Origin of the sequence: Stenotrophomonas sp. JAG2, from assembly GCF_041080745.1 — a bacterium.
GTDB lineage: Bacteria > Pseudomonadota > Gammaproteobacteria > Xanthomonadales > Xanthomonadaceae > Stenotrophomonas > Stenotrophomonas maltophilia_AA.
The window spans coordinates 56,475-110,752 of record NZ_JBEUMH010000013.1; the positions used below are offsets into that span (position 1 = coordinate 56,475).

At 66.7% G+C, this 54,278-nt stretch carries 50 protein-coding genes and 1 rRNA gene (1 of these 51 only partly in view); 20 read left to right on the plus strand and 31 right to left on the minus strand.

Annotation, left to right across the window (positions count from 1 at the left end):
• The 8 genes from AB9O74_RS15810 to AB9O74_RS15845 form a co-directional block, all read right to left on the minus strand.
• Positions 1-248 carry the beginning of a hypothetical protein gene (locus tag AB9O74_RS15810; RefSeq protein ID WP_369349894.1) on the minus strand. The gene continues 301 nt to the left of window position 1, outside the view, so the window shows 248 of its 549 coding nt (coding positions 1-248); it begins with the start codon at positions 246-248; the stop codon falls past the left edge of the window.
• Complete coding sequence (locus AB9O74_RS15815; protein ID WP_369349895.1) at positions 245-997, minus strand: HAD family hydrolase; 753 nt, start codon at positions 995-997, stop codon at positions 245-247. The genes AB9O74_RS15810 and AB9O74_RS15815 overlap by 4 nt, the downstream gene beginning before the upstream one ends.
• A 108-nt stretch (positions 998-1,105) precedes the next feature.
• Positions 1,106-1,522: an EF-hand domain-containing protein gene (locus tag AB9O74_RS15820; protein ID WP_369349896.1), complete on the minus strand. Its 417-nt coding sequence runs from the start codon at positions 1,520-1,522 to the stop codon at positions 1,106-1,108.
• Positions 1,523-1,742: 220 nt separating this feature from the next.
• The gene (locus AB9O74_RS15825) at positions 1,743-2,120 is read right to left on the minus strand and encodes a hypothetical protein (protein ID WP_369349897.1); all 378 of its coding nucleotides are present in this window, start codon (positions 2,118-2,120) and stop codon (positions 1,743-1,745) included.
• 43 nt (positions 2,121-2,163) lie between these two features.
• A complete protein-coding gene (locus AB9O74_RS15830; RefSeq protein WP_369349898.1) occupies positions 2,164-2,901 on the minus strand; it encodes a M15 family metallopeptidase in 738 nt (245 codons plus the stop codon).
• The gene (locus AB9O74_RS15835) at positions 2,855-4,315 is read right to left on the minus strand and encodes a serine hydrolase domain-containing protein (RefSeq protein WP_369349920.1); all 1,461 of its coding nucleotides are present in this window, start codon (positions 4,313-4,315) and stop codon (positions 2,855-2,857) included. The genes AB9O74_RS15830 and AB9O74_RS15835 overlap by 47 nt, the downstream gene beginning before the upstream one ends.
• 100 nt (positions 4,316-4,415) lie before the next feature.
• Positions 4,416-7,415, minus strand: coding sequence for a carboxypeptidase regulatory-like domain-containing protein (locus AB9O74_RS15840; protein WP_369349899.1), 3,000 nt, complete (start codon positions 7,413-7,415; stop codon positions 4,416-4,418).
• A gap of 50 nt (positions 7,416-7,465) precedes the next feature.
• The gene (locus AB9O74_RS15845; RefSeq protein ID WP_369349900.1) at positions 7,466-8,944 is read right to left on the minus strand and encodes a transglutaminase-like domain-containing protein; all 1,479 of its coding nucleotides are present in this window, start codon (positions 8,942-8,944) and stop codon (positions 7,466-7,468) included.
• A gap of 173 nt (positions 8,945-9,117) precedes the next feature.
• Here AB9O74_RS15845 and AB9O74_RS15850 point away from each other — a divergent pair, with 173 nt between their 5' ends.
• From AB9O74_RS15850 to AB9O74_RS15880, 7 genes are all read left to right on the plus strand, one after another.
• Positions 9,118-10,536, plus strand: a complete 1,419-nt coding sequence (locus tag AB9O74_RS15850) for an SH3 domain-containing protein (RefSeq protein ID WP_369349901.1) — start codon at positions 9,118-9,120, stop codon at positions 10,534-10,536.
• Positions 10,537-11,643: a dipeptide epimerase gene (locus AB9O74_RS15855; protein WP_176990525.1), complete on the plus strand. Its 1,107-nt coding sequence runs from the start codon at positions 10,537-10,539 to the stop codon at positions 11,641-11,643.
• Between the two features lie 121 nt (positions 11,644-11,764).
• Positions 11,765-12,613, plus strand: coding sequence for a MurR/RpiR family transcriptional regulator (locus tag AB9O74_RS15860; protein ID WP_346479746.1), 849 nt, complete (start codon positions 11,765-11,767; stop codon positions 12,611-12,613).
• 15 nt (positions 12,614-12,628) lie between these two features.
• Positions 12,629-13,405 carry a L,D-transpeptidase gene (locus AB9O74_RS15865; RefSeq protein ID WP_369349902.1) on the plus strand — a complete coding sequence of 259 codons (777 nt, stop codon included), beginning with the start codon at positions 12,629-12,631 and terminating at the stop codon, positions 13,403-13,405.
• The gene (locus tag AB9O74_RS15870; RefSeq protein WP_369349903.1) at positions 13,402-14,700 is read left to right on the plus strand and encodes an APC family permease; all 1,299 of its coding nucleotides are present in this window, start codon (positions 13,402-13,404) and stop codon (positions 14,698-14,700) included. Before AB9O74_RS15865 ends, AB9O74_RS15870 begins: the two co-directional genes overlap by 4 nt.
• Positions 14,701-14,805: 105 nt before the next feature.
• Positions 14,806-15,153, plus strand: coding sequence for a hypothetical protein (locus AB9O74_RS15875; protein ID WP_176990529.1), 348 nt, complete (start codon positions 14,806-14,808; stop codon positions 15,151-15,153).
• A 144-nt stretch (positions 15,154-15,297) separates the two neighbouring features.
• The gene (locus AB9O74_RS15880) at positions 15,298-16,446 is read left to right on the plus strand and encodes a PQQ-dependent sugar dehydrogenase (protein ID WP_369349904.1); all 1,149 of its coding nucleotides are present in this window, start codon (positions 15,298-15,300) and stop codon (positions 16,444-16,446) included.
• A gap of 49 nt (positions 16,447-16,495) precedes the next feature.
• On the opposite strand, the gene AB9O74_RS15885 is transcribed toward AB9O74_RS15880, so the two are convergent.
• From AB9O74_RS15885 to folB, 4 genes are all read right to left on the minus strand, one after another.
• The gene (locus AB9O74_RS15885; protein ID WP_369349905.1) at positions 16,496-17,143 is read right to left on the minus strand and encodes a hypothetical protein; all 648 of its coding nucleotides are present in this window, start codon (positions 17,141-17,143) and stop codon (positions 16,496-16,498) included.
• Positions 17,144-17,260: 117 nt separating this feature from the next.
• On the minus strand, positions 17,261-19,435 hold the full coding sequence (locus AB9O74_RS15890) for a glycoside hydrolase family 3 N-terminal domain-containing protein (RefSeq protein WP_176990531.1): 2,175 nt from the start codon (positions 19,433-19,435) through the stop codon (positions 17,261-17,263).
• Between the two features lie 138 nt (positions 19,436-19,573).
• Positions 19,574-20,848, minus strand: a complete 1,275-nt coding sequence (locus AB9O74_RS15895; RefSeq protein ID WP_369349906.1) for a mechanosensitive ion channel family protein — start codon at positions 20,846-20,848, stop codon at positions 19,574-19,576.
• A 26-nt stretch (positions 20,849-20,874) separates the two neighbouring features.
• Complete coding sequence (folB, locus tag AB9O74_RS15900) at positions 20,875-21,243, minus strand: dihydroneopterin aldolase (RefSeq protein WP_176990533.1); 369 nt, start codon at positions 21,241-21,243, stop codon at positions 20,875-20,877.
• 393 nt (positions 21,244-21,636) lie between these two features.
• Here folB and AB9O74_RS15905 point away from each other — a divergent pair, with 393 nt between their 5' ends.
• A complete protein-coding gene (locus AB9O74_RS15905) occupies positions 21,637-22,290 on the plus strand; it encodes a hypothetical protein (RefSeq protein ID WP_369349907.1) in 654 nt (217 codons plus the stop codon).
• Positions 22,291-22,314: 24 nt separating this feature from the next.
• On the opposite strand, the gene tsaD is transcribed toward AB9O74_RS15905, so the two are convergent.
• Positions 22,315-23,340: a tRNA (adenosine(37)-N6)-threonylcarbamoyltransferase complex transferase subunit TsaD gene (tsaD, locus tag AB9O74_RS15910; protein ID WP_369349908.1), complete on the minus strand. Its 1,026-nt coding sequence runs from the start codon at positions 23,338-23,340 to the stop codon at positions 22,315-22,317.
• Between the two features lie 167 nt (positions 23,341-23,507).
• Here tsaD and rpsU point away from each other — a divergent pair, with 167 nt between their 5' ends.
• The 6 genes from rpsU (at position 23,508) to AB9O74_RS15940 (ending at position 28,782) form a co-directional block, all read left to right on the plus strand.
• Complete coding sequence (rpsU, locus tag AB9O74_RS15915; RefSeq protein WP_002808376.1) at positions 23,508-23,723, plus strand: 30S ribosomal protein S21; 216 nt, start codon at positions 23,508-23,510, stop codon at positions 23,721-23,723.
• A gap of 136 nt (positions 23,724-23,859) precedes the next feature.
• Entirely contained in the window at positions 23,860-24,306 is a 447-nt protein-coding gene (locus AB9O74_RS15920) for a GatB/YqeY domain-containing protein (RefSeq protein WP_176990535.1), read from the plus strand.
• Positions 24,307-24,462: 156 nt separating this feature from the next.
• Positions 24,463-25,377, plus strand: coding sequence for a YihY/virulence factor BrkB family protein (locus AB9O74_RS15925; protein WP_346479753.1), 915 nt, complete (start codon positions 24,463-24,465; stop codon positions 25,375-25,377).
• 63 nt (positions 25,378-25,440) lie between these two features.
• On the plus strand, positions 25,441-27,186 hold the full coding sequence (dnaG, locus tag AB9O74_RS15930) for a DNA primase (RefSeq protein WP_369349909.1): 1,746 nt from the start codon (positions 25,441-25,443) through the stop codon (positions 27,184-27,186).
• Positions 27,187-27,278: 92 nt separating this feature from the next.
• Positions 27,279-27,731: a sulfur transferase domain-containing protein gene (locus AB9O74_RS15935; protein WP_369349921.1), complete on the plus strand. Its 453-nt coding sequence runs from the start codon at positions 27,279-27,281 to the stop codon at positions 27,729-27,731.
• 52 nt (positions 27,732-27,783) lie between these two features.
• Entirely contained in the window at positions 27,784-28,782 is a 999-nt protein-coding gene (locus tag AB9O74_RS15940; RefSeq protein ID WP_369349910.1) for a bile acid:sodium symporter family protein, read from the plus strand.
• A gap of 70 nt (positions 28,783-28,852) precedes the next feature.
• On the opposite strand, the gene AB9O74_RS15945 is transcribed toward AB9O74_RS15940, so the two are convergent.
• From AB9O74_RS15945 to AB9O74_RS15965, 5 genes are all read right to left on the minus strand, one after another.
• Entirely contained in the window at positions 28,853-29,656 is an 804-nt protein-coding gene (locus AB9O74_RS15945; RefSeq protein WP_369349911.1) for a calcium-binding protein, read from the minus strand.
• An 88-nt stretch (positions 29,657-29,744) separates the two neighbouring features.
• The gene (gene cyoE / locus AB9O74_RS15950) at positions 29,745-30,635 is read right to left on the minus strand and encodes a heme o synthase (RefSeq protein WP_346479754.1); all 891 of its coding nucleotides are present in this window, start codon (positions 30,633-30,635) and stop codon (positions 29,745-29,747) included.
• Between the two features lie 4 nt (positions 30,636-30,639).
• A complete protein-coding gene (locus AB9O74_RS15955; RefSeq protein ID WP_346479755.1) occupies positions 30,640-31,851 on the minus strand; it encodes a COX15/CtaA family protein in 1,212 nt (403 codons plus the stop codon).
• Between the two features lie 11 nt (positions 31,852-31,862).
• Entirely contained in the window at positions 31,863-32,438 is a 576-nt protein-coding gene (locus tag AB9O74_RS15960) for a hypothetical protein (RefSeq protein WP_176990542.1), read from the minus strand.
• 27 nt (positions 32,439-32,465) lie between these two features.
• Complete coding sequence (locus AB9O74_RS15965; protein WP_369349912.1) at positions 32,466-33,200, minus strand: SURF1 family protein; 735 nt, start codon at positions 33,198-33,200, stop codon at positions 32,466-32,468.
• A gap of 57 nt (positions 33,201-33,257) precedes the next feature.
• On the opposite strand from AB9O74_RS15965, the gene AB9O74_RS15970 reads away from it, so the two are divergent.
• Positions 33,258-33,476: a twin transmembrane helix small protein gene (locus tag AB9O74_RS15970; RefSeq protein WP_019185993.1), complete on the plus strand. Its 219-nt coding sequence runs from the start codon at positions 33,258-33,260 to the stop codon at positions 33,474-33,476.
• Between the two features lie 40 nt (positions 33,477-33,516).
• Here AB9O74_RS15970 and AB9O74_RS15975 read toward each other — a convergent pair whose 3' ends face one another.
• From AB9O74_RS15975 to AB9O74_RS16000, 6 genes are all read right to left on the minus strand, one after another.
• Entirely contained in the window at positions 33,517-34,392 is an 876-nt protein-coding gene (locus AB9O74_RS15975; protein WP_176990544.1) for a cytochrome c oxidase subunit 3, read from the minus strand.
• A 20-nt stretch (positions 34,393-34,412) separates the two neighbouring features.
• Positions 34,413-35,003 (minus strand): cytochrome c oxidase assembly protein, encoded by a 591-nt coding sequence (locus AB9O74_RS15980; protein ID WP_176990545.1) that lies wholly within the window; start codon positions 35,001-35,003, stop codon positions 34,413-34,415.
• Positions 35,000-35,134 carry a hypothetical protein gene (locus AB9O74_RS15985; RefSeq protein ID WP_257018790.1) on the minus strand — a complete coding sequence of 45 codons (135 nt, stop codon included), beginning with the start codon at positions 35,132-35,134 and terminating at the stop codon, positions 35,000-35,002. The genes AB9O74_RS15980 and AB9O74_RS15985 overlap by 4 nt, the downstream gene beginning before the upstream one ends.
• 8 nt (positions 35,135-35,142) lie before the next feature.
• Positions 35,143-36,753, minus strand: coding sequence for a cytochrome c oxidase subunit I (gene ctaD / locus AB9O74_RS15990; RefSeq protein ID WP_019185997.1), 1,611 nt, complete (start codon positions 36,751-36,753; stop codon positions 35,143-35,145).
• Between the two features lie 64 nt (positions 36,754-36,817).
• Positions 36,818-37,678, minus strand: coding sequence for a cytochrome c oxidase subunit II (gene coxB / locus AB9O74_RS15995; RefSeq protein ID WP_241696605.1), 861 nt, complete (start codon positions 37,676-37,678; stop codon positions 36,818-36,820).
• 86 nt (positions 37,679-37,764) lie between these two features.
• Positions 37,765-38,241, minus strand: a complete 477-nt coding sequence (locus AB9O74_RS16000; RefSeq protein WP_121042248.1) for a DUF2244 domain-containing protein — start codon at positions 38,239-38,241, stop codon at positions 37,765-37,767.
• Positions 38,242-38,517: 276 nt separating this feature from the next.
• Between AB9O74_RS16000 and putA the strand changes: the two genes are divergently transcribed.
• Entirely contained in the window at positions 38,518-41,757 is a 3,240-nt protein-coding gene (putA, locus tag AB9O74_RS16005; protein ID WP_369349913.1) for a bifunctional proline dehydrogenase/L-glutamate gamma-semialdehyde dehydrogenase PutA, read from the plus strand.
• Positions 41,758-41,814: 57 nt separating this feature from the next.
• Here the strand turns inward: putA and AB9O74_RS16010 are convergent, their stop codons facing one another.
• The gene (locus tag AB9O74_RS16010) at positions 41,815-42,459 is read right to left on the minus strand and encodes a hypothetical protein (protein ID WP_369349914.1); all 645 of its coding nucleotides are present in this window, start codon (positions 42,457-42,459) and stop codon (positions 41,815-41,817) included.
• Positions 42,460-42,573: 114 nt separating this feature from the next.
• A complete protein-coding gene (locus AB9O74_RS16015; RefSeq protein WP_369349915.1) occupies positions 42,574-43,092 on the minus strand; it encodes a 4-oxalocrotonate tautomerase family protein in 519 nt (172 codons plus the stop codon).
• Positions 43,093-43,127: 35 nt separating this feature from the next.
• Here AB9O74_RS16015 and AB9O74_RS16020 point away from each other — a divergent pair, with 35 nt between their 5' ends.
• Positions 43,128-44,087 (plus strand): GlxA family transcriptional regulator, encoded by a 960-nt coding sequence (locus tag AB9O74_RS16020; RefSeq protein ID WP_369349916.1) that lies wholly within the window; start codon positions 43,128-43,130, stop codon positions 44,085-44,087.
• Positions 44,088-44,174: 87 nt separating this feature from the next.
• Here AB9O74_RS16020 and AB9O74_RS16025 read toward each other — a convergent pair whose 3' ends face one another.
• Positions 44,175-45,518, minus strand: a complete 1,344-nt coding sequence (locus AB9O74_RS16025; RefSeq protein WP_346479762.1) for an outer membrane protein transport protein — start codon at positions 45,516-45,518, stop codon at positions 44,175-44,177.
• A gap of 226 nt (positions 45,519-45,744) precedes the next feature.
• On the opposite strand from AB9O74_RS16025, the gene AB9O74_RS16030 reads away from it, so the two are divergent.
• Positions 45,745-46,437: a rhomboid family intramembrane serine protease gene (locus AB9O74_RS16030; RefSeq protein WP_176990552.1), complete on the plus strand. Its 693-nt coding sequence runs from the start codon at positions 45,745-45,747 to the stop codon at positions 46,435-46,437.
• A 156-nt stretch (positions 46,438-46,593) separates the two neighbouring features.
• Here AB9O74_RS16030 and AB9O74_RS16035 read toward each other — a convergent pair whose 3' ends face one another.
• Both AB9O74_RS16035 and AB9O74_RS16040 read right to left on the minus strand, forming a co-directional pair.
• A complete protein-coding gene (locus tag AB9O74_RS16035; RefSeq protein ID WP_369349917.1) occupies positions 46,594-48,120 on the minus strand; it encodes a S41 family peptidase in 1,527 nt (508 codons plus the stop codon).
• A gap of 126 nt (positions 48,121-48,246) precedes the next feature.
• Positions 48,247-49,479, minus strand: a complete 1,233-nt coding sequence (locus AB9O74_RS16040) for a murein hydrolase activator EnvC (protein ID WP_369349922.1) — start codon at positions 49,477-49,479, stop codon at positions 48,247-48,249.
• 190 nt (positions 49,480-49,669) lie between these two features.
• On the opposite strand from AB9O74_RS16040, the gene AB9O74_RS16045 reads away from it, so the two are divergent.
• Both AB9O74_RS16045 and AB9O74_RS16050 read left to right on the plus strand, forming a co-directional pair.
• Positions 49,670-50,332, plus strand: coding sequence for a hypothetical protein (locus AB9O74_RS16045; protein WP_354275204.1), 663 nt, complete (start codon positions 49,670-49,672; stop codon positions 50,330-50,332).
• Between the two features lie 54 nt (positions 50,333-50,386).
• The gene (locus tag AB9O74_RS16050; protein ID WP_369349918.1) at positions 50,387-52,117 is read left to right on the plus strand and encodes a M28 family metallopeptidase; all 1,731 of its coding nucleotides are present in this window, start codon (positions 50,387-50,389) and stop codon (positions 52,115-52,117) included.
• Positions 52,118-52,523: 406 nt separating this feature from the next.
• On the opposite strand, the gene AB9O74_RS16055 is transcribed toward AB9O74_RS16050, so the two are convergent.
• Both AB9O74_RS16055 and rrf read right to left on the minus strand, forming a co-directional pair.
• Positions 52,524-53,306 carry a hypothetical protein gene (locus AB9O74_RS16055; RefSeq protein ID WP_369349919.1) on the minus strand — a complete coding sequence of 261 codons (783 nt, stop codon included), beginning with the start codon at positions 53,304-53,306 and terminating at the stop codon, positions 52,524-52,526.
• A gap of 698 nt (positions 53,307-54,004) precedes the next feature.
• Positions 54,005-54,119, minus strand: a 5S ribosomal RNA gene (rrf, locus tag AB9O74_RS16060).
• Positions 54,120-54,278: the final 159 nt, after the last annotated feature.

Consider the following 54,278-nt stretch of genomic DNA (forward strand, 5'->3'; position numbering starts at 1 on the left):
CCGGCCTGCCAGCCGTGGGTGTGCATCAGCGCGGCGACGTAACCGCGCGAGACACCGGCGTAGCGCGAGACTTCATCCAGGAAGCTGTCCGGATAGCGCTCGGCGTAATGATTGATGTCCTGCAGCTGGGTATCCACCCAGGCATCGCCGGTGTCCACCACGTAGGCGGCGGACTTCTCCGGGGTCTGCTCGGCCGCGGCCGCCCAGGGCAGCATCAGCAGCAGCGCGAGCAGGCCGGCGCGCATCATACGGCCTGCGCGGCCTTGGCCTCGATGGTCCGCAGCGCCTGCGGCCAGTCGAAGGCGGTCGGCGCGTCGACCATGCGCGGCTCGTCATCGGCCACGCCGTGCTGGGTCTCGTGCGCCCAGGTCACCGCGTACGGGGTGTGGATGCCCCAGCCGCCAAGGGTGATCACCGGCTCGATGTCCGAGCGCAGCGAATTGCCGACCATCACGAAGCGCTTGATCGGCAGATCGAACTCCTCCAGCACGCGCGCGTAGGTTTCCGGGTCTTTCTCGGAGACGATCTCGATGCGCGGGAACAGGTCGCGCAGGTTGGCCACCTTGATCTTGGCTTCCTGGTGGAACAGGTCGCCCTTGGTGATCAGCACGACCGGGTAATCGCGGGCGATCTCGGTGACCGACTCACGCACACCGTCGATCAGCTCGACCGGATGGCGCAGGGTGTCGTGGCCGATGTCCAGCATCTGCTGCAGGTCGCGGGCGCTGATGGTCTGGTTGGTGATCTCGATGGCCGCTTCGACCATCGACAGGGTCATGCCCTTCACGCCGTAGCCGAACACACCGAGATTGCGCTGCTGCACTTCCAGCAGGTGGCGCGCGGTCTGCGTGTCATGCACGTCGATGTAGCGCGACAGGATGTCGAGGTAATCCTGTTCGGCCTTGCGGTAGAAATCCTCGCTCTTCCACAGCGTGTCATCACCGTCAAAACCAACCAGGCCGATAGCGCCTTGCGGCGTGGGCAGGGAAGTCATCATCGGCCAAGGATACCAACAGCAGCCAAGCCGCCCCAACCGGCGACGCAAAAAGAAAGGGCGGCCGAAGCCGCCCTTTCCCCCTCACTGCGCTACCGGTGTCCCCGGTCCTTACTTGCTCTGCTGGGCGCCGTTATCGGCGGCCTTGCCCTGCTGGGCGGCCACGTACGCCTTGTATTCATCCGGCGAGAGCTCGCCGTCCTTGTTGGTGTCGGCCTGGTCGAACACCTGGGCGAGGCCCGCGTTCACCTGCGCCTCGGATTTGCTGATGGTGCCGTTGCCGTCGGTATCGACGCTGGCCCAGGTCTGGCCACCGCCACCGTTGGCCTGCGAGGAGGCCTGCGCTGCGGCGTTGGCCGCAGTATCGGCTGCGTCACCGGCCTGCGCCGCCGCCTGCTGCGCCTGGGCGGCCTGGTTCTGGGCCTGCGCGGCACTCTGCTGCGCCGACTGGGCCATCGCCGGAATGGCCAGCACACTGCCTGCGGCGACGATCAGGGCGATCAGGGGCTTGCGGATGCGAGTAGTCATTGGGGTGGTCTCCTTGGGTGGTTGTTGCGCGGCCTGTTGTTTCCGCACGGCCCCACACTGCCACCCCGTTTGTGAATCGATATTGCCCCTCGATCGCCCTGCGCACGCCGCCTTAACCACTCGCAGGAATACGTGCAGTACCGCGCTGGTTAGCCGCAGGTGAGCAGTTGGTAACGCACCCATTCATTGAGGCCGCATTTAACCGGAAGCGAACGCAATCTCACGCCGCGTTGCTGTTTTTTTCGCCTGAGCGGGAACTGAACAAAAGCCAGCCCAGCGCAACACCTCCGATCGCGCCGGCCACTTCCAGCACCACGCGTGAGCCGAGTTCGTTCGGATCGTGGATGCTGGCGAGGAACAGCCGGGCATACAGCGGCGACTCGAGCCGCATCATCCCCATGTAGAAGAGGTTCCAGGCATCGATGCCGGCCGAGGCCACCACCGCGATCACGCAGGCCCAGCCGATCGCATGGCCATCGGTCCAGCCTGCCCAGCGGCACAGCCGGTGCCACAGCGCATACACCAGCAGCCCGACCATCAGCGCGATCAGCCCTGCCTCCAGCGTTCCCAGCAATCCAAAGTGCAGCGGCAGGTTCATCGTGGTCCGATCCGGCGGTCAGCGCACAGTGTAGCGGTGCGCCTCATCGGACCGGCACGTCGTAGGCGGTGGTCGGCGCCGGCTCGGGCTGCAGGGTGAAATGCCACCACTCCATCGGGTAGTTGGCGAAGCCACGCCGGGCCATCGCCTGGCGCAGCTGCTGGCGGTGGCGGCGCTGCGCCGTGCTGATCTCCGGCGCATCGGTATGCGCGCGCGGGCCGAAGAAGTCGAACTCGGTGCCCATGTCCACGGCAGCGCAGGCACCCTGGCGGCAATCGAGCAGGGTCAGGTCGACCGTGGCAGCCCGGCTGTGGCCGGAGGTCTCGGCGATGTAGCCACCGAGCAGAGCTGGCTTGTCGAGGTCGGGGTACTGCAAGGCCTTGCGCGACTGTTCGTGCGGGTCGTGTGCCCAGGCGACGAAGGCCTTCACCGCGTGGGCCGGGCGGTAGCAGTCAAAGAGGCGCAGCGCGAACCCTTCGGCACGCAGGTCGGCTTCCACCTGCGCTAGCGCGGCGGCGGCCGGGGCGAGCAGATAGCACTTGGGCGCGTCATAGCCGGGCACGCGTCGCCCGGTGAAGTTGTCCGCGCCGGCGTAGCGGATGTCCTGTTCGATCGCCGGTGCCAGCGTGCGGATATCGACCAGTCCGGCTTCGGCCACATCGCGCGCGGGCGAGAGCGTCACCGCTGGCGCTGCCGCGTGGGCGCTCCCGACCAGCAGCGCCAACAACAGCGTGCTACGGGCAATCACCGATGCGGGTGAAGCGCAGGTCCTGGTAGTCATAACTGAAGTCGATCTCCGGATCGATCGCGGCCAAGGTCAGGGCGGGCGTGGCGCCGGGCTGCAGCTGCAACCACGGCTCGGCATCGGCCCCGAGCGTATCCCACTGCACCAGCCAGCGCGCGCCGAGCTGCATGACCCGGCCGCGCAGCATCGGCGACTTGACCACGCTGAAGCGCAGCGCGCCCTGCTCCGGACAGAGCAGGGCCTCGCCCAGCCACGGGTCGCGGTAACGGCCCTGCGCAGACGCCGTGGTGCGGAGCGAAGCCGGCCGACGCGCGCGGGTATCCGGTCGTACCTTGCCGTCACCCCGGCGGTCGGCACGCTCCTGTTCAAGCAGGGCCAGATAGTGGTCCACGTCGGCCGTGTCCTCCGCTGCGGTGTAGTGCTTCAAGGCCACCTGCATCAGTGCGGTGCGTGCATCCTCGGCGTCGCCGTTGATCAGGATCACCACGCCGACCTTGCGGTCCGGCAGCAGCGCGAGCGAGGAATACATGCCGGACAGCGTGCCGGTGTGCGCCACCTTCCACTGCCCGTCCATGTCCGACAAGCGCCACCCGTAACCATAGGCAGAGACATGCGCGTTGTCCCAGCGCCGCTGCCGCTCGCCCAGGGGCATCGGCATGTGCGCGGTCCACAGTGCGCGGCGCTGCGCCGTGCCCAGCCAGCCGGGAGCCCGTGCGGGATCGAGCAGCACCTGCATCCAGCGGGTCATGTCGCGCAGGCTGCAACGGATGCCGCCGGCCGCCATCGAGGTCAGATCGGCGCTGCTCCCGCCGTCGGCCCCCTGCACCACGTTGCGGCCGTCCTTCCGCGCGTGCGGCTGGGCGACGTTGCCGACCGCCGCGACCGACCACGCGCCGACCTGGCAGCGATCCATCCCCAGCGGCGCGAACACTTCCTCGCGCAGCAGTTGATCGTAAGGCTTGCCACCGGCGGCAGCGGCGACCTCGCCCGCGACCACATACATCAGGTTGTCGTAGGCGTAGCCGCTGCGGAAGCTGGTGACCGGCCTGAGATGGGCCAGGCCGGCGATGATGTCCTGCCGGGTGAAACTGTTGGGCTCGGGCCACAGCATCAGGTCGCCCGCCCCCAGGCCGAGGCCGCTGTTGTGGATCAGCAGGTCACGCACCTGCATCTGCTGCGTCACCCAAGGGTCATGCATGCGGAACTGCGGCATGTACTTGATGACCGGGTCATCCCAGCGCAGTGCACCGCGCTCGACCAGGCGCGCGAGCAGCGCGGCGGTCATCGCCTTGCTGTTGGAGGCGATCTTGAACAGGGTGTCCGGGTCGATGGGGTCGCCGCTGCCGGCGATCCGCTCGCCGGCAGTGCGTTCGTACACGACGCGCCCATCCTCCACCACGGCCATGGCCAGGCCCGGCAGCGCGGCGCGCACCCGGGTCTGGTCGAACATCCGGTCGAACGACGGTGGCGTCGCCGCAGCGGTGCTGGCCGCCATCCCGAGCCCTGCCAGCACCGCCGTCCACGCCCATTGTTTCCTGGCGCTCATGCCATCAATAGTTCCAGGTCACCGTGAGCTGTGCATAGCGGGGCGACTGGAAGCCGGTGCCATACCCATAGAGCGGGTTCGGCGTGCCGATGCTGTCCTGCGGCTCATAGTCCTGGTCCACCGAGACGATGCGCTGCTGGTTGAGCACGTTGTAGATCGCCAGCTTCACGTTGATGTCCAGCGGCACTGGAATCTTGTACGCCACGCTCATGTCCAGATCGTACGTCCACGGGGTACGGCCATCGCCGCCGCGCGGAGAATGCACGAAGACCCGCTCGGACGGCACCGAGGCCTGGCAGTTGGAGACGCAGACGTAGTAGCTGTGGAAGTCGGTGTCATCGAACGGATTGCCGGCGCCGAAGCGGGTGATCGGGCTGCCCGACTGGATGCCCAGCGTCGCCGCCACGGTCAGGTTCTCGGTCACCGCGTAGCTGCCACGGAACTTGAACTGGTGCCGGCGATCATTGGCCAGGTAGCCGTAGCCGCGGTAGTTCACCCACGGATTGTCGAAGTTCTCGGTACGCCCCGAATCGGCGAAGTCGGTATCGGAGTTGACCGGTCCCTCGGCGTTGCCACGGCCGTAGGCGAGCGTATAGGACGCGTTGAAGCCCCACGCGCCGTCCCATGCGCGGTCGACCTGCAGTTCCAGGGCCTTGTAATCACGCTTGGGCTTGACCCAGCCGCGCTGGCCGACGTAATTGCCGTCGTCGTCGTACAGGGCCCAGCCTTCGCGCGAGGTGTCGATGTCGATCCAGGCGTCGTTGCTGCCATCGCAGTCGCTGTCGCCCCAGACGGTGTTGGTGCGGCCGGGATTGCCCATGATCCAGACCCCATCGATCGCCCCGCACTGGCCGGTGGCGGTGATGTTCATGTCATCGATGGCGTTGTTGAGGCGACGGTAGGTGACGCTGGCGCCGACCGACCACGACGCGCTGAGCATGTGCTGGAAGCCGAGGATGGCTTCATCCTGGTAGACCGGATCCATGTCCCGGTTCACTTCGGCGCGCAGGTCCGGCACGCTGCCGTCGCCCTGCGAGTTGTCCACCGGCCCGATCTGGCCGCCCAGGTTCGGCACGTTGTTGCTCGCGCCGCTGTAGCCCAGGAACTCGTACCAGGTGCGCTCATCCAGGAAGCCACCAGCCTGCTTGATGTTGATCACGTTGGCCACGGGCAGGAAGTAGCGGCCCAGGTTGCCGAACACCTTGGTGGTGCCGTCACCGCGCACGTCCCAGGCAAAGCCCAGGCGCGGGGCGATCATGTCGTCGATCTTGATGTAGCTGTCGCCGTCGCCGCCCTTGTTGTCGAACCCTTCCACGCGGGCGCCGATGTTGAGCAGGAGGTTCGGCGTGACCTGCCAGTTGTCTTCGATGTAGTACGCCGAGTTGATGGTCTCGAACGAACCGGCCACTTCGTAGCGGCGGGTGCGCGCGCCCAGTCCACTGGCCGGGACCACGCCGCCGTTGAGCGAGCTGCCCGGGGTGCGGTAATAGATGTCATAGCGCAGCCCGCCCGGGCCGGGATAGGCCCGCTCGTAGTCGGAGGTGTTCTCTTCGCGGTCCATGCCGAAGCGCAGCAGATGGTTGCCAAGCGACCATTCGAAGTCGGCACGCGCCGCCTTGCGGGTATCCAGGGCCGATTCCAGCTGCGAACTGCTGGTGCAGCTGCGATCGCCCTGCAGATCGGTGGGCACGCCCTGGCTGGCGGTGCGGTTGTCGAACACCCGGTTGCAGTTCTCGTCCATGAGGCTGCTCTGGGTGCGGTTGCGCTTGTTCTCGCCGTACATCAGCTTCATGGTCAGGTCGTTGTTGACCTGCCAGCTGTAGGTGCCGGACCAGTTCTTGCCGCCCACGGTGTTGTAGACCTGGTTGGTGCGGTCGCCCACTGCCAGGCCGGTGTCGTAGTCGTACTTGTAGACGTCGGTGACGGTATCGCTTTTGTCCGAGAAGCCGAACAGCGAGAGCATCTGGTTGTCGGTGATCTGCCAGTCCAGCTTGCCGCCCCAGAACGGATCGTCGGCGGTGCCGCGGTTGAGCACGGTGCCGGCATCGTTGGTGGAGTTGGGCTTGTAGTCGCGTGCTTCGTACATGCCGAAGAAGAACAGCTTGTCCTGCACCAGTGCGCCGGAGGCGAACACGTTCAGCGCGCTGCGCGAGTAATCATCGCGGCTGGCGGTGATGTAGCGGCTGCCATCACGGTCGTAGCGGTCACGCGCCTGCGACTGCCAGGCGCGCGGTTCCAGCACCAGCTCGGCGCCAGCCTTGAAGTCGTTGCTGCCCGAGCGGGTCACCGCGTTGATCACGCCGCCGGTGCTGCGCCCGAACTCTACCGAATAGCCGCCGGTCTTGACCTGGAATTCCTGGTAGAACGCGAACGGCACCGAGGAAAAACCGACCCGGTTGTAGAAGTCGGTGACATTCAGGCCATTGATGTAAACGGTGTTCTCGGCGACCGACGAGCCGCCGAAGGAAATGCCCTGCCCACCCAGCGAGCCTTTGCCTTTGACGGCGCCGGGAGCCAACAGGGCCACGGCGGTGATGTCGCGGTCCACCGGCAGGCGCGAAAGCTCCTCGCGGGTGATGTTGGTGGCCGATTCGGTCGACTTCACGTCCACCATCGACACCACCTGCGGCGCGCGTACCTGCACCGTGCCCAGCGTGTTGACGCCGCTGACCGGCACATTCACCGTTGTCGCACTGCCGAGGCCGACATTGATCTGGCCCACCTGCGCGGGCGCGCCGCCGGCCACGGTCACGTCCAGGTCATAGGTGCCCACCGGCAGCAGCGGGATGCGGTAGCTGCCATTGGCCTCGGCCCTCACCGAGCGGACGAACCCAGTGGCGGGATTGCGCACGGTCACCGTGGCGTTCTCCAGGCGCTGCCCGGAATCGGTGATCAGCTTGCCGACCACGGCACCGTCCTGCGCCATCGCCGCCGGCGCCAGGCTGCCGAGGCAGGCCCCCAGGGCAACGCACAGCGCCGCCCGCTTCAATCGATTTACGTTCATTCCCTGCTCTCTCCTGCAGATGTGGAATCGTGGATACCGCTGTTTACCGTTTACCGCTTGGCCCCCAGTGGCACCACGTGCGACTGGAAGTCGTAGTTCCATTGATCGAAGTACAGATTGCCGCCGGACCACTCGGCTTCACCGCGCTGCGAATCCACCGTGTCCGAGCGGAAATGCTGCTTGGCCGGCACCAGCGGCTGGCCGTAGTCGTCGTTGAAGGCGATGCGGTAGGCATCCAGCCCGCCCAGATAGAAATCGCGCAGCGCCTGCTGCGGACTGTCCAGCCGCCCGGTGGTGACATCCATCGGCACCCAGCCATAGGGGGCCAGATACACCGCGCCCCAGTCGTGCAGGTTGTTGTAGCCGGCCGCATCATCGGAATAGACCATGCCCGACTGCCAGCGCGCGGGAATGCCGTTCAGGCGCAGCAGGGCGATCAACAGCAGCGTCTGCTGGCCGCAGTCGGCGTGGCCGGCGTGCAGGGCGTAGTCGCTGATGTTGGAGATCGTCGCGTACTCGCGCGCACCGGCCCACGGAATGGCGTCCACCGCGTCGAACAGCTTCTGCACGATCCGGTACGGATCGGTCTCCGTCCCGACCACCTTCGTCGAGAACGCGCGCAGCGCCGGGGTGAACACGATGTGCGGCGCCTGCTCGGCGAGGTACGGCTTCAGCGCAGGATCTTCCGGCGTGGGCTGGACCCTGGCCGGATCGATCTCGATATGGCGCGCGTACACAGTCACTGCGTAGCGGATCTGGAACTCGGTGGGCGTGCCGGCCACTGCCTTGCGCTCCAGGTAGGCGGTGCGCTGCAGCGTGGCTTCGGGAGCCACCTGCGCGCCGGCCGGCGTACTCGCCATCCAGGTGATGTCTTCCTGCTGGCCGGCAATGGCGCGCGGGTACGGAATCCATGCACGGATGGTTTCGCCGGCAGGCACGGCGTCGGGCTTGACCACCAGCGACTGGGTCACCTCGACGCGGCGCGGCACGAGGCTGGTCGCGCCGGTGGCGCGGGCGGCCGCGACGATCTCCTGGTGGTGCGGGTGCAGATGCTCGTAAGGGCCATCCTTCGGCACCGCGGCATCGGGTGCGCGCCGGGCGCGCGCCTCGGCACTGACCCGGAACAGGTTGGACGGCGCGCGTTTGAAGTAGCGGCGCTGGCCATCGATATCGAGGTGTTCGATCAGGCCGGCGGCATCCCAGCGCGCGAATTCGTCCGCGCGAAGATCGGGAATCTGCTTCCGCAGCTGTGCTTTGGCGCCCTCTGCATCCAGGCTGAAGTCCAGGCGCATGCGGCGCATCCGCTCGCGCTGGTATGCGTAGTCCCGGCGTGCGGCCTCGTCGAGCGTGCTGTCGTGCAGCGCGGCATCGATCTGGGCGTCGGCCGTGGCGAACGCACCCCGGTCGACCTGGGCGATCACCTGCGGCAGCGGCGACACTGCCGCCACCGCGTACAGTGAGGGCAGCGCCAGCAACAGACAGCCCGCCGCACGGCAGCGCGCGGTGTGGAGCGAGAACGGTTTGCGCATCACAGGATCCACGGCGACACTTCCCAAGGTGCGGGTGGGGTAATCGCTGTGTAACACGGGCCTGATAGCCGGTCAATAATTTATTCTTGCTTTCGCCGAAAAAAGGAATAAATATTCCTGACGTTTCCGAGGAGGGTGACCGCGTGACGATCCAGGCTTCCCCCCACCGCCCCGTGCGGTCCCGCTGGCTGTCGCGCGCCGTGCTGGCTGCACTGCTGGCCACCAGCGTCGCGCCAGCGTGGGCCGAGGCGCCGCGTGCTGCGGCCAGCGCTGATTTCGGCGGGGTCATCGCCCTGCGCGAGGCCTATCTCAGCCCGGGCTTCTGGGCCGATCGCCTGCCCGATCCGGACCGCGTGATCCTCGATCGCGCCGGTATCGCGGCGCAGAACGCCCGGATGCGGGCCGAGGATGCCTCGATCCATGACCTGCGCGCGTTGCCGGCGCAGCTGCCCCGCGCTCAGGTGCTGGGCAGCATCCAGTCGCTGTCCAAGTGGCCGGAGCGCACGCTGTACGGCCAGGATGGCAAGACCATCAGCGACCGGCAGCGCAGTGAGGCGCTGGCCAACCTCGCCGTTGAGTCCATACCGGCGCAGCGCCCGCTGCAGTACGGCCTGGTGACCCATCGCGCGGCGCTGCGGGCGTTCCCGACCGCGCTGCGGGTGTTCAGCAGCCAGGGCGACACCGACATCGACCGCTTCCAGGAATCGGCGCTGTTCCCCGGCGACGCCGTGGCGGTGCTGCATGAAAGCGCGGACGGACGCTGGCTGTTCATCACCAGCGAGCGCTACTCGGCGTGGATGGAGAAGCGCTTCGTCGGCATCGGCGATGCCGACACCGTGCTCGGCTACGGTCAGCACGGGCCGTACCGGGTGGTCACCGGGGCCACGGCGTTCACCGCGTATACCCCGGAAGAGCCGCGCGTATCGCGGCTGCAGCTGGACATGGGCGTGCGCCTGCCGGTGGTCGCCGACTGGCCGCTGGACAAGACGGTCAACGGCCAGCAGGCCCACGCCGCGCATGTGGTGCAGCTGCCGGTGCGCGAAGCCGATGGTCGCCTGGCACTGATCCCGGCGCTGCTGCCGCGTTCGCAGGACACCGCCGACGACTACCTGCCGCTGACTCCGCGCACGCTGCTGACCCAGGCTTTCAAGTTCCTCGGCGAGCGCTACGGCTGGGGCCACGATTACGATACCCGCGACTGTAGTGGCTTCATCTCGGAGATCTACCGCAGCGTCGGCGTGCTGATGCCGCGCAACACCAGCGCGCAGGCGATCAGCCCGGCGCTGGACCGCATCGCGTTCACCGCCAAGGACGGCAAGGCCACGCGCGACGCCGCGGTGAAGCAGCTGCAGGTGGGCGACCTGATCTATATCCCCGGCCACGTGATGATGGCGATCGGCCATATCGACGGCCGCACCTGGCTGATCCACGACACCGCCGGCGGCGGCTGGCTCGGCGCGGACGGCACGCGCGTGCAGGCGCATCTCAACGGCGTGTCGGTCACCCCGCTGGAGCCGATGATGGCCAGCGATACAGTGAGCTACATCGACCGCATCACCAACATCCAGCGCCTTCGGCCACAGAACCCCTGAATGAAGATCACCGACATCGAACTCGGCATGCTGCGCGTGCCGTTGAAGACCCCGTTCAAGACCGCGCTGCGCACCGTGGACACCGTCGAAGACGTGGTGGTGCTGATCCGTACCGACAGCGGCCACACCGGCTACGGTGAAGCGCCGGCCACGGCGGTGATCACCGGCGACACCCACGGCTCGATCATCGAGGCCATCGACGGCTTCATCAAGCCGCGCCTGATCGGCGAGGACGTGGCCAACCTCAACCGGCTCTGCGGCCTGATCCAGACCTCGATGGAGCGCAACACCAGCGCCAAGGCGGCGGTGGAGATCGCGGTCTACGATCTGTGGGCGCAGCTGCACAACGCGCCGCTGTACCGCATGCTCGGCGGTGGCGACCCGGTGATCACCACCGACATCACCATCAGCGTGGACTACATCGACAAGATGGTGGCCGACTCGCTCTCGGCGATCGAACGCGGCTTCGAGTCGCTGAAGATCAAGGTCGGCAAGGACATCGGCCTGGACATCGAGCGGGTCAAGGCGATCCATGCCGCGGTGCAGGGTCGTGCCCTGCTGCGGCTGGATGCCAACCAGGGCTGGACCGCCAAGCAGGCCGTGCATGCGATGCAGGCGCTGGAAGAAGCCGGCGTCGTGCTGGAGCTGCTGGAGCAGCCGGTCAAGGCCGCCGACATCAGCGGCCTGAAGTACGTCACCGACCGGGTCAACACGCCGGTCATGGCCGATGAAAGCGTGTTCAATCCCGGCCAGGTGTTCGACCTGATCCAGCAGCGCGCCGCCGACATCATCAACATCAAGCTGATGAAAACCGGCGGCCTGTCCAATGCGATCCGCATCGCCGACATCGCCGCGATCTACGGCGTGCCGTGCATGATCGGCTGCATGATCGAATCGAGCATCTCCGTGGCCGCCGCCGTGCATCTGGCGGTCGCCAAGAGCGACATCATCACCAAGGTGGATCTGGATGGGCCGTCGCTGGGCCAGTTCAACCCGGTCACCGGCGGGGTCAACTTCAACGAATCGGAGATCACCATCAGCGATGCGCCCGGGTTGGGCATCACCGAAGTACGTGGGCTGGAAATGATCACGCCGCGGCGGTGGTGAGCGTTGTATCCGCCTCGCCGGTCGCCTACGGTAGAGCCACGCCATGCGTGGCTGCCGTTCGCGCAATCCCACCTGCCGCAGCCCCCCATGGGGTGGCTCTACCGGACCTGACCCCCTCCCCATGCCGCCCCTGGTGAAAATCCGCTCCGAGCGTGACCACATGTCGGCGATCGAACGTCGCATCGCCGACTTCATCCTCGACAACGCCCACCTGCTGCGCGATTACTCGTCCCAGCAGCTGGCGAGCGCGCTGGGCATCAGCCAGTCCAGCGTGGTCAAGTTCAGCCAGAAACTCGGCTTCAAGGGCTATCCCGACCTCAAGTACTCCATCGGCGAGGCGGTCGCCCGCGCCGGCAACGATCCGCACAGCCGGCCGCCCGCGCCCGAGGCCGCCGACGACTACGCCCAGATCGCCGAGCGCCTGCGCGTGAGCAAGGCCGCCGCTGAAGAGGAAACCTGGCTGGCCAATCCGCAGGCCGACATCGAAGCCATCGTGCAGCTGATCGATGGGGCGCCCAAGGTGTTCGTCTATGGCCTGGGCGATGACGGCCTGTACGCACGCGAGTTCGCCATGCGCCTGTCGCTGCTGGGCATGCTCACCGTGCACCACGCCGACCCGATCCTGATGATGGCCAACCTCTCGGCGGCACGCACGGGCGATGCGATGCTGGTGTTCTCCGAGTTCGGCAAGCTGCCGCAGCTGTTCCAGCTCTCCCGCCAGTTCCAGGACATGGGCGGCAAGGTGGTCTCGATCACCCGCCACAGCGCCAATCCGCTGCGCGCGCATGCCGATGCCAGCCTGGTGCTGTGCGCCCACGACCCGGCGCCGCACGTGGCGCAACTGCTGTACCGTTCTTCCCTGCAGTCCCTGCTGGACTTCGTCTTCGTCCTGCTGTGCCACGCCAACCCGGACCGCCACCGCCAGCTCGGGGTGAACCTGGAACGGATCGAACACCTGATCGATACCTGATTGCCGGAGTAAACGATGCTGCCGTTGCTGCGTACCGCCCTCGCCGTTACCGCTCTCGCCGCCGCGCTGCCGGCCGGTGCACTCATCCCGGCGCCGCCGATGGCGCACAGCAGGCAGGCCATCGTGGTGGTCACCGACAGCTGGGACGCCTCGCACGGCCGACTGCAGGCCTATGAGCGCAAGAGCATCGACGGCGCCTGGCGCCCGCACGGCCCTGCCTTCACCGTAGCCGTTGGGCGCAACGGCAGTGCCTGGGGCCTAGGCCGTGCGTCGCTGCGCAACCAGCGGCCACAGAAGAAGGAAGGCGACGGGCGCAGCCCCGCCGGTATCTTCGAGATCGGCCCGGCATTCGGGTACGCGCCAACGATCGCCAGTGCCATGCCCTACCAGCCGATGACGGCCAGCCACTACTGCATGGATGTACCCGATTCGCGTTACTACAACCGCATCGTCGATGCCCAGGACGTCGGCGTCGCCGCAGTGAAAGGGTCCACCGAACCGATGCGGCTGGACCTGCACAACAAGGGCGATGTGCGCTATCGCGAGGGCTTTGTAATCGAGCACAACAGCAACCACACCCCTGGCGCCGGCAGCTGCATCTTCGCCCACCTCTGGCGCACGCCAGGCGAGGCCACTGCCGGCTGCACGGCCATGCAGCCGCAGCACATGAAGGCCCTGCTGGCCTGGCTGAAGCCGGATACCCGCCCGGCATTCGTCCTGCTGCCGAAGGACGAGTACGAGGATCTGCAGGTCGTTTGGGAGTTGCCGGCCCTGAGTGGAGCGAAGCGTTGAGCGCCCCGCCCGATCCACAACTCGAACGCGCGGTCAGCCGCTGGCAGATCGTCGGGCTCTCGATCAACGATGTGATCGGCAGCGGCATCTACCTGCTGCCTGCCGCCACCGTCGCCCTGCTCGGCCCCTTCAGCCTCTGGGGCGTGGTCGCCGCCGGCATCGTGGTGGCGCTGCTGGTGCTGTGCTACGCACAGGCGGCCAGTTATTTCGACGAGCCCGGTGGCAGCTATCTGTATGCGCGCGAGGCGTTCGGCCGGTTTGCCGGGTTCGAGATCGGCTGGATGATCTGGCTGACCCGGATCAGCTCGGCGGCCGCGCTCAGCAACGCGCTGGCCGACGCGGTGGCGCGCTTCTGGCCGTGGGCCGGGCATGACATCGGTCGCATCGCGATCATCGTGGTGTCGCTGGGCTTCCTCACCGCGGTGAACGTGGCCGGCGTGCGTTCGGCCGCACGCACCGGGGTGATCCTGGTGATCGGCAAGCTGCTGCCGCTGCTGCTGTTCGTGGCGATCGGCGTGTTCTACGTCGATACCGACCTGGCCTTCTCCGGCGTGCGCCCGGACCCGCACGATCTGCAGCGCATGGGCGAGGCCGCGCTGCTGCTGCTGTATGCGTACGCCGGGTTCGAGAACATCCCGGCTGCCGCCGGCGAGTACAAGAACCCGCGCCGCGATATTCCCTTCGCGCTGATCACCATGATCATCACCGTCACCGTGATCTACGGCGCGGTGCAGTTCATCGCACAGGGCACCCTGGCCGGCCTGGCCGCGTCGCCGACGCCGCTGGCCGATGCCGCCGCGAGTTTCGGCGGGCTCACGCTCGCGTTGATCCTCACCGTCGGCGCGACGATCTCCATCCTCGGCACCAACAGCAACACGATGATGATGGGCCCGCGCTTCCTGTTCGCCTTGGCGCGCGACGGCTACGGGCCGAAGATCCTGGCGCAGGTGCATCCGCGCTTCCGCACGCCGGCGGCGGCGATCATCGCGCAGGGCCTGATCGCGCTGGCGCTGGCCTTGTCCGGTTCGTTCGTGCAGTTGGCACTGTTGTCGATGACCACGCGCCTGTTCGCCTACATCGGCACGGCGGCGGCGGTGCTGGTGTTGGCGCGTCGCTTCCGTGATCGCCCGGGCGCGCTGAAGCTGCCGGGTGGGCCGTTGATTCCGATTCTCGCGCTGGTGCTGTGCCTGGCCTTGTTCGCCAGTGCGAGCTGGCAGAACATCGCCGCGGCAGGCATCGCGTTTGCCGTCGGTGCGGTCATTTACAGGTTCCCGCGCCGCGATCACGAGGGCTGAGAAGCTGCACAGGTGAATGGCGCTTGATGTGTCATTCACCTCGCGGGTCCATGGCGTTAACCCGGCCTTGGGTACGGTGAAGCCTCACCCAACCGGAGCCAACACATGAGCACTGACTATCAGATTCCCGGCCGGGTGCCGGAAGACGGTGTCCCGCGCCAGGCCGTATCGGACTATTGGCGTGAACGCTTTCCGAGCGAACCGTATTACGACAACAACCAGTTCTTCGATGACTATGAGCCGGCCTACCAGCTGGGCCATCGCACCCGCGCCGACGACATGATCCGCGCCTACGAAGAAGTGGAAGCCGAGCTGCAGACCCGCTGGGCGCAGGAACGTGGCCAGAGCAAGCTCAGCTGGGAGCAGGCCCGCAACGCGGTCCGCCGCGGCTGGGATGAATCCACCGCGCTGCGCCAGGCGCATCTGGACAAGGGTGTGCCGCGCGGCACCTGATCGCGCCTGCGTTCACCCACGGCACATCGACGACGGCGGCCTTCGGGTCGCCGTTGTCGTGTCCGCAGGACGTCTGGTCCACGCGCCGTTGATGGGCATGGTGTACAACAGGGGCTGGCCATCGCCTCCCCGACGGAGACTTCCATGACCCGCAAGCTGTTGCTCACCCTCGCCATCAGCCTCACCCCCGCCCTGTTCACCACCGCCTGCGTCGCTGCAGACAACGCTGCCGCGCCCGTCGTGGCGAAGGCACAGTGGCCGTTCGCCGCTACCGAGTTCGCCCGATTCGACGAGCCCTGGGCGATGAGCTTCCTGCCCGACGGCAGCCTGCTGGTCACCGAGAAGAAAGGCGCGCTGAAACATTTCAACGTGCAGACCCGCACGTCCGCCACCATCACCGGCGTGCCCAAGGTGGCGTACGGCGGCCAAGGGGGCTTCGGCGATGTGCTGCCGCACCCGGACTTCGCGAAGAACCAGCTTGTCTATCTCAGCTACGCCGAGGAAGGCGACGGCGATACCCGTGGCGCCGCGGTGGCGCGTGCACGCCTGGCGCTGGCCGCCGATGGCAGTGGCACGCTGGAAGACCTCAAGGTGATCTGGCGCCAGACCCCGAAGGTCAGCGGCAAGGGCCATTACGGCCATCGCCTCGCGTTCGGCCCCGACGGCAAGCTGTGGATCACCTCCAGCGAGCGCCAGAAGTTCGATCCGGCCCAGGACATGAGCGGCAACCTCGGCAAGCTGATCCGTCTGAATGACGACGGCAGCGTCCCCGCCGACAACCCGTTCGCCTCGCAGGGCGGCGTGGCCGCACAGGTGTGGTCGCTCGGCCACCGCAATGTGCTGGGCATCGCCTTCGATGCGCGCGGCAAGCTGTGGGTGCATGAGATGGGCCCGGCCGGCGGTGACGAGCTGAACCTGATCCAGCGCGGCGCCAACTACGGCTACCCGATCGTCTCCAACGGCAATCATTACGATGGCCGTGACATTCCCGACCATGCCACCCGCCCGGAGTTCGCGGCACCCAAGGTGAGCTGGACGCCGGTGATCTCCCCGGCCGGCTTCATCATCTACAGCGGCAAGCAGTTCCCGAAGTGGAACGGCAGCGGCTTCATCGGCGGCCTGTCGTCCAAGGCGCTGGTGCGCGTGGCCTTCGATGGCGACAACGCCCGCGAGGCCGAACGCTTCGACATGGGCGAGCGCATCCGCGAGATCGAACAGGGCCCGGATGGCGCGATCTGGCTGCTCGAAGACGGCAGCAACGGCAAGCTGCTCAAGCTCACGCCGAAGGCCTGAACCAGACAGACTGCCGGCACACCGCCGGCAGCCTGCATGACATCCGTGCTTACTGGATGGTCACGACCTTGACCTCGGTGCGGCTGCACGCCTGGTCCAGGCAGGTGCCGTTGAGCCAGACCTGGCCATCGCCGATCATCACGCCCTGCTGGTTGACCATGACGTCGTCGAATTTCTGCGCGGCGATGGCCTTGCGCACGGCCGGGGTCAGGATGCGCTCGTAGTTGCGCTGGAACTCGCCGGGCCCGGTGATCCTGGCGCCATTGGCGATGTTCAGCGGGAAGCGGACTTCCTCGACCACGGCGGCGCGATCGCCGCCATTGACGGCCTTCTGGAAGGCGTTGAAGACGGTCTCGTACTGGGCCGCATCGCCGAGCACCTGCTCGATGCGCTGACGGACATCGCCATTGGCTGAAGCCGGTGTGTCGGCAGCACCTGCCGTGGGGGGTGCGGCATCGCCCGCAGCAGGCGCAGCGGCATCCGGCGCCGGGCTGCCCGCAGTAACCGCATCCGGTGACAGGCCCGAGGACGGCACGGTCTCACCGGGTGTCGGGCGGCCTTCGGGAATGGCGGTGGCGGGCCCCTGTGCGGGGTCTGCAGCCGCGGTATCGGCCGGCGGCGGCGCCGACGGGCTGCAGGCGGCCAGCCACAACGGGCTGGCCAGGGCCAGCAGCAGGGGGGTACGGGACAGACGCATGGGGAGGCTCCATCGATTTCACGAGGGAGCCAGCGTACCCGCCGAAACGTCAGCCGCCGATGATGGATCACGATGGTGCCGGCCAGCGGCCGGCACTACCGGGTGACGCGTGCCGGCTCAGGCGGCCAGCAGCTCGAAGATCACCGGCTCGCCGCTGGCCGAAGAGGCGCACACCCACAGCTCGAACTGGCCCGGCTCGGCGCGGAACACGCCGTCGCGACCGGTGAAGCCCAGCGCGTGGCGATCCAGCGTGAACTGCACCTCGGTGCTCTCACCCGGCTGCAGGGCGATCTTGTCGAAGCCCTTCAGCTCGCGCACCGGCCGCACGCGGCTGGCCACGCGGTCGTGGATGTACAGCTGCACCACTTCCTCACCCGCCACCGCACCGGTGTTGGTCAGGGTGGTGGTGATGGTCAGGGTGTCGTCCCAGGCCAGCGTCGCGCTGCTCAGCTGCGGCACACCGTAGGCGAAAGTGGTGTAGCCGATGCCGTGGCCGAACGCATACGCCGGCTCGTTCGGGATCTCGCGCCAGCGAGCCTTGAACTCGGACATGGTCGGCAGTTCCGGGCGACCGGTGCGGGCGTGGTTGTAGAAGTACGGCTGCTGGCCGGACACCTGCGGGAAGCTCACCGGCAGGCGGCCGGACGGGTTGTAATCGCCGAACAGCACATCTGCCACGGCGTGACCGGTCTGCGTGCCCAGGTACCAGGTGATCGCCACGGCATGCGCATTGCGCACCGCGCCCTGCAGCGCGAGCGCGCGACCATTGCGCAGCAGCACGACCAGCGGCTTGCCGGTCATCGCCACTGCTTCGGCCAACGCCTGCTGCGCGGGCGGCAACGTGATCTCAACGCGCGACTGCGCTTCACCGCTGTAGCGCTGCGGCTCGCCCAGGGCGAGCACCACCACGTCGGCACGCAGCGCGGCGGCCACGGCCTGTTCGATGCCATCCTGCACGGCCGCTTCCAGATCGCAGCCCGGCACGATCTCCAGCAGTGCTTCATCGCTGATCGCCGCGCGTACGCCGGCTTCCAAGGTGACGTAACGCGACTTGTCGCCGAACAGGGTCCAGCAGCCTTCGATGTTCTCGCGGTCCTGCACGAACGGCCCGATCAACGCGATCTTCTGGCCGGTCTTCTTCAGCGGCAGCACCGAATCCGCGTTCTTGAGCAGCACGATCGAGCGGCGCGCGGCATCGCGCGAGAGTTCGTCATGCGCGGCGATGTGCGAGGTATCCGCTTCGCGCGCCAGGTCCAGCGAGCGGTAGGGATCGTCGAACAGACCGATCGCGTCCTTCAGGCGCAGGATGCGGCGCACCGATTCGTCCAGCGTGGCCATCGGCACTTCGCCGCTCTCGATCAGGCCCGGCAGGTGCTCGGCGTAGAAACCGCTCTGCATGCTCAGGTCCAGGCCGGCGGTGAAAGCCTTGGCGGTGGCATCGCGGTCATCGGCGGCATAACCGTGCGCGACCAGTTCCATGTCGGCGGTGTAGTCGGAGATCACCACGCCCGGGAAGTTCCACTCCCCGCGCAGGATGTCGGTCAGCAGCTCGGCGTTGGCGCTGGCCGGCACGCCGTTGATGTCGTTGAAGGAGGACATCACGGTCAGCGCGCCGGCGTCGAAAGCGGCCTTGAACGGCGGCAGGTGGACGTCGCGCAGGGTCTGCGGCGAGATGTCGACCATGTTGTATTCCATGCCGGCCATCACCGCGCCGTAGGCGGCGAAGTGCTTCGGCGTGGCCAGCAGCGCATCGGCGGCGCGCAGGTCCGGGCCCTGGAAGCCGCGCACGCGGGCGGCGGCGAACGCACAGCCCAGCACCACGTCTTCACCGGCGCCCTCGGCACCCCGGCCCCAGCGCTGGTCGCGGGCGATATCCACGGCCGGTGCGTAGGTCCAGTGCAGGCCGGCGGCGGTGGCTTCCACCGCGGTGGCGCGGGCGGTGCGCTCGGCCAGGTCCGGCTCGAAGCTGGCGGCCTCGCCCAGCGGGATCGGGAACACGGTGCGCATGCCGTGGATGACGTCCGCGGCGAGGATCACCGGGATCTTCAGGCGGCTTTCTTCCAGCGCGACCTGCTGGATGCGGCGACCGGCTTCGACGCCGACACCATTGAACAGCGAGCCCACCTTGCCCTCGCGCACCTGCTGCAGCACCTGGTCGGCGTTGAGCACGTTGGCTTCCGGGTTCACGTCCGGGGCGAACGGGCGGACCATGTCGGCGAACACACCCAGCTGGCCGACTTTTTCTTCGACGGTCATCTGGGCAATGAGGGTTTCGATACGATCGGCGGCCACCGGCTGTCCTTATGAAAACGTTTACAAGCCCGGGATTCTAGCGTTCCCGAGGCGGTTGTGAATGACTTTTGCGTTCATTTTTCTTCCCCGGGGGGAATATCTCCACCCCCGCCGGCACGCCGACGGGGGCACAGGAGCTTACTCTTCCGCCGCCAGCCGCTGCTGCCCGGCCATCAGCATCGCATCGCTGGAGGCCTGGAACACGCGCAGCCCGAACGCCGGCAGGATCGCCAGCAGGTGATCGAACACGTCCGACTGCACGCCTTCGTACTCACCCCAGGCAGTGCTGCGGGTGAAGCAGTAGATCTCCAGCGGCAGGCCTTCGGTGGTCGGCTGCAGCTGCCGTACCAGCAGGGTCATCTCCGTATGGATGCCCGGGTGCTGCTTCAGGTAGCGCTCCACGTACGCACGGAACGTGCCCAGGTTGGTGACGCGACGCGCGTTGACCGCCGCCATGCCCTTGGCCTGCAGCCCGGCGTTGTACTGCTGCAGCTCGGCCTGCTTCTCGCGCAGGTAATCGCCGAGCACCGCGAACTGCTGCAGCTCGGCCAGCATCGGCGCATCGACGAAGCCCACGCTGTGCTGGTCCAGGAACAGCGCGCGCTTGATCCGGCGTCCGCCCGCCTCCTGCATGCCGCGCCAGTTCTTGAACGACTCGGTGACCAGCTTCTTGGTCGGGATGGTGGTGATGGTCTTGTCGAAGTTCTGCACGGTGATGGTGTGCAGCGCGATATCGATCACGTCGCCATCGGCATTCTGGCTCGGCATCTCGATCCAGTCGCCCAGCCGTACCCGGCCATCGCCGCTGATCTGCACGCTGGCGACCAGCGACAGGATGGTGTCCTGGAAGATCAGCATGAATACCGCGGTGGCCGCACCGAGGCCGGTGACCAGCGGGCCGAGCTTCACGCCCAGCAAAGTCGCCACGATCGACAGGCCGGCGATCACGAAGACGATGATCTTCACGACCTGCAGGTAGCCCTTGATCGGTTTGTTGCGCGCATCCGGGCGGCGCTCGTACAGATCGTTGGCAGCATCCAGTGCATGCGAGACGGCGAGCGCCACGGTCAGCACTGCCCACGCTTGGCAAGCGCCGATCACGAATGCCACCAGTTCCGGAGGCAGGTCCGGCACGATCCGGATGCCGGCCGCGATGACCATGCTCGGCACCACGTTGGACAGCCGCGAGATCACCCGCAGGTTGTTGCCGCCTTCATTGCCCGCGCTGTGACCGGGCAGGCGGCTGACCAGCTTGCGCAGGCCGCGCAGCAGGATCTTCTTGGTGACGAAGTTGGCCAGCCAGGCCGCCAGGGCCAGCGCGGCCAGCACCACCAGGGTGTAGGCCCAGGGCCAGGGTTCGAGGGTCCGCTGGACACTGTCCAGCCATCGGGTTGCCACTACCGCATCCAACATCGTGTATCGCTCTCCTATCGGGGGTATCAGGGCGTTGCCAGGTCCTGCCGGGTGCGCTCGATGATCACGCCGACCGCGCGCGCGCCGCGCACCGCACCGGGCTTGCTGAGTTTGAGACGCAGCCATTGCACGTTGAATTCACGCAGCACGATCTCGGCGATGCGCTCGGCCAGGGTCTCGACCAGGCCATAGTCCGAGTCACGCACGAACTGCTCGATGCGCTTGCTGACGGCTTTGTAATTGAGGGTATCGGCGATGTCGTCGCTGGCCGCCGGGCGGCGGTTGTCGAAGCCCATTTCCAGATCGAAACGCAGGGTCTGGCGGATCCGCCGTTCCCAGTCGTAGATACCGATCAGGGCATCGATCTCGAGCCCTTCGATGAATACCTTGTCCATAGCCATGCCACGTGGAAGATGGCGACCATGGTAACGGGGCTGTCCGGAATGTGCCGGGAACCGGGGTGAGGGGGCGTCTACACCGATGCCAGAAATGACAAAGGGCCCCGCGCGGGACCCTTTGCTTACCACCACTGTCCCCGGGGGAAATGGGCTGACCCATCAGCTGGTCCCGGTGGCACACAAGGCAACAGTACCGGGGGAGCCAGAAAGGGTCAATGGCCGCAACCTGGATTTACGACGTGGTGCTCACCTCACCAAGAGCTTGGTAGATCATTGATCCAAGAAGTTTTTTCGGTAGATCAGCCCCGCCGTCACTAACCGGATTCCCTGATACCGCACGCCAGAGCTGCCCTCTACGGTGGAGGCCCATGGACCCACCAAAGCTCTGTCGTGCGCGATCAGCACCTGATTTACCGCTCGTTCTCCGCAGCACGCATGACAACCTATGAAGGAGCCGTCGCACGCGCCCAACTGCGCGCCCATCCATTTGAGCTGTATCGATGGAACATGCGTGTCAGCGGCGCATTTCTACTGCCACTCCATACCTGCGAAGTAGTCATCCGCAACGCGGTGTCTGAAGCGTTGGCCCAGCAGCATGGTGCCCTCTGGCCGTGGCAGGAAGGTTTCCGCGCCAGCCTTCCCGGCGGCACGGCGAGGTACAACGCACGCGAAGAGCTGCGACGCGTGGCGTCGAACCACACTTCAACGGCAGCCGTCATCGCATCGCTGAGATTCGCGTTCTGGCAGCACCTGTTTACCCAGCGATTCGACAGGACGCTCTGGTCCAAGACCCTGAGGCACGTCCTTCCAGGCGCGGATCCGGACATGCCGGGGTACCTTCTGCGCGCGCAATTGCACGGGTACCTGGAACAGGTAAGGCAGTTGCGCAACCGGATTGCGCATCACGAACCGATCTTCGCGCGTGACCTCGCGCTGGATCTGGCCACCATTGGACGAATCGTGCAAATGCGCTGCCCCCATACCGAACGGTGGATGACCCGGCATGAGTCAGTGACATCGTGGCTGGAGCAGAGGCCTGCCTGAGGTGTTGCAGGCCAGCCGCCAACCTCACACCGCCGGCAGCGTCGCCATGTCCCAGCGCGGCGTGACCTGCACCTGCGGCGGGTTGTGCTGGCCGGCTTCCAGGCGCAGGGCACCGGCGAAGGCGATCATCGCGCCGTTGTCGGTGCACAGCGCCGGGCGCGGGAAGCAGGCACGCCCACCGCGGCGGGCGGCCATCTGCTGCAGCTTGGCGCGCAGGCGCTTGTTGGCCCCCACCCCGCCGGCCACCACGATCACATCGGTGCCCGCCGCATCCAGCGCGCGCTCGCACTTGATCGCCAGGGTGTCGACCACGGCATCTTCAAAGCCCCGCGCGATATCGGCGCGGGTCTGCTCGCTCTGGTCACTGTCGCGCCAGGCCAGCAGGACCTGGGTCTTCAACCCGGAGAAGCTGAAATCCAACCCCGGGCGATCGGTCATCGGGCGGGTGAACTTGAACCGGCCCGGGGTGCCGCGCTCGGCCAGCGCGGCCAGCTGCGGGCCGCCCGGATACGGCAGGCCCATCAGCTTGGCGGTCTTGTCGAAGGCCTCGCCGGCGGCATCGTCCAGGGTCTCGCCCAGCAGGCGGTACTGGCCGATCCGGTCCACCGCCACCAGTTGGGTATGCCCGCCGGACACCAGCAGGGCCACGAACGGCGCCTGCGGCGGGTCGTCTTCCATCAGCGGGGCCAGCAGATGGCCTTCCATATGATGTACACCGACCGCCGGCACCTCCAGCGCCCAGGCCAGCGAACGGGCCACGCCCGCCCCCACCAGCAGCGCGCCGACCAGGCCGGGGCCGGCCGTATAGGCCACCCCATCAATGTCGGCGACCGTCATGCCGGCCTCGGCCAGGGTCTGCCGGATCAGCGGCAGCAGCTTGCGCACGTGGTCGCGGCTGGCCAGCTCGGGCACCACCCCGCCGTACTCGGCGTGAAGGGCGATCTGGCTGTAGACCGCATGGGCGCGCAGGGCGTCGATCCCGGACAGGGAGGTGTCATACACCGCCACGCCGGTCTCATCGCAGGAAGATTCGATACCAAGGACTCGCATACGGGGTATTATGGACCTCTTCAGGCCCCGGCAGACGTACGCTGGCCTGTCTCTGCATCACCCGTGGCCAAGAAGTTCGCCGGGGTGGGTTGCAACTTCTTTTCTCGCCGCTATAATGTGCGGCTCTCACCGGGCGAGACCCGGTTCTACTGTGTCCCGGAGATTCCATGCCCAGCGTTAAAGTCCGCGAGAACGAGCCCTTCGAGTTTGCGCTCCGTCGCTTCAAGCGCACCTGCGAAAAGGCCGGCGTGCTGGCCGAAACCCGCAAGCGCGAGTTCTATGAAAAGCCGACCCAGGAGCGTAAGCGTAAGGCTGCCGCTGCTGTGAAGCGTCAGCTGCGCCGTTCGTCGCGCGACGTCACCAAGCGTCAGCGCCTGTACTGATCGGACGCAACTTCGATACGGCAGGCCTTGGCCTGTCGTGACGGAGCCGAAGCCGGAACGCGCGAGCGTTACCGGCTTTTTGCGTTCCAGCGCTTCGGCGCCCCGCTTTCCTTTTCCACCGACACGAGGTGTTCCCATGAGCCTGAAGCAGCAGCTCACCGATGACATGAAGGCCGCCATGAAGGCCGGCGAGAAGCACCGCCTGGGCGTGATCCGCCTGATGAACGCCGCGATCAAGCAGCGCGAAGTCGACGAGCGCATCGAGCTGGACGACGCCGCCGTGCTCGCCGTGCTGGAGAAGATGGTCAAGCAGCGCAAGGACTCGGTCACCCAGTTCGAAGCCGCCAATCGCGAAGACCTGGCCGTGATCGAGCGCGAGGAAATCGTGGTGATCGACCAGTACCTGCCGGCCAAGCTGGGCGAGGCCGAGATCGTGGCCGCCATCCAGGCCGCCATCGCTGAAACCGGTGCGACCACCCCGGCCGACATCGGCAAGCTGATGGGCGCGCTGAAGCCGCGTCTGGCCGGCCAGGCCGACATGGGCCTGGTGTCCAAGCTGGTCAAGCAGCAGCTGGCCGGCTGATCCCGCCACCATGCCGCAGTGAAAAGGCCCGCATCATGCGGGCCTTTTCCGTTTCAGCAGGTGCGGTGTTGCGATCAGAACCTGATCCCGACACTTCACCCGGTGCAGTCCGGCGATTTGCTAGAACGGGGGCCTCGCCCCGATCCGACGCCGTCAATGCACCTGCCAAGCCACTCCCTGTCCAAGGTCCGCAAGCACATGGCGCGGCTGGAGAAGAGCTTTCCTGCCGTGCTGCTGCGCCGCTTCATCGATGCGGACGTCATGACGCAGGCCGCCGCGCTGGCTTTCTATGCCCTGCTCTCCATGGCGCCGCTGCTGGTCCTGCTGCTGTGGCTGACGGCCTCGCTGTACCCGCCCGCGCAGGAGGCGCTGCTGGGCCAGATCAACGATGTGGCCGGCACCAGTGCTGCCTCGGTGGCGGAGACCGTGCTCAGCAATGCCAACAACCAGCCGGACATCGGCACGCTGGCAGGCGTGTGGAGCACGCTGCTGCTGTTCATCGGTGCCACGGCGGTGTTCGCCCAGCTGCAGAACGCCCTGAACCTGATCTTCAACACCAGCGGCGAGCGCCTGGACGGCATCGTGCCGTGGCTGCGCAAGCGCGTGTTCTCGTTCGGCGTGGTGCTGGCGCTGGGCTTCCTGCTGATCCTGTCGATGACCGCGACGACCATGCTGCAGGTCGTCTTCGCGCACCTGCCCTCGGTGCTGCCGGCGATCGGCTACCTGACCAGCCTGGCGCTTTACACCGTGGGCTTTGCCTTCCTCTACCACTACCTGCCCGACCGCCGCGTGGCGTGGCGGCAGGCCTTCATCGGCGGTGCGATCACCTCGGCCCTGTTCGCACTGGGCCGCTATGGCATCGGCCTGTACATCGCCACGGTCGCGCCCGGCAGCGCGTATGGCTCGATGGGCGCCCTGGTGATCTCGCTGGTCTGGATCTACTACGCCACCGTGGTGTTCTTCGTCGGTGCATTGATGACCTCGGTGATCGACGAGCGCCTGCGCGCCCACGCCTACCTGGCCCAGGCCGGTGTCGAGCCGCCGAAACCGGGCGAACCGGCCGGCACCTAGTAGACTAGCGGCACCCCCGCTTCCGCGCGTGGCCGTGACCGGCCATGCCCCTGCCTGCTGCCCATGGCCCGTATCCCCGACGCATTCATCGACGACCTGCTGGCCCGCTCCGACATTGTCGAGGTAGTGGGCAGCCGCGTGCCGTTGAAGCGCCAGGGCAAGGAATATGCGGCACGCTGCCCGTTCCATGACGAGCGCTCGGCGTCGTTCACGGTCTCGCCGACCAAGCAGTTCTATCACTGCTTCGGCTGCGGCGCGCATGGCACGGCGATCAGCTTCCTGATGAACTACGACCGCCTCGAGTTTCTCGACGCGGTCGATGAGCTGGCCAAGCGCGTCGGCATGGAAGTGCCGCGCGACACCCAGCCGCGCACCGCGCAGCAGCAGGACGACAGCCGCGATCTGTACTCGGCGCTGGATGCGGCCACGCGGTTCTTCCAGACCGCGCTGAAGGGCAGCGACAAGGCGCGCGCCTACCTGGACCAGCGCGGTGTCGATGAAGAGAACCGCGAGCGCTTCGCCATCGGTTACGCACCGGACGGCTACAGCGCGCTGAAGGATGCGCTGGGCAAGGACGAGCGGCGGATGAAGCTGCTCGACCGCGCCGGCCTGTTCTCCAAGAACGATCGCGGCCACGTCTACGACAAGTTCCGCGACCGGGTGATGTTCCCGATCTTCGACCGCCGTGGCCGCGTGATCGCGTACGGCGGCCGGGTCATGGGCGCACCTGATGACGGCCGGGACGCCGGCCCGAAGTACCTCAACTCGCCCGAGACCGCGCTGTTCCACAAGGGCCGCGAGCTGTACGGTCTGTGGCAGGTGCGCCAGGCCAACCAGAAGATCGAGCGGCTGATCGTGGTCGAGGGCTACATGGACGTGGTCTCGCTGTTCCAGTTCGGCGTCACCCAGGCGGTGGCCACGCTGGGCACGGCGACCACGCCGGACCACGCCGAGCTGCTGTTCCGCAACGCGCCGGACGTGTTCTTCTGCTTCGATGGCGATGCCGCCGGTCGTCGCGCCGGCTGGCGTGCGCTGGAGTCGGTGCTGCCGCGCATGAAGGACGGCCGCCAGGCCTTCTTCCTGTTCCTGCCCGATGGCGAAGACCCGGACACCATCGTGCGCAAGGAAGGCCGCGAGGGCTTCGATGCACGCCTGCAGCAGGCCACGCCGCTGTCGCAGTTCTTCTTCGACGAGCTCACCCGTGAAGTCAACATGGGCACGCTCGATGGCAAGGCACGCCTGGCCGAACGGGCCAAGCCGATGCTGGCGCAGATTCCCGATGGCGCCTTCGGCGACCTGATGAAGCAGCAGCTGACCACGCTGACCGGCTTGGGTGCCAAGCCCAGTGCATCCGCGCAGCCCTCGCGCCAACCACAGCGCGCGGTGGCACCGGCACAGCGCCGCAGCCTGGTGCGCGCCGCGATCGCGATCCTGCTGCAGCAGCCCTCGTTGGCGATGACGCTGGAAGGCCATCACTTCACCGGCCTGCGCCTGCCCGGCATCGATCTGCTGACCGAACTGCTGACCCTGGTGGAGCAGCGCCCGGATATCAGCACGGGCGCGCTGCTGGAGCACTTCGAGGGCCGCGAGGAGCAGGAATCACTGCACAAGCTGGCCGCGCAGACCCTGCCCGGCGATGAGGCGATGTGGACCCAGGAGCTGCATGACGCGGTTGCCCAGCTGGAGAAACAGCTGCTGATGCAACGCCTCGATGAGCTTCAGGCAAAGCAGAGCCAGCAGGGTCTGGACGATACTGACAAGTACGAGCTGCGCGAACTGCTCAAGGCGCGCAGCACCATCCGCTTCTGACCGACGGAGCAGTCGTGGCTTCCCACATCGTGAATCCTGCCGCATCGATCGTCCGCCTGCTTCGCCTTGGCGTCTTCGCTGCGCTGTTCGCGCTGGTCCTGCCCGCCGCGGCAGGGGAACTGCCGTTCGCGCAGCCACGACCGCAGCTCTACACCGCCGGGCAGCCCAGTGCCGCTGAGCTGCAGCAGGCCGCCGCGGCCGGGGTCACCACCCTGATCGACCTGCGCCAGCCCGACGAAGTGCGTGGCTTCGATGAAACCGCCGCGGCCGAACGCCTGGGGCTGCGCTATGTGCGCATCCCGGTTGCCGGTGCCGCCGGCCTGACCGCGGCCAATGCGCAGGCCCTGCGTACCGCGCTCGCACAGAGCCAGGGGCCGGTGCTGCTGCACTGTGCCTCCGGCAACCGCGCCGGTGCGCTGCTGGCACTGCTGCAGGCACGCGAGGGCGCCTCGGTGGATGACGCACTCACGTTCGGCCGCGCCGCCGGCATGACCTCGCTGGAAGCACCGACCCGTGTCCTGCTGGAGCAGGACGCCGCGCGTTGACCCAGCCCTTCTTCCCCCGCTTACTTCCCTGCTCTACAGGAGCCTGCCCACCATGACCCGCTGGTGGTCGCGCCTGCGACCGGACAACTTCACCCTCGCCCTGCTCTTTACCGTGCTGCTGGCGTCCTTCCTGCCGATGCACGGCGCCGCCGCGATGGTGCTCGACGATGTCACCGACGTCGCCATCGCCGCGCTGTTCTTCCTGCACGGCGCGCGCCTGCCGCGGGAGTCGATCGTCGCCGGCCTGCTGCACTGGCGCCTGCACCTGACCATCCTGGCCTGCACCTTCGTGCTGTTCCCGCTGCTGGGGCTGATGTTCAAACCGCTGGATGGCTGGCTGCTGACCCCGGAGCTCTACATCGGCGTGCTGTTCCTGTGCGCGCTGCCGTCCACCGTGCAGTCCTCGATCGCGTTCACCTCGATCGCGCGCGGCAACGTGCCGGCGGCCGTATGCAGCGCCTCGCTGTCGAGCATCCTGGGCGTGTTCCTGACCCCGCTGCTGCTGGCCCTGCTGGCCGGCACCGAGGGCGGCATGCACAACCCCGGCCAAGCCATCATCAGCATCATGCTGCAGCTGCTGGTGCCGTTCGTGGCCGGCCACCTGCTGCGCCCGTGGATCGCCCGCTGGGTGGAAAAGCAGCGCGCCCTGCTGCGCTACACCGACCAGGGCACGATCCTGTTGGTGGTCTACTCCGCCTTCGGCGAAGCCGTCAGCGAAGGACTGTGGAGCAAGACCCCGCTGCTGTCGCTGGTGAGCGTGGCGGTGGTGGCGGCGGTCCTGCTCGGCATCGCGATGCCGCTGATCCGCTTCATCGCGCGCCGGCTGGGCTTCAACCGCGAGGATGAAATCACCATCCTGTTCTGCGGCTCCAAGAAGAGCCTGGCCACCGGGGTGCCGATCGCGAAGGTGCTGTTCGCCGGCGGCAGCCTCGGTGCGATCGTGCTGCCGATCATGATCTACCACCAGATCCAGCTGATCGTCTGCGCGATGATCGCGCAGCGGTATGCGCGTGATCCCATTGACCCGGCGCCAACCGTCCGCCCGGAGTGAATCACGCAAGGTTCGCACGCAACATCCGTGGCGCAATACTGGCGTCGTGTCCGCCGCGAACGGCGTTATCTCAGCGGTCGGTCAGGGTGGCAACGCTCAAGGCGGGCATCCATATCCACAGGTCGTACTGCCGATCCGCTCCTGTATCTTCTGTCGCCGCGCGCGGTGGACGCTCGATCAGCGGCACCGCGCGGCACGGCTGAAAGCACGCCCAGAAATGGCCACGCAGCGCTTCCAGACGGACGCTGTACAGCGGCAGGTCCAGCAGGTACGCGGCCATTGTCTTCTGCATCTCTGGGGGCGCATCAGCCGACCGGGCGCGCATGGCATGCACGTTGCCTGTCAGCACCAGCATCCGCGCATCTGCAGGCAGCGCATTGAACTGCTGGCGCAGGTGCGTGGCCATGGCCGCATCGCGCTGGTCACTGCTGGTGGAAGTGCCGGTTTCGTTGTCATAGCCGGCCACGCCCACATCGCGGCCCTGGGCCCGCAACACACGGACGGCCTCGATCAGCGCGATCATGTCGCGGCTGCGCCTGCCGTCATGCTGATCGTCCTTCACCACCCAGAACGGCGACGTGCGCAGCGTCTCGCGCGCGTCGGCACCACCGTCCGAGCGCAGGTAGCGCGCCAACGCGACGTTCTCGCTCATCGGCAGTTCCAGCCCCAGCCGCACGGCGGCCGTGTTGCGGCTGTAGCGTTCCATCAGGTCAGCCACCAGCAGCGGCGTTTCGGCGGTGCCGTGGTATTCGCCCAGCACGAGCAGGCGGTGGTCGCCGGCGTGCCGCATGATCTGCGTGGCCGTCTCATCGGGTGCAGGCGCGGCAATCGCCGCGCTGCACAGCAGTGTCATGGCCAGTACTGCGCTTCGCATCCATCGTTTCATGCCGTCACGTCCTGTTCGGTCATGAAAGCAATGGCGACGCTTGCGGGAAATTCAATGTGTCGCAGCGCACCCGCCCCTACAACCAGGGCAGCATCCAGTGGTCCACCATCAGGAAGGCGAACAACGCCATCAGGTAGACGATGGAGTAGCCGAACATCTTCATCGAGAACAGTTCGTCCGGCGGGTTGAGCATGCGCCAGGCGTACCAGAGGAAGACCGCGTTGAGCACGATCGCGCCGCCAAGGTAGAACATGCCGCTCATGCCGAACACGACCGGCAGGATGCTGACGATGGCCAGTGCGATCGAATAGACCATGATCGACTTGCGGGTATACGCCACGCCATGGGTCACCGGCAGCATCGGGATCTCCGCCTTGGCGTAATCCTCGCGGCGGAAGATCGCCAGCGCCCAGAAGTGCGGCGGGGTCCAGATGAAGATGATCAGCACCAGCAGCGACGCGTAGGCCCAGTCCCACGGGCCCTGCATGCCGGTGATCGCGGCCCACCCCAGCATCGGCGGGGTGGCGCCGGCGAGGCCGCCGATGACGATGTTCTGCGAAGTCGCGCGCTTGAGGTACACGGTGTAGATCACCGCGTAACCGATCAGCGAGGCGAAGGTGAGCACCGCAGTGATGACGTTGACCCAGACCACCAGGATCGTCATCGACAGCACGATCAGCAGGCCGGCGAAGACCAGTACCTGCCATGGCTTGACCTTGCCCACCACCAGCGGGCGCCACGAGGTACGCGCCATCTGCGCATCGATGCGCGCGTCCAGCAGCTGGTTGATCGCCGCGGCGGCCGAGGCGGCCAGCCAGATGCCGAGGAAGCCGAGGGCGCCGTCCAGCGCCTGCTGCGCGGTGGGCACGCCGGGGATGGCCAGGAACATGCCCACCAGCGCGGTGAACACGATCAGGGCGACGACCTTGGGCTTGGTCAGATCCCAGTACTGACGGTAACTGGCCATGCCGTCAGCCTGCCTGCACGGCAGGGGACGCAGCGCTGGCCTTGCCACCATCCGCATCCGGCGCACGCAGGCGCGCCAGCAGCGTCACCAGTACGAACAACAGCGCCACGGCGCCACCGCTGTGCGCGACGGCCACTTCCAGCGGCACCGCCAGCTTCACGTTGAGGATGCCCAGGGTGATCTGCAGCACTACCAGCAGGCCCAATGCGCTCGCCCAGCCGCGCATGCTCGGCAGGCGGAACAGGCGCACGGAGAGCCACAGCAGGTAGACGGCCACCACGATCGCCATCAAGCGGTGCGCCATCTGGATCGCGATGCGCGACGCGCCATCGAGCACGCCCCCTTCGTAATCCACGCCGATGCCGCGCCACAGGGTGAAGCCTTCCTTGAAGTCATGCGGCGGCCACCACTGGCTGACGCAGCGCGGGAAGTTGTCCAGCGAGGCGCTGCCGCCACCGCAGGCGAGTGCGGCGTAGTTGGCGCTGACCCAGCCGCCGAGGGCGATCTGCGCGACCAGCACGGCCACGCCGGCGCGGATCAGCCATTTCAGCTTCGGCGCTTCGGCCAGGGTGATCGGCATGTGCGTGGCGCGCCACGCCATCCACACCAGCAGGCCGAACATCAGCATGCCGCCGAGCAGATGGCCCATCACCACGATCGGCTTGAGCAGCCAGGTGACCGTCCACATGCCGAGCAGCGCCTGGAAGATCACCACCGCCAGCGTCAACAAGGCCGCGCGGGCCAGGTCGATGTTTGTCCATCGCAGTGCGGCGATCAGCAGGATCGCCTCGCCGATGATCGCCAGGATGCTCGCCGGAACGTGCATCCCCATCATGTACAGCGGTATGCCGGTCGCCACCAGTACACAGGCGGTGATCACCGCGGTGCTGCCCCAGCGACGACGGCGCGTGGCCAGCAACGCCAGGGTGAGGATCTCGATGCCGAGTGCGCCGGCCAGGAAACGGTGAACCTGCTCGCGCCACGCCTTGTGCGTCTCCAGCGGGCGGATCTTGGCGGCCTCGTGGCCGATGACGTCCGCGGCGTGCTGCGGCCAGGTGACGCGGCCATAGCAGGTCGGCCAGTCCGGGCAGCTCAGGCCCGCATCGGACAGACGCACGAACGAACCGAACATGATCGTGCTGGCGGTCATGATCAGCGCAAACCACGCCAGACGGTGGAAATTGCGGTGCAGCACCGGGCGTGCGGAGAGGCTCATCTAAACGGAACTCACTTCAGTTTCAGCAGCGTGGCCAGGTCTTTGCGCAGACCGGCCATATCGAATCCCGGCGCGTACCGCATGATCACGAATCCATTGGGATCGATCACATACACAGGCGTGCCGGCGGCGTCATCCACGGCGGGCAAAGCGGCACGCAGGTCCGGTTGGGCGCGCAGCGCGCGCAGTGCGGGCATGCCCTGGACCTCGGCCGGCGGCGTGCCCAGCCACAGGATCTCGACATTATCGGCGTTATGGCCGAACAGCTGCCACACCTTGCCCAATCCCTGCGACAAAGTGACGCACTCGCTGGTACAGCTGGCAGACGGGGCAACGAGGATCCGCCAGGTGCGATCGTTCGGGTTCCACGGGTACGGCTGACCATCGGCCAGGGTGGGCGGCAGCGCGCGCAGATCGGCCGGCGGCTGCAGCAGCGCCCCGGTATTGCGGTGCGAGGTCGGCTGCCAGCCGGAGAAGCGCAGCACGCCCGCCAGCGCCATGGCGCCGAAGAACACGCCGAACAACGCGATCAGGGTCCAGCGGCCGCGTGAACGGGACGGCAGCCGTGCCGGGGAAGTGGCATTCATGGGCGGCATTTTCTCATGTTGAGCCGGTCAGCGCCGGGGAGTGCCACGCCGGCGGCGATGGCGACGGAATTCCAGGACCAGCGCGACCACCAGCACGGTCAACGCCAGCCCGAACCATTGCACGGCGTAGCCGAGATGGCGACTGGGCGGCAGGGTATTGGGCAGCAGCTCCAGATCGCGCGCGTAACCACCAGGCAGCGCCGGATCCAGCCGCAGCACGCGCACCGCCAGGCTGCCCGGCGGCAGCGACAGCGCGCGGGCCATGTCATCGGGTGGCATCCGGCTGGCCAGCCACACGCCCGCCTGCGGTACCGGCGACAGCGCCGGCCCCAGGGCCAGGCCGGTGGCCGGGGGTGGCGCCAGCAGGCCGCTGATGGCCGTGTGGCCGGTACGCGGGGTGATCGACGGCACCACCCGATCAGGCGGCATCGGCAGCCAGCCGAGATCGACCAGCACCTGTGCGCCGTCATCACTCTGGAACGGCTGATAGACCTTGATCCCGGCGCGGCCTTCGCGGGTCTGGTTGTCGAGCAGGATCGTGCCGGGCAGGAAGCGACCGCGATCCTCCACCCAGCGCAGCCGCGGCGGTGCGGTCTGGGCCTGGCGCAGCGTGAGCGACTGCGCGCGCGCGGGCACCTGCTGGGCCAGCAACACCTCTTTCTCATGCATGCGCTGCAGTTGCCAGCGGCCCAGCTGGCAGAACGCGAGGATGACGAGCACCGCGGCGATCCAGCCCATCAGGCGTGTGTGCTTGCGCATCATGACAATGCCGGCAAAACGCGGTGATATAGACACACCCGCCACGCCATCGAGCCGCGCATGAATGATTCGTTGAAGACCCTGCTGGTAATCGCGTTTCTGATCGTCATCGTCTGGAATCTGGGCGCCGGGCTGTATTACCTGCTGGTCGATCGCGGCCAGACCAAGCGCACCGTCAATGCCCTCACCCGCCGCATCGCGGTGTCGGTGGCGCTGATCGTGCTGGTGGTCATCGGCATCTACAGCGGTTGGATCAAGCCCCACGGCATCGGCGGCTGAGGCCGCACCGGCGTCGATGCGGCAGGACGTCGCGCCGACGCTACAGCACGTAGACGAACAGGAACAGCATCAGCCACACCACGTCGACGAAGTGCCAGTACCACGCGGCCGCTTCGAAGCCGAAGTGGTTGTCGCGGGTGAAATGCCCTTTCGACGAGCGCAGCCACATCACCGCCAGCATGATCGTGCCGAGCAGCACGTGCACGCCGTGGAAGCCGGTGAGCATGAAGAAGGTCGAGCCGTAGATGCCCGAGCCCAGGGTGAGGTTGAGTTCCTTGTAGGCGTGGATGTACTCCTCCGCCTGCAGGGTGAGGAAGCCCACGCCGAGCAGCACGGTGATGCCCAGCCAGACCAGCAGCTGGCGGCGGTGCCCGGCCTTGAGCGCGTGATGCGCGATGGTCAGGGTGACGCCGGAGGTGAGCAGGATCAGCGTGTTGATCAGCGGCAGGCCCCAGGCCGGGATGGTCTGGAAGTGTCCGCCGATCGCACCGGGGCCATTGGTCGGCCATGCCGCCGAATAGCCGTCCCACAACAACTCGTTGGTCATCACCCCGTCGCCCGCACCGCCCAGCCACGGCAGGCCCAGGTTGCGGGTGTAGAACAGCGCGCCGAAGAACGCGCCGAAGAACATCACTTCCGAGAAGATGAACCACACCATCCCCATCCGGAACGAGCCGTCCACCTGGCGGTTGTAGCTGCCGGCCTGCGATTCGCGCACCACGTCGCTGAACCACCAGAACAGGGTCAGCACCAGCATCGCGATACCGGCGTAGAAGGTCCACTTGCCCCAGCCCGAATCGTTGAGCCAGCTGGCCACGCCGACCATTGTCACCATCATCGCGATGGAACCGATGAACGGCCATTTGCTGTGCGTGGGCACGAAGTACACGTTCGCATCGGGGCTTTGCTGGGCCATGGTCTTGGGTCCGGTCCGGATCAGGGAGCTGCACGCGCGCCGGTCGGCAGGCTGGCCGGGGCCAGCTCCGCGGACAAGGCGTCGTTCTTGTAGAAGGTGTAGGACAGGGTGATCGTGGTGATGTTGGCCGGCAGGTCGGGATCGACGATGAAGCGCACCGGCATGTCGCGTTTCTCACCGGCCTGCAGGGTCTGCGCGGTGAAGCAGAAGCACTCGGTCTTGCTGAAGTAGCCCGACGCCTTGGCCGGCGCCACCGAGGGCACCGCGCTGCCGACCAGCGCGCGGTCGCTGTCATTGCGCGCGAAGTACAGCGCTTCGTTGAGCTCGCCGGGCACCACGTCCATGGTCAGCTGCTCGGGATGGAAGGCCCAGGGCAGCTTGGAATTCACCCCGCCATCGAACTCGACCCGCACCGTGCGCTTGCCGGTGGTCGCCGCCGTGGACGCAGCGGCGCCGGGGCCCCGTTCCAGGCGCACGCCGAACACCTTTTCGCAGGCGATGCGGTACAGCGGCACCAGCGAGAAGGTCAGCACGAACACCGCCAGCGCCACCCCGATCAGGCGGGGCAGGCCCGCGTGACGTGCGGGGGCGGCCGGGCGCGGATCGCTCATCGCCCGATCACCCCGCTGAGGATGAAGCCGGCATAGACCATCACCGCGACGATGCCGACCGCCCACGCGGTGCGATGCGCACGACGGCGCTGCAGGGCCTGCTCATCCGGAGTACGCGTTGTGCTGGTCACGAGCGGCCTCAATGGGTGATGTCGTCATGGGCCAGATCACCCGGACGGATGGTCGGCGGTGTGGTGAAGGTGTGCGCCGGTGCGGGCGAGGGAATCGTCCACTCCAGGCCACGTGCGCCTTCCCAGCAGCGGTCGGCGGCCTTCGCGCCGTGGCGCAGCGAGTGCCACAGGATCGCGGCCATCATGAAGGGCGTGACGAACATGCCGAACGCACCGATCGAGCTGATCAGGTTCCAGTCGGCGAAGGCCACGCTGTAATCGGGGATGCGTCGCGGCATGCCGGCCAGGCCGAGGAAATGCTGCGGGAAGAACAGCAGGTTCACGAACACGATAGACCACCAGAAATGCACCTTGGCCCAGGTTTCGCTGTACATGCGCCCGGTCCACTTCGGCCACCAGTAGTACACCGCGGCGATCAACCCGAACACCGCGCCGGTGACCAGCACGTAGTGGAAGTGCGCGACCACGAAATAGGTGTCGTGGTACTGGAAGTCGGCTACCACGATCGCCAGCATCAGGCCGGAGAAGCCACCGATGGTGAACAGGATCACGAACGCCACCGCCCACAGCATCGGCGCTTCGAAGGTGAGCGAGCCGCGCCACATGGTGCTGACCCAGTTGAACACCTTCACCCCGGTCGGGATGGAGATGAGCATGGTGGCGAACATGAAGTAGATCTCGCCGCCCAGCGGCATGCCCACGGTGAACATGTGGTGGGCCCAGACGATGAAGGACAGGAAGGCGATCGCGGCGATCGCGTAGACCATGGCCTGGTAACCGAACAGCGGCTTGCGGCTGAAGGTCGGGATGATCTCGCTGACCACGCCGAACGCCGGCAGGATCATGATGTAGACCTCCGGGTGCCCGAAGAACCAGAAGATGTGCTGGTACATCACCGGGTCACCGCCACCGGCAGCATTGAAGAAGCTGGTCCCGAAGAACTTGTCGGTGAGCAGCATCGTCACCGCACCGGCGAGCACCGGCATCACCGCGATCAGCAGGAACGCGGTGATCAGCCAGGCCCAGCAGAAGATCGGCATCTTCAGCAGGTCGATCCCGGGGGCGCGCATGTTGAGCACGGTGGCGATGATGTTGATCGCCCCCATGATCGAGCTGATGCCGGCCACGTGGATGGCGAACACGCTGAAGGCCACGTTGTAGCCACCCTGCAGCGACAGCGGCGGGTACAGCGTCCAGCCACCGGCGGGGGCGCCGCCCGGCAGGAACAGGGTCAGCAGCAGCAGGCTGAAGGCCACCGGCAGCAGCCAGAACGACCAGTTGTTCATGCGCGGCAGGGCCATGTCCGGCGCGCCGATCTGCAGCGGGATCATCCAGTTGGCCAGGCCGACGAAGGCCGGCATCACGCCACCGAAGATCATCACCAGCGCATGCACGGTGGTCATCTGGTTGAAGAACTCGGGCTTGACGAACTGCAGGCCCGGTTGCGCCAGTTCAGCGCGGATGATCACGCTCATCGCCGCGCCGATGATGAACATGATGAAGCTGAAAAGCAGGTAGAGCGTGCCGATGTCCTTGTGGTTGGTCGAGAAGAACCAACGCTCGAAGAACCCCTGCTGATGCCCGTGATGCCCGTCGTGGTCAACTGCGGAATGCGCCATCGCAACTACACCTCACTGTATCCGGTGGTACCCGCATCCGCCGGCTGGCGGACGCGGCTCGATTTCAGGCGTTGCTGTCTGTTGCTGCAGCGGCCGGCTCGCTGGCCGGTGCCGGGGTGGCCTCGGCCGGGGCGGCCGGCGCAGGGGCCGGAGCCGCCTCGGGTGCGGGTGCCGGGGCAGGCTTCTTCGAGGCCAGCCACTTCTGGTAGTCCTCCTTGGAGACCGCCTCGACCACGATCGGCATGAAGCCATGGTCCTTGCCGCACAGCTCGGCGCACTGGCCGCGGTACACGCCGACCTGCTCGATGTTGGTCCAGGCCTCGTTGATGAAGCCGGGGATCGCATCCTGCTTCCAGCCCAGCGCCGGCACCCACCACGCGTGGATGACGTCGTCGGAGGTGATCACGAAGCGCACCTTGGTATCGACCGGCAGCACCAGGCGGTTGTCGACATCCAGCAGATAGTGCGGATGGCTGTCGCGGGTCGGCACGACGCCACTCTGGCGCACGCGGTCGGACTCACGGTCCAGGCGGCTGGTGAAGCTGACGTTCTCGCCGAGGTATTCGTACTTCCACATCCACTGATAGCCGGTGACCTTGACGGTCATTTCCGAATCGCGGGTGTCGTAGAACTTGATCAGGTTGGCCGTGGCCGGCCATGCCATCACCACCAGGATGATCACCGGGATCACGGTCCAGATGACCTCGGCCTTCGTGTTGTGGCTGAAGGTGGCGGCGACCGCGCCCTTGGATTTGCGGAACTTGAAGATCGCGTAGAACAGCGCGCCGAACACCAGCACACCGATCACGGTACAGACCCACAGCGAGAACAGGTTGGACTCCCACGCCAACCGCGAGCTCTGGGTCACCCCCTTGCCCATGTTCAACTGCCACGGTTTGGGGTCGGCCGCCTGGGCCCACGCCATGGCCGGCGCCAGCAGCGCGACCCCGCTCAACACTGTCTTCCCGAACGTCCTGCCCCACTTTCTGCATTGCTTCATTGCCTAGACCCTTAGCGTCGTCGGTTGCGGCCGTCATTGGCCGCGAGCAAGCCTTCTAGTTTCTGAGCCAGTACCTGGCGTTCGGCCGGTGCGAGGAAACTCCCCACGTCCACCTGCCTACCGCTGGATGCCAGCCGGACTCTGCGTTCATCGGCGATCAGCCTCACCCAGTGCGGGTGGGCGCTGAACACCGGCGAATGCCCGGGTGCGGGAATCACTTCCACGCACGCCGGCACTACCCGGATCTCTTCCTGCCGTTCTCCACTGCGCCACACCGTGCGCAGCGCCACTGCCAGCAACACGCTGTACAGCAGAGCAAACACGGGGGCGAATACGTTGCCGGTGAACCAGCCCAGGCCGGCCGCCAGCCACATCACCCCCGCCAACACCACAAACAACAGGACGAACTGCCGGGCATCGAGCGCCCGTGGGGGACGCAGCCGCAGTTGCGTCCCTGATCCGTCCGGAGCGATGAGCACCTCGATCATGTCGCAACCGCGTTTTTCCTGCCGCGGGAAACGTCTCGATGGTAGCCCTGCTCTCCAGCGAGTAGCAAGGGTCCATTCACAGTTTCAGGAATGGTGCAATACAGCATCGACTGCGGCGGCCGTTTTGACGAAAACAGCACAATAAATGGCAGGCGGGTCGAATCCGCCGAATCCCCCTGTATGAAAGGCTATGCGCTGGATGCGGACTGCCACGGAAAGCACTTGACTCGCCCAAAAAACGATTAAAATGGTCAAGTTCTCCACGAGCCGACCGGCATGACTGCATCCTCTGTCCTTCCCCCTGCCCCGGCATCGTCCGGCGCCGCCCGCCCGCCGCTGCTGTCCCCCGAGCTGCCGGCCGTTCCCAATGCGTTCCGCCAGGCGATCACCGATGCCTGGTTGAAGGACGAGGCCACCCATGTGCGCGAGCTGCTCGAGCAGGCACGCCTGCCGGCCGCCGAGCAGGCCAAGGTGCAGGCCACTGCCGCCGACCTGGTCAAGCGCGTGCGCGTGCGTGCCCAGGACCAGGGCGCGATCGAAGCCTTCATGCGCCAGTACGACCTGGGCAGCGAGGAAGGCGTGCTGCTGATGTGCGTGGCCGAAGCCCTGCTGCGCATTCCGGACCAGGACACCGCCGACAAGCTGATCCGCGACAAGCTCGGTGATGCCGACTGGAAGAAGCACATGGGCGGCAGCGACTCGGTGCTGGTCAACGCCTCCACCTGGGGCCTGATGCTGACCGGCCGCCTGGTCCAGATCAACGACTCCACCCGCGCCGACGTGCCGGGCGCGTTCAAGCGCCTGATCGGCCGCGTGGGTGAGCCGGTGATCCGCCTGGCCGTGCGCCAGGCGATGAAGATCATGGGCCACCAGTTCGTCATGGGTCGCACCATCGACGAAGCGCTGTCGCGCTCGCACAAGGGCGACAACGCCAGCTACCGCTATTCGTTCGACATGCTCGGCGAAGGTGCGCTGACCATGAAGGATGCCAAGCGTTACCTGGAAGACTACCGTCGCGCGATCCACTCGATCGGTGGCGACCACAAGGCCCGCGGCGGCCGTCCGGATGGCGACGTCAATTCGGCCCCGGGCATCTCGATCAAGCTCTCCGCGCTGTACCCGCGCTACGAGCACGCCAAGCGCGCACGCGTCATGGCCGACCTGGTCCCGGGCGTGCTCGAACTGGCGCAGCTGGCCAAGTCCTATGGCATCGGCTGCACCGTCGACGCCGAAGAAACCGACCGCCTGGAGCTGTCGCTGGACATCATCGAAGCGGTCGTCAGCGATGCCTCGCTGGCCGGTTGGGAAGGCTTCGGTGTGGTCGTGCAGTCGTACCAGAAGCGCACCCCGTACACGATCGATTACCTGGCCGACCTGGCCCGCCGCATCGGTCGTCGCCTGCAGGTCCGCCTGGTCAAGGGCGCGTACTGGGATGCGGAAATCAAGCGTGCACAGATCGAGGGCCTGCCGGCCTATCCGGTGTTCACCCGCAAGCAGAACACCGACGTGTCCTACCTGGCCTGTGCCAAGCGTCTGTTCACGCACAGCGATGCGATCTACCCGATGTTCGCCACGCACAACGCGCACACCATCGCAGCGGTGCAGGCGATCGCCAAGGGCGGCCAGTACGAGCACCAGAAGCTGCACGGCATGGGCGATGACCTGTACGCCGAAGTGGTGCCGGCCGACCGTCTGAACGTGCCGTGCCGCGTGTACGCGCCGGTCGGTTCGCATGAAGACCTGCTGCCGTACCTGGTGCGTCGTCTGCTTGAGAACGGCGCCAATTCCAGCTTCGTCAACCGCATCACCGACGACAACGTGGCCATCGACGACCTGATCCGCGATCCGGTCGAAGTGGTCTCCTCGTTCGCGTCCATCCCGCACCCGAAAATCCCGCTGCCGGTCGATCTGCTGCGCAGCCAGAACCATGACAGGAAGAACTCCATGGGCGTCAATCTCGCCAACGACAACGATCTGCGCGCTCTGGCCGAGCAGCTCAACGCCGCCGTGCCCGCGCCGGGCAAGAGCGGGTGGCACGCCGCGCCGCTGGTGCCGGGTGCCAACCCGACCGGCGCGCTGTTGAACGTGACCAACCCGGCCGACACCCGCCAGGTCGTCGGCCAGTGGCAGCCGGCCGACAGCGCCACCGTCGAGAAGGCGCTGGCCAATGCCGTGGCCGCGCAGCCCGCCTGGAACCGTACCCCGGCCGCCAGCCGCGCCGCGATCCTGGAGCACGCGGCCGACCAGCTGGAAGCGCGCCTGCCCGAATTCATGGCCCTGTGCGTCAAGGAAGCCGGCAAGAGCCTGCCCGACGGCATCGCCGAAGTGCGCGAAGCGGTCGACTTCCTGCGCTACTACGCCAAGCAGGCACGCGAGCAGTTCGGGCATGCCGAAAAGCTGCCGAGCCCGACCGGTGAATCCAACGAACTGCAGCTGCATGGCCGCGGCGTGTTCGTCTGCATCAGCCCGTGGAACTTCCCGCTGGCGATCTTCCTCGGCCAGGTCAGTGCTGCACTGGCGGCCGGCAACAGCGTGCTCGCCAAGCCGGCCGAACAAACCAACCTGATCGGCTATTACGCGGTGAAACTGCTGCTCGACGCCGGCGTACCGGAAGGCGTGCTGCAGTTCCTGCCCGGCGACGGTGCCACTGTCGGTGCGGCCCTGACCTCCGACCCGCGCGTGGCCGGCGTGGCCTTCACCGGCTCGACCGACACCGCCCGTGCGATCAACCGCGCGATGGCCGCCCGCGACGCCGCCATCGGTGTGCTGATCGCCGAAACCGGCGGCCAGAACGCCTTCATCGCCGACTCCTCGGCGCTGCCGGAACAGCTGGTCAAGGATGCGATCGGTTCGGCGTTCACCTCGGCCGGCCAGCGTTGCTCGGCCGCGCGCGTGCTGTTCGTGCAGGACGACATCGCCGACAAGGTGATGACCATGCTGTCCGGTGCGATGGCCGAACTGAAGGTCGGCGACCCGGGCCTGCTGTCCACCGACGTCGGCCCGGTGATCGATGCCGATGCGCTGCAGATCCTCAAGGATCACGCGGTACGCATGGAGAAGGACGCCCGTCTGATCGCCGCTGCCACGCTCGGCGAAGACGCCGCGCACGGCACCTTCTTCGCCCCGCGTGCGTACGAACTGAAGAACCTGGACCAGCTGCACAAGGAAATCTTCGGGCCGGTGCTGCACGTGATCCGCTGGAAGGGTGATCAGCTCGACGCGGTGATCGACCAGATCAACGCGACCGGCTACGGCCTGACCCTGGGCGTGCATTCGCGCATCGATGAAACCGTCGACCGTATTTCCTCGCGCATCAACGTCGGCAACGTGTACGTCAACCGCAACCAGATCGGTGCGGTCGTCGGCGTGCAGCCGTTCGGCGGCCAGGGCCTGTCGGGCACCGGCCCGAAGGCCGGCGGTCCGCACTACCTGCTGCGCTTCGCCACGGAAAAGACCGTCACCGTGAACACCACGGCGGCCGGCGGCAATGCCTCGCTGCTGACTCTGGGCGACTGATTCCCGGCGTCCTGTGTTGAACGAAAAACCCCGCGAAAGCGGGGTTTTTTGTGGGTATTACTCTTCGATCGACTCGATCTCGTCGCGCATCAGCAGCTCGTCGCCCATGTAGCGCTCGAACCGGATGCGCCCGAACCCGGCGGCGTACCACGCCTCGATGCGGCTGTCTTCGAAGGTGGCAGTGACGTGGCAGGTGTCCTTGAAGGTACGCGGCTGGTAGCCGACCTCCGCTTCCACGTCCTCGAAGCCGACGAAGGTGTAGTCGGAGAAGCCGTCATAGTCGATCGGCTCGACGGTGTCTTCGGCATGGTTCGTGCGCTCGCCCTTGCCGTTGACTTCGAAACGATCGCCCGGCTTGGCGTTCGCCGGGAACGTCGGCGCGGGCTTGAACACGTCGGTCATCACCGGCTTGGAACCGTCGCCACCCCAGGCGGACATGCCAAGGCGCTCCTGGCCGAGGAGCTGGCGGCCGCTCGCATCGTAGTAGCTGGCGCTACCGACACCACCGCCGGCACTGTTTACCTTGATCGCATCCTGGCCGGCAAACGTGGCCTTCTCGATGGTGAGCGTTTCATCACTGGTGGACCACGACAGGCCCGGGGTCAACGTAAAACAGGTCGCGAACTCCGGTGCAGCCAGGGCCGGCAGCGAGAGACCGGCCAGGCCAAGGGCGAGCGCGGAGCGCAGAAGCAGAGACGACATATACAGATCCTTGTCAGCAAGCACGGGACGGCAGGGGCGCCGTCCGGGCGGGGATTGTACGTCGTGTTCGATGTCATTCCGGCGTTCTTTCCTCCGCCCGGGTGGCGCGTCGGATCAGGCCGGCGCGGCCTGCGATTGCAGGTGCGCGTAACCGGCGCTGCGCACGAAGTCGCTCACCTGCCAGAGCTGTCCATTGACGGCCCAGTGACCGTCGGCCACGTCGGTCATCACGATCGACCCCAGCAGCACGCGGGTGTCCTCCGACGGCAGGCACCCCGCGATGGCCTCGTGCAGTTGGCGGGCGTAGTCGGCGCGCTGCCGCGCATCCAGCACGCCCTGCGGTATGCGCACCTCGATCTGGCAGGGGATAGCGCGCGCGCCGATGTCCTGGCCGCCGCACAGCCAGTGGCCGGCCGCGATTTCCTGCAGCATCACCCAGCACAGGCGCTGCTGGGCCGGTTCGGGGCCGAGGCCGGTGGCGCGGACAGCCGCGTCGTGCACGGCCTGCAGCAGGCGTTGCCGGGTGGCCGCGTCGAAAGCGTCGGCGGGAACGGTCAGGGTAAGGTTGGGCATGCGCTTCAGGGTGTGGCGGGAGGGACGTCCATTGGAGCCGAACACCGCTCCGGGCAACATCGGCCGATCCGACATCTTTCGTGCACAATCAGCCAATGCATGATTTCACCGTCATCGTCCTGCCCGGTGCGTTCGCCTCCAGCGTCGCGCTGACCCTGGACATCCTCACCACGGCCGCCACGCTGGCGCCGCGGCTGGGCCTGCCGGTCCCGCGCTGGCAGGTCTGCAGCCCGGCCCGGGGCGCTGTCCGCCTGGGGACGCACCTGCAGTTGCGCGCGGAAGCGATGCCGCGCATCGCCGATCCCCAGTCCTGCTGGATCGTGCCCGGGCTCGGCGTCGAGGATCCCGAGGCCATCGCGCAACGCCTGCGCGATCCGGACATCCCGGGTGTGCTGCGGGCGCTGCGCGCGCACGTGGCGGCGGGTGGGCGCGTCGCCGCCTCCTGTGCGTCCGTGTTCCTGCTGCACGACGCCGGGCTGCTTGCCGGGCGCAGCGTGACCACGACCTGGTGGCTTGCGGGCGCACTGCAGCGCCAGGCCCCGGAGTGCCGGGTCGATCCGGACCGCATGGTGATCGATGACACGGAGGTGATCACGGCAGGCGCCGCGCTCGGCCATACCGACCTGATGCTGTACCTGCTGCGGCAGCGCTTTGGTCCGGCCCTGCCCGATGCGGTGGCGCGCGCCCTGCTGCTGGACCGCCGCCAACTGCAATCGCCGTTCATGGTCCCGGCGATGATGGCGCAGGGCAATGCGCTGATCGCCTCGCTCACCGCCCATATCGAAGCCACGCTGCCGGCCACGGTCAGTGTCGGTGCGCTTGCGGCACACGTCGGCATGTCCACGCGCACACTGTCACGGCAGGTCGGCAAGGCCACCGGGCAAGGGCCGCTGCACCTGATCCGCAGCGTGCAGTTGAACCAGGCGCGCGCCCTGCTGGAGAACAGCCGCTACTCGGTGGAGACCGTGGCCGAGCGCGTGGGCTACCGCGATCCCACCGCGCTGCGGCGGCTGATGCGCAAGCGTCTCAACGCGACGCCGCGCCAGCTGCGCTGATCCGCCCGGTACGCGCTGCAGGCAACAAAAAACCCCGCTTTCGCGGGGTTTTCTGCTGCTGCGTTCAACCGATCTGTGACGCGTCGATCAGAACTTGTAGTTGAACGAAGCGGCCAGGACGTCGCCACGGACCTTGTACTTGCCGTTCAGCGAGTTGCCCTGGTTGTTGGTGGTGCCACCGATGATCACGTCCGGATCCTTGGTGAACAGGTGGGTGTAACCGAAGTTGTATTCGGTGTTCGCCGACGGGGTCCAGCCCACGCCCATCGACAGCCACTTGCGGCTGGTGTCCGGCACGCGCACGTCGCGGTGTGCGTTGGTGGTCGGGGTCTGGTCCAGCGCGACACCGCCACGCAGGGTCACGGTATCGCTCAGCTTGAAGTCGGCACCCAGCGAGACGAAGGTCGTATCGCGGTAGCCGAACTCCAGCACCGAATCGGGCTGGCTGGAGGCGTAGTCGATGGTGACCTGGTCAAACGCGGTCGACCAGGCGGTACGGGTGACATCACCCATCACGGTCCAGCGGTCGTTGACGTTGTGGGTGACGCTCAGGGTGGCCGAGGCCGGCAGGGTCAGCGTGGCCTTGCCCGAGGTGCTCACGAAGTTGCCCGGCTGGGCGCGGGCCAGCACGGCGGCAGCGTTCTGCGGCACGTCGAAGGTGGCATCGCCGCCGGTGATCTTGTGCTCGACCTTGGAGCGGTAGCTGATGCCGATGTGGGTGTTCTCATCGGGGCTGAACAAGCCGCCGACGGTCCAGCCCACGGCGTTGTTGTCGCCTTCAACGGTCAGCTTGCCATCGGCGCTGCCCGGGGCGAAGCCCGGAACGCGGGCCTGGGCCAGCGCGGTGCCGAAGTCGATCTGGTTGCTCAGTTCGATGGTCAGGTGCTCGACGAACACGGACGCGCCGAAGGACACGTACGGGTTGACGTCGTAGGACGCGGCGAAGCCCAGGTCGATGGCCTTCATGTCGGTCTTCAGACCGCTGTAACGGCCGACCCAGCCATTGTCGTAGTCGGTCTTGAAGCCGAACGGTGCGGTCAGCGAGACGCCGAAGTGCGCCTGCTCGCCGATCGGCATGTGGAAGTACGCGGCCGGGACCGGGGCGATCATGCCGGCGTCGCCGCCGTCACCGCCGGTCTGCGGCTGGCCGGTCGGCTTGCGGCCGGTGCCCTTGAACTTGGCCGAGAAGCTGATGGCGCTCAGGTCGCCCTGGACCTGCATGCCTTCGAGCTGGCGCATGCCGGCCGGGTTGACGGCCATGATCGAGGCGTCGCCGGCGGCGCTGCCGGAACCGGCGAAGGCGCGGCCGAGGCCCTTGGCGCTGTTTTCCTTCAGCTGGAAGGCGGCAGCGTTGACGTGGCCCACGGCCAGGACACCGGCAATGCCGACGGCCAAGGCGGTGACGCGGGCAAGAGTGGAAGCGGTATGCATTGTTGGTTCTCTCCGGAAAGCGGTGATGTTGGCAACGCGCGCCTGCGCCGCCCCTCCCCTTGATGGGTCAGGACAACGCGCCGGATTCCCCTCCCGACATACGACGCCGTATGCGAGTATACCGAGAGCGGTTAATGAAACAATAACGTGTGTCGCCCTTGTGGCTATTCATGCTGAACGCGACATATCCCCGTCAGCTCGGCCTCCGCGCTAGGCTAGTGCCCGCATGTTCGTGTCGACCCCCTCCCGCAAGAAAGCCGCCTACCGCTGGGCCACCCCCCTGCTGTTCGCCGCGCTGTGGGCGGCCTTCCTGTGGTCGATCTCCCGGCCGGACGATGCCCGCCGCAGCCTGTGGATGGACTGGGGCGCGCTGTCCACCGGCCTGACCCACCCGCTGGACTGGTGGGCGACCCTGCAGGATGGCAGCGTGCTGCGGTTGTTCACCGCGCTGTTCCTGCACGCGGACTGGTCCCACCTGCTGGGCAACCTGGTGTTCCTGCTGATCTTCGGGCTGCCGGCCGAGCGCGTGCTGGGGCCGTGGCGGCTGATGCTGCTGTTCCTGGTGGGCGGGGCGATCTCCAACCTGACCGCGATCTACACGATGGGCAGCCCGGACCAGATCATCATCGGGGCCAGCGGCGCCGTGTCGGCGCTGATCGGCGCCTACCTGGCCCTGTTCCCGGGCGCGCGGCTGGGCGTGGTGATCCCGCTGGGCCTGTTCCTGGAATTCGTCCGCGCCCCGGCCTATCTGCTGATCGGGGTCTGGGCGGCGCTGCAGGTAGTGTTCGCGTATATCGGCCCGACCTTCGGCATGGTGGCCTGGTGGGCGCACATCGCCGGCTTCGTGTTCGGGCTCGGCTACGGCGTGTATGTGCGCGCGGCGATCGCGCGGCGGCTGCGCAAGCGGCACGGGTTCTGAGGGCATGACCGGGAGCGGGTCCGCCGACAGGTCGGCCAACGGGTAGTGCCGGCCGCTGGCCGGCTCCACGCAGCGTTGGATTCGAGCAGAGCCGGCCAGCGGCCGGCACTACCTGGTGGGCTTCATGCGGAGCCGGCCAGCGGCCGGCACTACCGATCAGGGCTTGATCGGTGCCGTCGAGGCCGGGGCTTCCGGCGTGGCCGATGCGGGCGTAGCCGGTGCAGCCGCAGGCTGTTCGGCCGGCTTGGTCTCTGCCGGTTTGGTCTCTGCAGGCTTCGTTTCTGCCGGCTTGACCGTTGCCTCTGCAGGCTTTGCCACCGCTGCCCCTGCCGCTGCCGGCTTGGCCGCCGGCTTCTTCGCCGCCTCGGCCTTCTGCCTGGCCAGCACCGAACCCGGCTGCTTCAACTCGGCCAGCGCATCGTTGATCGGACCATCGCCGGGCAGCACGTCACCGGCCTTGTAACCCTCGGTGCCTTCTTCATCGCCACGCAGGTGGCCCGGAAGGGTGGCTTCGCTGTAATCGGTCAAGCTGGCCGGCAGCTCGTCATCCCCGGCGCGCTTCTCCGGCTGCAGCAGCACGTCCGGGATGATGCCGGTGGCCTGGATGGACTTGCCGCTCGGCGTGAAATACCGCGCGGTGGTGAGTTTCACCGAGTCACCGTTGTCCAGCGGCAGCACGGTCTGCACCGAGCCCTTGCCGAAGGTGCGGCTGCCGACCACGCGGGCACGGCCGTTGTCACGCAGGGCACCGGCCAGCACTTCGGAGGCGCTGGCCGAGCCGGCGTCGGCCAGGACGACGACCGGTGCGCCCTTGAGCAGATCGCCCGGGGTCGCATCGAAGCGTGCATCGCTGATCGAGATGCGGCCACGGGTGCTGACGATGTTGCCCTTCTCGAGCAGATCGTCGGCCACCTGCACGGCAGCGGTGAGCAGGCCACCCGGATTGCTGCGCAGATCCAGCACCAGTCCCTTCAGCTTGCCACCGGCCTGCTGCTGCAGCTGGGCGACATGCTTCTGGAAATCGGCACCGGTGTCGGCCTGGAAGGTGCTCAGGCGGATGTAGCCATACCCGGGTTCAAGCATCTTGCTGCGCACGCTGGTGACGCGGATGGTCTCGCGGGTCACCGTGACATCGAACGGCTTGGGCTTGCCCTCGCGCACCAGGGTCAGCACGACCTTGGTGCCGGCGACGCCACGCAGCGGTTCGGTCGCTTCGATCGCGCTGATCGGCTTGCCGTCGATGGCGATGATCAGATCGCCCGCCAGGATGCCCGCGCGCGTCGCCGGGGTATCGTCGATCGGCGAAATGACTTTCAGGCTGCTGTTGTCGGGCTGCTGCTGCAGCTCCACGCCGATGCCATCGTAGGCGCCGTTGGCCTGCTCATCGAAGGCCTCGGCGTCTTCCTTGTCGAAGTAGGTGCTGTGCGGATCCAGGTCCAGCAGCAGGCCGCGGATCGCGGACTGCATCAGCTTCTTGTCGTCGACCGGATCGACGTAGGCCGCGCGCACCGCGTTGTACACGGCAGCGTAGCGGCGGATTTCTTCCAACGGAACCCGTGAGGTCACCGCTTCTTCCGTGGTGGCCGCATCGGCCCCGCGTGCCGGCGCTTCAGCGGTCTGCTGCGCCCAGGACACCGCGGGCAACAGGGCCAGCAGCAAGGTGGCGGAACGGGCTACGCGCATGAAGCACTCCAGGATGAGCGGGGGACGGTTATCCACGCACCACGGTGCGTCGCCCGATTATGCGCGAAGCGACGATAAATTCCCGTTGAATCCCCTGCACGGCGGCGCGCCCAGGTTGGGCGCGGTTTATCGCCGCTGCAGCCAGCTGCCCGGATCGACCGGCTGCCCATTGCGGCGCAGTTCGAAGTAGAGCGCGGTCACGCCCTGCCCGCCGGAATTGCCGACCTTGGCCACCGCCTCGCCCTTCTTCACCGTGGCGCCGGCATCGCGCAGCAGGGTGTCGTTGTGGGCGTACAGGCTCATGTAGCCGTTGCCATGATCGACGATCAGGATCATGCCGTAGCCGGTCATCCAGTCGGAGAACACCACGGTGCCATCGGCGACGGCGGTGATCGTGCTGCCGGCCGGCGCACCAATCAGTACGCCACTGCTGGTGCGGCCATCGGGCAGCTTGCCGCCATAGCGCGCGAGCAGGTTGCCGGAGAGCGGCCAGCCCAGCCCACCCACCTTCGGCGGCGGCGCGGAGGCGACCGCAGGCGGCGTCTTGGTCGCGCGCGGCGGCGGGCGCGTGCCACTGGCAGCCGCGGCACGATCGGCCTTGTCGGCAGCGGCTTTTTCCGCGGCGGCACGTCGCGCGGCAGCACGGCGTTCGGCCTCCGCCCGGGCAGCGGCGGCACGCAGGTTGGCCAGCAGGGTTTCCAGCGCCTTGGCGTCCTGGCCCAGCGCCTTTTCGCGTTCGCTGCGATCCTTGTAGCGCTCGTCCAGCGTGGCCACCGTCGCCGCCCGTTCGCGGCGATCATCGGCCAGCGTGGCGACCTGCTGCTTCTGCTGCTGCCGGGTCCCTTCCAACGCCTTGCGGCGGTCGACGATCTCCGTCTCCACGCGCTGCAGTTCGGTGAGGTCGGCCGTCAGCGACTGGATGCGCTGCGCACGCTCGCGCTGCAGGTACCGGTGATAGGCCAGGCTGCGGTTGGCATCGGCGACGCGATCCTGCGACAGCAGCAGCTTCAGCGGTGCGTTGTTGCCGATGCGGTACGCCGCGCGCAGCAGCGACGCCAGCTCCGCCCGCTGCTGTTCCAGCCCGGCCTGCAGTGCATCGCGCTTGGCCTGCAGTTCGCTCATGGCGCGGGTTTCGCGTTGCAGCGCGGTTTCGGTCTGGGCCAGGACGCGGCCGGTGCGGGCGACCTTCTCATCGGCTTCGCGCAGCTGGCGCGAGGCCTGTCCGCGCTGACCTTCCAGGTTCCGCCGTTCCTGGGCCACGCCCTTGAGCTCGCTGCGCAGCTTCTGCAGCTTGCGCTCGGCTTCCCTGGAGGACTGGGCGGCGAGCGGGCTGGCGCCCAGCACGGCCACCGCCAGCAGCAGCGCACGCAACGTCGGGGTCAGCCACTGCGAGCGACCGCGTCCGTCGGTCGGATTGTTATCCCGGCGTGAGGAGAAGGCGTTGTGGCGCAAGGGCTTTCCAGTGACTTCAGGCAGATGCGGATTGCAACGATGCATGGTGACATTCCTGCAGGCGGCCTGCCAGCCGCGCTCCACCATCGAGGTTCCCATGAAACGCTCCCTGCTTCCGCTGCTGCTGGTCCTGGCGCTGCCCTGTGCGCCGGCCTTCGCAGGCGACAACATCAGCAAGGTCAACGGCAGCATCTCCGCCGAGGCCGGCCAGAGCTACGGCAATCTGGAGACGGTCAACGGCGGCATCAAGGTCGCCGAAGGCGCCGTCACCGGTCGCATCGAAACGGTCAACGGCGGCATCCGCGTCGCCGATCGCGCGCGGACCGGCGGTATCTCCACGGTCAACGGCAGCGTGCGGGTCGGGCGCGAAGTGATTGCCAGCGGCGGCGTGGACACGGTCAACGGCGGCATCTTCCTGGACCGCGGCAGCCAGATCGACGGGGGTCTGGAGACCGTCAACGGCAGCATCGGGCTGGTCGAGACGCGCGTGGCACGCGGCATCGAGACGGTCAACGGCGACATCACCGTCGGCGTGGGCTCGCAGGTCGAAGGCGGGATCGAGGTCAAGAAACCGAACTTCAACCTGTCGCTGACCCCCGGCCGCAAGCCGCGCGTGATCATCGGGCCGAACGCATCGGTCAGCGGACCGTTGGAGTTCCAACGCGAGGTCACCCTCTACGTCCACCGCACCGCGCGGGTGGGACCGGTCAGTGGTGCCGTGGCCGTGCCGTTCGATACCGACACCGCGCCGCAGGATTGATATTGTGCTCACTGGTGCGCTGCGCACCCGCCTTTCCCGTTCCAGGAACCGATGATGCCCCGCAAACTTCTGTTGTGCCTTGCCGCTGCCGCTGCGTTGACCGCGTGCAAGGGCGAATCCGCGGCGCCTGCCGCCGCGCCCGCCACCGACGCGGCGCCGACCGCGCCCAGCCATGCGTTTTCGTCGGAGATCAACGCCGACGACTTCGCCGAGCTGGTCAAGACCCTGGCCTCGGACGAGTTCGAAGGCCGTTCGCCGGGCAGCAAGGGCGAAGAGCTGACCGTCAACTACATCCGCGACCAGATGCAGCGCATCGGCCTGCAGCCGGGCAATGGCGACAGCTGGTTCCAGGATGTCGCGATGACCGAGACCACGGCCGATGAGTCGACCGTGCTGAAGCTCGACCAGGCCGGCAAGGCCCGCGAGCTGAAGTTCGGCACCGACATGGTGATCGGGACCCGCAGTGGCCAGCCGGAGGTGAAAGTCGAGAACAGTGACCTGGTGTTCGTCGGCTACGGCGTGGACGCGCCCGAGCAGAAGTGGAACGACTATGCCGGCCAGGACTGGAAGGGCAAGACGGTCGTGATGTTCGTCAACGACCCCGGTTTCCACGTCAACGACGGGAAGCTGTTCGACGGCAAGCGCATGACGTACTACGGGCGCTGGACGTACAAGTTCGAGGAAGCCGCACGCAAGGGCGCGGCCGCCGCGCTGATCGTGCACGACACCGCCGGCGCGTCGTACGGCTGGGACGTGGTCAAGAACTCGTGGGCCGGTCCGCAATACGATCTGCCCGCCAAGGATGATCCGGAAGCACGCCTGCCGGCGCAGGGCTGGCTCAGCGCCGATGCCGCCCGCCAGCTGTTCGCCGAGGCCGGCCTGGATCTGGACAAGGCCTACAAGGACGCCAGCAAGCGTGGCTTCAAGCCGGTGCCGTTGAAGGCCAAGGTGTCCTTCGACCTGAAGAGCACCATCGCCGAGAAGAAGTCGCGCAACGTGGTCGGCGTGCTGCCGGGCAGCAAGCGGGCGGACGAAGCGGTGCTGTACATGGCGCACTGGGATCATCTCGGCAAGCACGAGGGTGAGCAGGGCGACAACATCTACAACGGCGCCGTCGACAACGCGACCGGCGTGGCCGGCATCCTGGAAGTCGCCGACGCGATGGTCCACCAGCAGCCGGCACCGGAGCGTTCGGTGGTGTTCCTGGCGGTGACGCTGGAAGAGTCGGGCCTGCTGGGCTCGAAGTACTACGTCAGTCATCCGACCTTCCCGCTCGACAAGATCGCCGGCGTGATCAACATCGATGCGATGTCGGTGGCGGGCCGTGCCAAGGATGTGACCGTGACCGGTTTCGGCAGCTCCGAGCTGGAGGACATCCTCAAGCCGCTGGCCGCGAACCAAGGCCGTACCCTGCACGGCGAGACCGCGGTGCAGAGCGGCTTCTACTTCCGTTCGGATCACTTCAACTTCGCCAAGGCGGGTGTGCCGGCGCTCTATGCGGACGGGGGTGAGGATCTGCGCGACGGCGGTGTCGAGGCTGGCCGCAAGGCCGCCGAGGACTACGGCAGCCACCGTTACCACGGCCCGAAGGACGAGTTCGATCCGGCGACCTGGAAGCTGGATGGCACGGTCGAGGACCTGCAGCTGCTGTACGGGGTTGGCAAGGAGCTGGCTGGCGGCGACCGTTGGCCGAACTGGTACGAAGGCAATCCGTTCAAGGCGGCACGCGATGCGATGATGAAGGGCAAGGGCGCTGAGACGCCGGCCGCGGAGCCTGCGCGCTGAGCGGTCGTTGTTTCTGACGTGATCTCTGTTTCATGAAAACGGCGCCTTTCTAGGCGCCGTTTTTTTGGGCCTTCTCCCATCTGAGGGGAGAAGGCGAATCGGACGTACGCGTGATCGCGATGGACGAGTTTGCGAAAATTAGCTGGGAAGGCTCAGCCAGAGGTAAGTCCCAGCTCTTTGATCTTCCCCCACGGCATGATGGTGACCCCGTCGCATTCGCCTGGAAGGACGCCGTTAGAGTTAGCTTTCGAGACAATCCCATGGCCGTTATTGCCTCTGACCACGGCCGCACGGCTGTCCCCCGGAGCGCAGGCGAGCGCCTCGCCCTCGATACGTATCCAGGTGCTGGCGCAGGGCAACGTTTGACCGGGCCCGCACGCCAAGCCGGGGTTCCAGTCAACGCTGATCACCTTGCCGCAACTCCAGCCGGATCTAACCCCCCGGAAGCAAAGCTCGTGCCCAAGCTCTGCACCCGCCCACATGTACATGATTGAGCGCGTGTTGTAGTCCGAGGTTGAAACGGCATAGACGGACCGAAGGGGGCTGTGCAAAACGAATTGTTGTTTTGAAGCACCGCGCCGCCTTGGATGTACTCGACATTGCGTGACTTGGACATGTTTGGTCTGAGAGTGATTGCAAAGCCCAGAACCCGCTCAAGCTTCTTGACGGTGGTCTGAAGCTCTTCCGCTTTTTCCTCATTTCCTTCGATGTAGATCACCAGCCGATCCTCGCCTGGCCGACCTAGGAACCCGGTAGCGCCAGGTATGGCGCTGTAGAGAAGATCCATGTGTTTATCGAGGATGGCGTAGAACTCTTGCTTGGTGTACTTGTGTCCCGTCTCAAAAACCACCCGGGTCGTGCCACTTTCAGTACGGACGACACGGTCTGCGACGGAGCTTGCACCTTTCAGTTCGACAAGAATGTGTTGGTCGGGGGTATGCTGAAGGGAGATCTCCGTCAACCTGTCTGAGAACTCCTGCCGCAAGTCCTCCATCGATTGCATGATCTCGGTCTGAACGGCAAGCCGTGTGATGGCGTCGTCGACGGACACTTCGGGATTCCGAGTGATGTAACTCTTCACCAGCGTCTGCATTTCCTCGCCCAGATCCGAGTCCGGGTCAGGCACCTGCGCCCAGACGTTGGCGGTCAGGCAAAGAGCGATAGAACAACCTAGAAGCTTCCATTTCATAGGGATCTCCGTGTCCCTGTGGGTTGATCCCAAGCCATTCCAACGGCCAGAGAAAAAGCAGGCTAACAGTCAGAACAAGCAGCTGGAGTGGCAGAGCTCACAACAAGCCAGGTTCTATATGGCGGAGGGACTGTTCACGGAAATGCGTTGCGGTCTCAGCAACGACGTGAATCGCCCCGGCTTCTGTAGACACCCCGAAGCCTCATTTTGATTGCTGCTTTCCAAGCCCTACCGGACACAGCCCGTTGTTCCGCCAGGCGTAGTACCCGCTGGGATGCAGGCCAAACACCTTAGACATGCTTCAAAGGCGGAATTGCTGCTGATGATCGCCTCGATCTTGAACTCCTGCATGTATCGCTTGGTGCTCATAGACACCCCTAGTGCTGCTGTGAATCATGGCTGCAAGGTGGCCAGGAAAGCCGGGGCGATTCAGGCATCGCGACCCACGTTTGGAGGCCACGGGCGCCGCAACGCAAGCTCCGGTTTGCAGTGCGCATACCTCATGCGAGCTCCGTAGCGGCCGGTAGGCTCGTGGGCAAAATCAAGGAGGAGGCCGTCGCCGCGAAGCGGCGGGCGGGCGGGCGGGGGACATTTGCCGAGGGGCCTGCCGGTCGCTACGGGGCCCTCACGCTCGCGGAAGACCCAAGCGAAGAACAAAAAAAACCCCGCTGCGTGAGCAGCGGGGTTTTGGGTGTAAACCCTGGCGATGACCTACTCTCGCATGGCTTAGGCCACACTACCATCGGCGCAGCTGCGTTTCACTTCCGAGTTCGGGATGGGATCGGGTGGTTCCACAGCGCTAATTTCACCAGGGAGACGGTTGGAGCAGCGCATTGCGCCAGCTCAGCAGAGGTCTCTTCCGAGAAACAGATACCTGCAAAAACCAGGTGCCTGCAAAAAAAGAAAACCCCGCTGCGTGAGCAGCGGGGTTTTCGGGGTAAAAACCCTGGCGATGACCTACTCTCGCATGGC

Excerpts from the sequence above, each read along its gene's own strand:
- rpsU (WP_002808376.1), top strand. The coding sequence starts at position 23,508 with ATGCCCAGCGTTAAAGTCCGCGAGAACGAGCCCTTCGAGTTTGCGCTC.
- AB9O74_RS15955 (WP_346479755.1), bottom strand. The coding sequence starts at position 31,851 with ATGAGCCTCTCCGCACGCCCGGTGCTGCACCGCAATTTCCACCGTCTG.
- folB (WP_176990533.1), bottom strand. The coding sequence starts at position 21,243 with ATGGACAAGGTATTCATCGAAGGGCTCGAGATCGATGCCCTGATCGGT.
- ctaD (WP_019185997.1), bottom strand. The coding sequence starts at position 36,753 with ATGGCGCATTCCGCAGTTGACCACGACGGGCATCACGGGCATCAGCAG.
- AB9O74_RS15865 (WP_369349902.1), top strand. The coding sequence starts at position 12,629 with ATGCTGCCGTTGCTGCGTACCGCCCTCGCCGTTACCGCTCTCGCCGCC.
- AB9O74_RS16045 (WP_354275204.1), top strand. The coding sequence starts at position 49,670 with ATGAAACGCTCCCTGCTTCCGCTGCTGCTGGTCCTGGCGCTGCCCTGT.
- AB9O74_RS15975 (WP_176990544.1), bottom strand. The coding sequence starts at position 34,392 with ATGGCCCAGCAAAGCCCCGATGCGAACGTGTACTTCGTGCCCACGCAC.
- AB9O74_RS15960 (WP_176990542.1), bottom strand. The coding sequence starts at position 32,438 with ATGAATGCCACTTCCCCGGCACGGCTGCCGTCCCGTTCACGCGGCCGC.
- AB9O74_RS15860 (WP_346479746.1), top strand. The coding sequence starts at position 11,765 with ATGCCGCCCCTGGTGAAAATCCGCTCCGAGCGTGACCACATGTCGGCG.
- AB9O74_RS16030 (WP_176990552.1), top strand. The coding sequence starts at position 45,745 with ATGTTCGTGTCGACCCCCTCCCGCAAGAAAGCCGCCTACCGCTGGGCC.
- AB9O74_RS16035 (WP_369349917.1), bottom strand. The coding sequence starts at position 48,120 with ATGCGCGTAGCCCGTTCCGCCACCTTGCTGCTGGCCCTGTTGCCCGCG.
- dnaG (WP_369349909.1), top strand. The coding sequence starts at position 25,441 with ATGGCCCGTATCCCCGACGCATTCATCGACGACCTGCTGGCCCGCTCC.
- AB9O74_RS16055 (WP_369349919.1), bottom strand. The coding sequence starts at position 53,306 with ATGAAATGGAAGCTTCTAGGTTGTTCTATCGCTCTTTGCCTGACCGCC.
- AB9O74_RS15840 (WP_369349899.1), bottom strand. The coding sequence starts at position 7,415 with ATGAACGTAAATCGATTGAAGCGGGCGGCGCTGTGCGTTGCCCTGGGG.
- AB9O74_RS15825 (WP_369349897.1), bottom strand. The coding sequence starts at position 2,120 with ATGAACCTGCCGCTGCACTTTGGATTGCTGGGAACGCTGGAGGCAGGG.
- AB9O74_RS16000 (WP_121042248.1), bottom strand. The coding sequence starts at position 38,241 with ATGATCGAGGTGCTCATCGCTCCGGACGGATCAGGGACGCAACTGCGG.
- coxB (WP_241696605.1), bottom strand. The coding sequence starts at position 37,678 with ATGGCGTGGGCCCAGGCGGCCGACCCCAAACCGTGGCAGTTGAACATG.
- AB9O74_RS15970 (WP_019185993.1), top strand. The coding sequence starts at position 33,258 with ATGAATGATTCGTTGAAGACCCTGCTGGTAATCGCGTTTCTGATCGTC.
- AB9O74_RS15885 (WP_369349905.1), bottom strand. The coding sequence starts at position 17,143 with ATGCGTCTGTCCCGTACCCCCCTGCTGCTGGCCCTGGCCAGCCCGTTG.
- AB9O74_RS15945 (WP_369349911.1), bottom strand. The coding sequence starts at position 29,656 with ATGCGAAGCGCAGTACTGGCCATGACACTGCTGTGCAGCGCGGCGATT.
- AB9O74_RS15855 (WP_176990525.1), top strand. The coding sequence starts at position 10,537 with ATGAAGATCACCGACATCGAACTCGGCATGCTGCGCGTGCCGTTGAAG.
- AB9O74_RS16050 (WP_369349918.1), top strand. The coding sequence starts at position 50,387 with ATGCCCCGCAAACTTCTGTTGTGCCTTGCCGCTGCCGCTGCGTTGACC.
- AB9O74_RS15940 (WP_369349910.1), top strand. The coding sequence starts at position 27,784 with ATGACCCGCTGGTGGTCGCGCCTGCGACCGGACAACTTCACCCTCGCC.
- AB9O74_RS16010 (WP_369349914.1), bottom strand. The coding sequence starts at position 42,459 with ATGTCGTCTCTGCTTCTGCGCTCCGCGCTCGCCCTTGGCCTGGCCGGT.
- AB9O74_RS15845 (WP_369349900.1), bottom strand. The coding sequence starts at position 8,944 with ATGCGCAAACCGTTCTCGCTCCACACCGCGCGCTGCCGTGCGGCGGGC.
- AB9O74_RS15920 (WP_176990535.1), top strand. The coding sequence starts at position 23,860 with ATGAGCCTGAAGCAGCAGCTCACCGATGACATGAAGGCCGCCATGAAG.
- cyoE (WP_346479754.1), bottom strand. The coding sequence starts at position 30,635 with ATGGCCAGTTACCGTCAGTACTGGGATCTGACCAAGCCCAAGGTCGTC.
- AB9O74_RS15835 (WP_369349920.1), bottom strand. The coding sequence starts at position 4,315 with ATGTTCGACCAGACCCGGGTGCGCGCCGCGCTGCCGGGCCTGGCCATG.
- AB9O74_RS16025 (WP_346479762.1), bottom strand. The coding sequence starts at position 45,518 with ATGCATACCGCTTCCACTCTTGCCCGCGTCACCGCCTTGGCCGTCGGC.
- AB9O74_RS15880 (WP_369349904.1), top strand. The coding sequence starts at position 15,298 with ATGACCCGCAAGCTGTTGCTCACCCTCGCCATCAGCCTCACCCCCGCC.
- AB9O74_RS15895 (WP_369349906.1), bottom strand. The coding sequence starts at position 20,848 with ATGTTGGATGCGGTAGTGGCAACCCGATGGCTGGACAGTGTCCAGCGG.
- AB9O74_RS15925 (WP_346479753.1), top strand. The coding sequence starts at position 24,463 with ATGCACCTGCCAAGCCACTCCCTGTCCAAGGTCCGCAAGCACATGGCG.
- AB9O74_RS15820 (WP_369349896.1), bottom strand. The coding sequence starts at position 1,522 with ATGACTACTCGCATCCGCAAGCCCCTGATCGCCCTGATCGTCGCCGCA.
- AB9O74_RS15980 (WP_176990545.1), bottom strand. The coding sequence starts at position 35,003 with ATGAGCGATCCGCGCCCGGCCGCCCCCGCACGTCACGCGGGCCTGCCC.
- tsaD (WP_369349908.1), bottom strand. The coding sequence starts at position 23,340 with ATGCGAGTCCTTGGTATCGAATCTTCCTGCGATGAGACCGGCGTGGCG.
- AB9O74_RS16015 (WP_369349915.1), bottom strand. The coding sequence starts at position 43,092 with ATGTTGCCCGGAGCGGTGTTCGGCTCCAATGGACGTCCCTCCCGCCAC.
- putA (WP_369349913.1), top strand. The coding sequence starts at position 38,518 with ATGACTGCATCCTCTGTCCTTCCCCCTGCCCCGGCATCGTCCGGCGCC.
- AB9O74_RS16020 (WP_369349916.1), top strand. The coding sequence starts at position 43,128 with ATGCATGATTTCACCGTCATCGTCCTGCCCGGTGCGTTCGCCTCCAGC.
- AB9O74_RS15965 (WP_369349912.1), bottom strand. The coding sequence starts at position 33,200 with ATGATGCGCAAGCACACACGCCTGATGGGCTGGATCGCCGCGGTGCTC.
- AB9O74_RS15875 (WP_176990529.1), top strand. The coding sequence starts at position 14,806 with ATGAGCACTGACTATCAGATTCCCGGCCGGGTGCCGGAAGACGGTGTC.
- AB9O74_RS15815 (WP_369349895.1), bottom strand. The coding sequence starts at position 997 with ATGATGACTTCCCTGCCCACGCCGCAAGGCGCTATCGGCCTGGTTGGT.
- AB9O74_RS15830 (WP_369349898.1), bottom strand. The coding sequence starts at position 2,901 with ATGACTACCAGGACCTGCGCTTCACCCGCATCGGTGATTGCCCGTAGC.